47 protein-coding genes and 1 tRNA gene are annotated in these 42,009 nt (G+C 68.5%); 30 read left to right on the top strand and 18 right to left on the bottom strand.

From position 1 onward, the window contains the following. Window positions 1-860: 860 nt before the first annotated feature. Window positions 861-1,301, top strand: a complete 441-nt coding sequence (locus tag GWG54_RS03590; protein ID WP_167936468.1) for a polyketide cyclase/dehydrase — start codon at window positions 861-863, stop codon at window positions 1,299-1,301. Window positions 1,302-1,308: 7 nt separating this feature from the next. Here GWG54_RS03590 and GWG54_RS03585 read toward each other — a convergent pair whose 3' ends face one another. After that, window positions 1,309-1,959, bottom strand: coding sequence for an HAD family hydrolase (locus tag GWG54_RS03585; RefSeq protein ID WP_167936467.1), 651 nt, complete (start codon window positions 1,957-1,959; stop codon window positions 1,309-1,311). A 161-nt stretch (window positions 1,960-2,120) separates the two neighbouring features. On the opposite strand from GWG54_RS03585, the gene GWG54_RS03580 reads away from it, so the two are divergent. After that, window positions 2,121-2,612, top strand: coding sequence for a DUF6735 family protein (locus tag GWG54_RS03580; RefSeq protein WP_167936466.1), 492 nt, complete (start codon window positions 2,121-2,123; stop codon window positions 2,610-2,612). Between the two features lie 89 nt (window positions 2,613-2,701). Then, window positions 2,702-3,475 carry an MOSC domain-containing protein gene (locus GWG54_RS03575; protein ID WP_167936465.1) on the top strand — a complete coding sequence of 258 codons (774 nt, stop codon included), beginning with the start codon at window positions 2,702-2,704 and terminating at the stop codon, window positions 3,473-3,475. Between the two features lie 24 nt (window positions 3,476-3,499). Here the strand turns inward: GWG54_RS03575 and GWG54_RS03570 are convergent, their stop codons facing one another. Then, window positions 3,500-3,829 carry a rhodanese-like domain-containing protein gene (locus GWG54_RS03570; protein ID WP_167936464.1) on the bottom strand — a complete coding sequence of 110 codons (330 nt, stop codon included), beginning with the start codon at window positions 3,827-3,829 and terminating at the stop codon, window positions 3,500-3,502. Between the two features lie 148 nt (window positions 3,830-3,977). On the opposite strand from GWG54_RS03570, the gene GWG54_RS03565 reads away from it, so the two are divergent. Both GWG54_RS03565 and purF read left to right on the top strand, forming a co-directional pair. Next, window positions 3,978-4,283: a cupin domain-containing protein gene (locus GWG54_RS03565; RefSeq protein WP_167936463.1), complete on the top strand. Its 306-nt coding sequence runs from the start codon at window positions 3,978-3,980 to the stop codon at window positions 4,281-4,283. Between the two features lie 168 nt (window positions 4,284-4,451). After that, window positions 4,452-5,924 (top strand): amidophosphoribosyltransferase, encoded by a 1,473-nt coding sequence (purF, locus tag GWG54_RS03560; protein ID WP_167936475.1) that lies wholly within the window; start codon window positions 4,452-4,454, stop codon window positions 5,922-5,924. Window positions 5,925-6,114: 190 nt separating this feature from the next. Here the strand turns inward: purF and GWG54_RS03555 are convergent, their stop codons facing one another. The 3 genes from GWG54_RS03555 to GWG54_RS03545 form a co-directional block, all read right to left on the bottom strand. Continuing rightward, window positions 6,115-6,999 (bottom strand): SDR family oxidoreductase, encoded by an 885-nt coding sequence (locus tag GWG54_RS03555; protein WP_167936462.1) that lies wholly within the window; start codon window positions 6,997-6,999, stop codon window positions 6,115-6,117. A 104-nt stretch (window positions 7,000-7,103) separates the two neighbouring features. After that, window positions 7,104-7,667 carry a DUF420 domain-containing protein gene (locus GWG54_RS03550; protein WP_167936461.1) on the bottom strand — a complete coding sequence of 188 codons (564 nt, stop codon included), beginning with the start codon at window positions 7,665-7,667 and terminating at the stop codon, window positions 7,104-7,106. A gap of 166 nt (window positions 7,668-7,833) precedes the next feature. Next, window positions 7,834-7,918: transfer RNA gene (locus GWG54_RS03545), tRNA-Leu, on the bottom strand. Window positions 7,919-7,974: 56 nt separating this feature from the next. Here GWG54_RS03545 and GWG54_RS03540 point away from each other — a divergent pair. The 3 genes from GWG54_RS03540 (at window position 7,975) to GWG54_RS03530 (ending at window position 10,382) form a co-directional block, all read left to right on the top strand. Continuing rightward, window positions 7,975-8,121 carry a hypothetical protein gene (locus GWG54_RS03540; protein WP_167936460.1) on the top strand — a complete coding sequence of 49 codons (147 nt, stop codon included), beginning with the start codon at window positions 7,975-7,977 and terminating at the stop codon, window positions 8,119-8,121. A 25-nt stretch (window positions 8,122-8,146) separates the two neighbouring features. Beyond that, window positions 8,147-8,665 (top strand): multiprotein-bridging factor 1 family protein, encoded by a 519-nt coding sequence (locus tag GWG54_RS03535; protein ID WP_167936459.1) that lies wholly within the window; start codon window positions 8,147-8,149, stop codon window positions 8,663-8,665. Between the two features lie 295 nt (window positions 8,666-8,960). Beyond that, window positions 8,961-10,382, top strand: a complete 1,422-nt coding sequence (locus GWG54_RS03530; protein ID WP_167936458.1) for a GntP family permease — start codon at window positions 8,961-8,963, stop codon at window positions 10,380-10,382. A 28-nt stretch (window positions 10,383-10,410) separates the two neighbouring features. On the opposite strand, the gene GWG54_RS03525 is transcribed toward GWG54_RS03530, so the two are convergent. Next, on the bottom strand, window positions 10,411-12,420 hold the full coding sequence (locus GWG54_RS03525) for a glucan 1,4-alpha-glucosidase (protein WP_167936457.1): 2,010 nt from the start codon (window positions 12,418-12,420) through the stop codon (window positions 10,411-10,413). 228 nt (window positions 12,421-12,648) lie between these two features. Between GWG54_RS03525 and GWG54_RS03520 the strand changes: the two genes are divergently transcribed. From GWG54_RS03520 to GWG54_RS03495, 6 genes are all read left to right on the top strand, one after another. Further along, window positions 12,649-13,302 carry a bifunctional 4-hydroxy-2-oxoglutarate aldolase/2-dehydro-3-deoxy-phosphogluconate aldolase gene (locus tag GWG54_RS03520; RefSeq protein ID WP_167936456.1) on the top strand — a complete coding sequence of 218 codons (654 nt, stop codon included), beginning with the start codon at window positions 12,649-12,651 and terminating at the stop codon, window positions 13,300-13,302. Between the two features lie 195 nt (window positions 13,303-13,497). Further along, a complete protein-coding gene (locus tag GWG54_RS03515; RefSeq protein ID WP_008424312.1) occupies window positions 13,498-14,568 on the top strand; it encodes a glucose 1-dehydrogenase in 1,071 nt (356 codons plus the stop codon). A gap of 152 nt (window positions 14,569-14,720) precedes the next feature. Continuing rightward, window positions 14,721-15,959 carry a mandelate racemase/muconate lactonizing enzyme family protein gene (locus GWG54_RS03510; protein ID WP_167936455.1) on the top strand — a complete coding sequence of 413 codons (1,239 nt, stop codon included), beginning with the start codon at window positions 14,721-14,723 and terminating at the stop codon, window positions 15,957-15,959. A 220-nt stretch (window positions 15,960-16,179) separates the two neighbouring features. Continuing rightward, complete coding sequence (locus tag GWG54_RS03505) at window positions 16,180-16,680, top strand: SHOCT domain-containing protein (RefSeq protein WP_167936454.1); 501 nt, start codon at window positions 16,180-16,182, stop codon at window positions 16,678-16,680. Between the two features lie 66 nt (window positions 16,681-16,746). Continuing rightward, window positions 16,747-17,784, top strand: a complete 1,038-nt coding sequence (locus tag GWG54_RS03500) for a S1C family serine protease (protein WP_167936453.1) — start codon at window positions 16,747-16,749, stop codon at window positions 17,782-17,784. Window positions 17,785-17,846: 62 nt separating this feature from the next. Then, window positions 17,847-18,803, top strand: a complete 957-nt coding sequence (locus GWG54_RS03495; protein ID WP_167936452.1) for a TIGR03557 family F420-dependent LLM class oxidoreductase — start codon at window positions 17,847-17,849, stop codon at window positions 18,801-18,803. A gap of 21 nt (window positions 18,804-18,824) precedes the next feature. Here the strand turns inward: GWG54_RS03495 and GWG54_RS03490 are convergent, their stop codons facing one another. Further along, a complete protein-coding gene (locus GWG54_RS03490; protein ID WP_167936474.1) occupies window positions 18,825-19,031 on the bottom strand; it encodes a hypothetical protein in 207 nt (68 codons plus the stop codon). 139 nt (window positions 19,032-19,170) lie between these two features. Between GWG54_RS03490 and GWG54_RS03485 the strand changes: the two genes are divergently transcribed. The 3 genes from GWG54_RS03485 (at window position 19,171) to GWG54_RS03475 (ending at window position 20,714) form a co-directional block, all read left to right on the top strand. Continuing rightward, window positions 19,171-19,356, top strand: a complete 186-nt coding sequence (locus GWG54_RS03485; protein ID WP_167936451.1) for a protein translocase SEC61 complex subunit gamma — start codon at window positions 19,171-19,173, stop codon at window positions 19,354-19,356. Continuing rightward, a complete protein-coding gene (locus GWG54_RS03480; RefSeq protein ID WP_008424301.1) occupies window positions 19,356-19,793 on the top strand; it encodes a transcription elongation factor Spt5 in 438 nt (145 codons plus the stop codon). Before GWG54_RS03485 ends, GWG54_RS03480 begins: the two co-directional genes overlap by 1 nt. 156 nt (window positions 19,794-19,949) lie before the next feature. Continuing rightward, on the top strand, window positions 19,950-20,714 hold the full coding sequence (locus GWG54_RS03475) for a PHP domain-containing protein (RefSeq protein ID WP_167936450.1): 765 nt from the start codon (window positions 19,950-19,952) through the stop codon (window positions 20,712-20,714). Here GWG54_RS03475 and GWG54_RS03470 read toward each other — a convergent pair. From GWG54_RS03470 to GWG54_RS03455, 4 genes are all read right to left on the bottom strand, one after another. Next, entirely contained in the window at window positions 20,708-20,869 is a 162-nt protein-coding gene (locus tag GWG54_RS03470; protein ID WP_167936449.1) for a hypothetical protein, read from the bottom strand. The genes GWG54_RS03475 and GWG54_RS03470 overlap by 7 nt on opposite strands. A gap of 76 nt (window positions 20,870-20,945) precedes the next feature. Further along, complete coding sequence (locus GWG54_RS03465) at window positions 20,946-21,410, bottom strand: Mut7-C RNAse domain-containing protein (protein WP_167936448.1); 465 nt, start codon at window positions 21,408-21,410, stop codon at window positions 20,946-20,948. Further along, entirely contained in the window at window positions 21,411-23,162 is a 1,752-nt protein-coding gene (gene polX, locus GWG54_RS03460) for a DNA polymerase/3'-5' exonuclease PolX (protein WP_167936447.1), read from the bottom strand. It lies immediately after the preceding gene. Next, the gene (locus GWG54_RS03455; RefSeq protein WP_167936446.1) at window positions 23,159-23,599 is read right to left on the bottom strand and encodes a DUF5788 family protein; all 441 of its coding nucleotides are present in this window, start codon (window positions 23,597-23,599) and stop codon (window positions 23,159-23,161) included. The genes polX and GWG54_RS03455 overlap by 4 nt, the downstream gene beginning before the upstream one ends. A gap of 214 nt (window positions 23,600-23,813) precedes the next feature. Between GWG54_RS03455 and GWG54_RS03450 the strand changes: the two genes are divergently transcribed. The 3 genes from GWG54_RS03450 to GWG54_RS03440 all read left to right on the top strand — a co-directional run bounded on the left by GWG54_RS03450 (window position 23,814) and on the right by GWG54_RS03440 (window position 26,634). Next, window positions 23,814-24,743, top strand: a complete 930-nt coding sequence (locus GWG54_RS03450; protein WP_167936445.1) for a rhomboid family intramembrane serine protease — start codon at window positions 23,814-23,816, stop codon at window positions 24,741-24,743. A 57-nt stretch (window positions 24,744-24,800) separates the two neighbouring features. Continuing rightward, on the top strand, window positions 24,801-25,592 hold the full coding sequence (locus GWG54_RS03445; protein ID WP_167936444.1) for an endonuclease V: 792 nt from the start codon (window positions 24,801-24,803) through the stop codon (window positions 25,590-25,592). 109 nt (window positions 25,593-25,701) lie between these two features. After that, a complete protein-coding gene (locus GWG54_RS03440) occupies window positions 25,702-26,634 on the top strand; it encodes an SDR family oxidoreductase (protein WP_167936443.1) in 933 nt (310 codons plus the stop codon). A gap of 85 nt (window positions 26,635-26,719) precedes the next feature. Here GWG54_RS03440 and GWG54_RS03435 read toward each other — a convergent pair whose 3' ends face one another. Then, window positions 26,720-26,950 (bottom strand): winged helix-turn-helix transcriptional regulator, encoded by a 231-nt coding sequence (locus GWG54_RS03435; RefSeq protein WP_167936442.1) that lies wholly within the window; start codon window positions 26,948-26,950, stop codon window positions 26,720-26,722. Between the two features lie 107 nt (window positions 26,951-27,057). After that, window positions 27,058-28,857: a DASS family sodium-coupled anion symporter gene (locus GWG54_RS03430; protein WP_167936441.1), complete on the bottom strand. Its 1,800-nt coding sequence runs from the start codon at window positions 28,855-28,857 to the stop codon at window positions 27,058-27,060. 139 nt (window positions 28,858-28,996) lie between these two features. Between GWG54_RS03430 and GWG54_RS03425 the strand changes: the two genes are divergently transcribed. The 3 genes from GWG54_RS03425 to GWG54_RS03415 all read left to right on the top strand — a co-directional run bounded on the left by GWG54_RS03425 (window position 28,997) and on the right by GWG54_RS03415 (window position 31,187). Next, a complete protein-coding gene (locus tag GWG54_RS03425; RefSeq protein WP_167936440.1) occupies window positions 28,997-29,383 on the top strand; it encodes a tautomerase in 387 nt (128 codons plus the stop codon). A 93-nt stretch (window positions 29,384-29,476) separates the two neighbouring features. Beyond that, window positions 29,477-30,673 carry an MFS transporter gene (locus GWG54_RS03420; protein WP_167936439.1) on the top strand — a complete coding sequence of 399 codons (1,197 nt, stop codon included), beginning with the start codon at window positions 29,477-29,479 and terminating at the stop codon, window positions 30,671-30,673. A 49-nt stretch (window positions 30,674-30,722) separates the two neighbouring features. Next, complete coding sequence (locus GWG54_RS03415) at window positions 30,723-31,187, top strand: universal stress protein (RefSeq protein WP_167936438.1); 465 nt, start codon at window positions 30,723-30,725, stop codon at window positions 31,185-31,187. An 8-nt stretch (window positions 31,188-31,195) separates the two neighbouring features. On the opposite strand, the gene GWG54_RS03410 is transcribed toward GWG54_RS03415, so the two are convergent. Continuing rightward, a complete protein-coding gene (locus tag GWG54_RS03410; RefSeq protein ID WP_167936437.1) occupies window positions 31,196-32,344 on the bottom strand; it encodes a TRC40/GET3/ArsA family transport-energizing ATPase in 1,149 nt (382 codons plus the stop codon). A gap of 220 nt (window positions 32,345-32,564) precedes the next feature. Here GWG54_RS03410 and GWG54_RS03405 point away from each other — a divergent pair, with 220 nt between their 5' ends. Next, window positions 32,565-32,819 (top strand): hypothetical protein, encoded by a 255-nt coding sequence (locus GWG54_RS03405; protein WP_167936436.1) that lies wholly within the window; start codon window positions 32,565-32,567, stop codon window positions 32,817-32,819. Between the two features lie 131 nt (window positions 32,820-32,950). Here GWG54_RS03405 and GWG54_RS03400 read toward each other — a convergent pair whose 3' ends face one another. After that, the gene (locus tag GWG54_RS03400; RefSeq protein WP_167936473.1) at window positions 32,951-34,051 is read right to left on the bottom strand and encodes a pyridoxal phosphate-dependent aminotransferase; all 1,101 of its coding nucleotides are present in this window, start codon (window positions 34,049-34,051) and stop codon (window positions 32,951-32,953) included. Between the two features lie 117 nt (window positions 34,052-34,168). Between GWG54_RS03400 and GWG54_RS03395 the strand changes: the two genes are divergently transcribed. Together GWG54_RS03395 and GWG54_RS03390 are read left to right on the top strand one after the other, a co-directional pair. Further along, complete coding sequence (locus tag GWG54_RS03395; protein WP_167936435.1) at window positions 34,169-34,687, top strand: CinA family protein; 519 nt, start codon at window positions 34,169-34,171, stop codon at window positions 34,685-34,687. Window positions 34,688-34,777: 90 nt separating this feature from the next. Then, complete coding sequence (locus tag GWG54_RS03390) at window positions 34,778-35,263, top strand: metal-dependent hydrolase (protein ID WP_167936434.1); 486 nt, start codon at window positions 34,778-34,780, stop codon at window positions 35,261-35,263. Between the two features lie 24 nt (window positions 35,264-35,287). Here GWG54_RS03390 and GWG54_RS03385 read toward each other — a convergent pair whose 3' ends face one another. Beyond that, window positions 35,288-36,151, bottom strand: coding sequence for a DUF2157 domain-containing protein (locus tag GWG54_RS03385; RefSeq protein ID WP_167936433.1), 864 nt, complete (start codon window positions 36,149-36,151; stop codon window positions 35,288-35,290). Window positions 36,152-36,268: 117 nt separating this feature from the next. Here GWG54_RS03385 and GWG54_RS03380 point away from each other — a divergent pair, with 117 nt between their 5' ends. The 4 genes from GWG54_RS03380 (at window position 36,269) to GWG54_RS03365 (ending at window position 38,966) form a co-directional block, all read left to right on the top strand. Continuing rightward, entirely contained in the window at window positions 36,269-36,556 is a 288-nt protein-coding gene (locus GWG54_RS03380) for a DUF5789 family protein (RefSeq protein ID WP_167936432.1), read from the top strand. Window positions 36,557-36,562: 6 nt separating this feature from the next. Further along, a complete protein-coding gene (locus GWG54_RS03375; protein WP_167936431.1) occupies window positions 36,563-37,261 on the top strand; it encodes a type II CAAX prenyl endopeptidase Rce1 family protein in 699 nt (232 codons plus the stop codon). Window positions 37,262-37,321: 60 nt separating this feature from the next. After that, entirely contained in the window at window positions 37,322-37,786 is a 465-nt protein-coding gene (locus GWG54_RS03370; protein ID WP_167936430.1) for a DUF302 domain-containing protein, read from the top strand. A gap of 97 nt (window positions 37,787-37,883) precedes the next feature. After that, window positions 37,884-38,966, top strand: coding sequence for an AI-2E family transporter (locus GWG54_RS03365; RefSeq protein ID WP_167936429.1), 1,083 nt, complete (start codon window positions 37,884-37,886; stop codon window positions 38,964-38,966). Between the two features lie 3 nt (window positions 38,967-38,969). Here the strand turns inward: GWG54_RS03365 and GWG54_RS03360 are convergent, their stop codons facing one another. Further along, the gene (locus GWG54_RS03360; RefSeq protein WP_167936428.1) at window positions 38,970-40,406 is read right to left on the bottom strand and encodes a Na+/H+ antiporter NhaC family protein; all 1,437 of its coding nucleotides are present in this window, start codon (window positions 40,404-40,406) and stop codon (window positions 38,970-38,972) included. A gap of 173 nt (window positions 40,407-40,579) precedes the next feature. After that, entirely contained in the window at window positions 40,580-41,935 is a 1,356-nt protein-coding gene (gene nreA, locus GWG54_RS03355) for a DNA repair protein NreA (protein WP_167936427.1), read from the bottom strand. Window positions 41,936-42,009: the final 74 nt, after the last annotated feature.

Raw genomic sequence — 42,009 nt, 5'->3', positions numbered from 1 at the left:
GGGTCCACGTTCGGATCGACCACGATCGCGGACCGATCGGGCGTCACCGAACTACCAAGGCTCACATCAGATCCCATCTGTACGGCGGACCGCAGGGGTAGGATCCTCATTTCCTTCGGACGTACTCGTAAGCCCCGAGGAGTACTTAACCCCTTCGAAGGCGAGTCGTCCGATCCGACGAGACGCCTTGCGCCTCGCCGATCACATTACATCCGAATCCCCGTTCGTACTTAAGGCCGTCGGATCGGTTCGCGCCGGAAAGTGGCATCCGACGGAACGATCGTCTGTCCAACAGTACAAGCCCTCTGCGTATAAGGGTCTCCGACACCAGTTGGCGTCGAATCGGGGGTAGAATGTCGTGTCTACCTCCGTGCCGGAGAACGGCCGGAGGGGACGCGGGTGTGCCGCGTCGTTCGTATTAGTGACGAGTGCCCGGTGAATACATAAGACCGTCGAACGAAACGCTCGCTGGGAAGGACTCACAATCGCGTAATATGAGGTGGGTCGCGAAGACGCCGAGTCGCTATGCCGAGTCGAATCCATCCTCGTCGTTCGAGTGCCGTATCGATGTCTCGTCGGGGATCTCGGATCGTATATCAGGAACTCGACACTGATCGTCGCGTCCCCGACGCGACGGACGTCGACGACCTTCCCCGATCGCGGGCGTACGCGAGGACAATCCTCGGCGAGGAACCCGACGACATCGAGGGCCGTGTTCGACGCGGTGGTCACCAACCGACTCGCATCGGCTGATCCCTGGCGGATCACTTCGACGGCTGGCGTCGTCTTCCTCCTCCTTGTCGGAAGCGGGGCCGCCGCGAAACCGATATCGTCATTATTAAACAAAGTCATATGTTACCATGAACCAGGTAGAGCGGTTCGAGGAGGTCGACGCGCCTCCCGAGACGGTGTGGAACGTGCTTCTGGAACTCGAGGACGAACTCCGACGGACGGCTCTCTCCCGGTCACTCGAGGCGGTTCCGGTCGTCGGCGATCGTCTCGGGGCCGATCGGGTACCGACCGGGATCGGACGCGCGGTGTTCGAGCCGGAGGTCCGCATCGCCGAGGAGAACCGACGGCTCGTTCGCCTCGAGCGGATCGGCGTTCCGTACGCTCTCGACAGCTACCACGAGTTTCACCTCGAGCCGATCGACGGGGGGAGACGGACGCGGCTCCTCCAGCGCGAGACCGCGAGGGGCGCGCTCGTCCCCGTGCTGTTCGACGAGCGGCGGCTCGGACGGGAGTTCGAGGATCGCAACCGGCTGATCAGGGAGCGATCCGAGCCGCGAACGCGAGCCTAACCCCGGCTTACCGAGGGAGCTCGGACAGCCCCGCGAGCGACTCGATCTCGTAGGTCGGCGCCGTCGGCAGCTCGTACTCCCGGCGGTGGTCCCGACGAACGAACGCCGCGTCGATCCCGACGGCGTCGGCCGCGGCGATATCGACGCGGCTGTCGCCGACGTAGATCGGATTTTCGGCGCCGAGTTCGTCGATCGCCTGCTTCAGGTAGTACGGTTCGGGCTTCTTGCGCTCGATTCCGTCAAGGGTCGGCTCACGCCCGTACCAGACGTCGAAGGGGGCCAGCGAGCAGTGCTCGAGGACGTTCTCGATCGTCTCGTGTTGGTTGTTGCTGACGATCGCCGTCGGCGCGCCGAGCGTCTCGAGGGCCACAACGTCGTCGTAGGCTCGCTTGCGACCGGACGCCAGCTCCTCGCGCTGGGCCTCGATCGCCGCGCGCTCGCGGGCCTCCCAGAGGGTCGCGGGCTCGAGGCCGTGGTCGCTCGCAACGGCGCGCAGCGAGTCGACAGTCGGAGAGAGCATCGTCTCGACGGTCTCGGTCGTCGGTTCCGCGACGCCGACCGCTGCGAACGCCTCACGGATCGCGTCCGTCAGGACCGATCGATCGGTCGGGCGCGTAAGCACGCCGTCGTTGTCGAAGACGAATGCGTCGTAGGTCATTCCGTTCGCGGCAGTAACGGTCGCAGGGGTTTCTCGATTTCGCCCGGTTTCGACGTTCCGCTCCGCAAGTTGAAGTCCGAACGCGCGGCCAGAGCGCCCGATGGGAACCGACCTGCGACGGACGGCGGCGACGATGCGGGAGCGACCGCGGAGGACCGACGATGGGACATAGGGCCCTGGTCGCCTACGAGCGGCCGGATCGCCTCTACGACCTGCGCCACAGCCACTGGGGCGGTGCGGAGCTCGAGCTGGTCGATCGGCTCGGCGAGCGAACGCCACTCGCCGGCGGTGCCGTCGACCCCGAGGTGGTGGCGGATTCGGTTAGCCGCGAGCGGATCCTCACCGACTTCCTGGACCCCCGCCGGTACGAGGCGCTCTACCTCGTCGAGGTCGACGGCGGGGTCGACCCCTATCGGGTCGCCTGGCTCGGGTGGGACGGGGACGACGATCGACCCGCGGACCGGGGCGCGATCGTCGGCGTGGCGCCGGGCGAAAACGATCGGGAGTTCCGGATCTGGTTTCGTGCGACGAAGACGGTTCTCGGCGACCTGATCGAATCGGGACGGCTCGGGCGACGCGAGGCGCGACCGTACCTCGAGAAACGCGTTCGGTCGGAGTACGACGCCGTCCGCTACGCGTACTGCGAGAAGTAACGTTCCGGGTCCGGTGACCGGTTCGGTAGTCGGGAGTGCTCGGCGGGCGAACGGGGCCGTATATACGGGTCGCGTCCCAGGTACCGACAATGGCACGAGTCGATCGACTCCGGGTGTACCCGATCAAGGGACTCGACGGGATCGAACTCGAGCGGGCCGAACTCGTCGCGGGCGGGACGCTCGCCCGCGACAGGGAGTTCAGGCTCGTCGACGCGGACGGCGCCGTCGTCAACGGAAAGCGGACCGCGCGGGTCCACGATCTCGAGACCGGCTTCGACCCCGAGACCGGCGAGTTTACGGCCGAATCCGCCGACAGCGACCGACGGCGGTTCGACCTGGAGGACGACCCCGAGCGGGCGGCCGACTGGTTCGGCGAGGTCTTCGACCTCGAAGTAACCCTCGAGCGCGACCCGTCGCTGGGGTTCGTCGATCGCCGCGAGATGGGCCCGTCGGTGATCAGCACGGCTACCCTCGAGACCGTCGCCGACTGGTTCGACGGGCTGACCGTCGAGAGCGTCCGCCGACGGATGCGGGCGAACGTCGAGGTCGCCGGCGTCGAGCCGTTCTGGGAGGATCGGTTCGTCGGCGCGGACGCGCCCTCGTTTCTCGCGGGCGACGTCCGGTTCGACGGCGTCACGCCCTGCGGGCGCTGCGTGGTTCCCCAGCGTGACCCCGACACGGGCGAGCCGACCCCGGAGTTCCGAGAGCGGTTCGTCGAGCGGCGCCGCGAGACGTTCCCCGAGTGGGCCGACGAGGACGCCTTCGACCACTACTACACGCTGATGCTCATCGCGGCCGTCCCCGAGCGCCACCGCGAACGGACGCTCCGGACGGGCGATTCGGTCGAGGTCGTCGGCGAGTAACCGACCGAAAGGAACTGGAACGCGTCAGGACTCGGCTTCGGTTTCGGTCTCGAGGGCGTACTCCCAGTCCCTGTAGCCACCCGCCATGCTCGCGACGGCGTCGCTGTCGACGTCCTCGAAGCTACCGATGAGCCTGGCGGCCTGGACGGAGCTCTGACCGATCGGGCAGGCGACGACCACGTCGTCGCCCCAGTCGTACTCGTCGATTTCCGCGGCCAGTCTGGACATCGGGATGTTGATCGCGCCGGGGATGTGGCCCCGCTCGTACTCCGGTTCCGGACGGATGTCGACGATCTGGACGTCCTCGTTCTCGAGCTTTTCCTTGACGTCTTCCGGGGAGATCTCGGATACCATTGGTGGGATACAGAGCGCGGTGCTGTGTCGACGCGGCCTGCTCACGTACTCCCGTTTGGGGTAGCGGCCCGGTAACACCTTTCGGTCGATTTCGAGGGTGAACCGATTCGCCGGCAGTTCCAAGTACCCGACCGAGGGAGTGGTTCGTATGCCGGAACTGACCTCGCTCTCGGACCTCGAGGACGTCCCACACGCCGAGGTGTTCGACGAACGGGCCCCCCGAACCGTCCGACTGCAACTCGAAGCCGACGAGCGGATCCCCGAGCACCACCACCCCGACTCTCGGATCGTCTTCCACCTGGTGTCGGGCGTCCTCGAGCTCGAGCTGGACGGCGACGGCTACGAGCTCGAGGCGGGCGACCTCGTCCGGTTCGACGGTGACCGAGAGGTATCGCCACACGCCCTCGAGGAGAGCACCGCGGTGATCGTCTTCGCGCCGAAGTCGGAGTCGTAGACCGCTCCGCTCCGCGCTGTCGTGCGGTTCGAAAGAGTATCCACGATCGTGCACAACGAATTCGTGTATCGGGGCGACGGACAGCACAAACACGGGGGTTTTTGTCCGTTCGGGACGCTACGGTCGACCATGACTGATGGGCGGGGCGAGACTCCCCGGCGAACAGGAATGACCGAAAAGTGCGGCGTCGTCGGCGTCGCACTCGACGGTCGCGACGCGGCTCGACCGTTGTACTACGCGCTCTACGCGCTCCAGCACCGCGGCCAGGAGTCCGCGGGGATCGTCACCCACGACGGCTTCCAGCAACACAGCCACGTCGACAGGGGGCTGGTCGGCGACGTCTTCGCCGAGGGCGATCTCGAGGGGCTGGCCGGCTCGGCGGGGATCGGCCACGTCCGGTACCCGACGGCCGGCTCGCTCGACACCTCCTGTGCGCAGCCGTTCTCGGTCTCGTTCAAGAGCGGCTCGCTGGGTCTCTCGCACAACGGCAACCTCGTCAACGCCGACGAGATCCGCGACGAACTGGCCGCCCTCGGCCACGCTTTCACCAGCGACGGCGACACCGAGGTCATCGCCCACGACCTCGCGCGGAACCTGCTCGAGGAGGACCTCGTCCGCGCGGTCAAGCGCACGATGGGACGGATCCACGGCTCCTATGCCCTGACGATCAGCCACGACGACACGGTACTCGGCGTGCGCGACCCCCGGGGGAACCGCCCGCTCTGTATCGGGAAGCTCGATGACGGCTACATCCTCGCCTCCGAGTCGGCCGCGATCGACACCCTGGACGGGGAGCTGGTCCGGGACGTCCGTCCCGGCGAGCTGGTCGTTCTGGAGGAAAACGGCGGTGGATTCGACTCCTACCAGCTGGTCGAGGAAGACGACACTGCCCACTGCTTCTTCGAGCACGTCTACTTCGCGCGCCCGGACAGCGTCATCGACGACACGCTCGTCTACGAGGCGCGCCGCGAACTGGGGCGCAAGCTCTGGGACGAAAGCGGCGTCGAGACCGACGTCGTCATGCCCGTTCCCGACTCCGGACGGGCGTTCGCCTCCGGCTACGCCGAGGCCGCGGGAGAGACGACTCCCGACGGGGAGCCCCGACCCGAGGACGACAACGGCGTCGAGTTCGCCGAGGGGCTGATGAAGAACCGCTACGTCGGTCGTACGTTCATCATGCCGACCCAGGACGAGCGCGAGCGCGCTGTGCGCCTGAAGCTCAACCCGATCAAGTCCACGATCGAGGGCAAGACCGTCACCGTCATCGACGACTCGATCGTCCGCGGGACGACCTCCACCCAGCTCGTCCAGCTGCTCAAAGACTGCGGCGCCGAGGAGGTCCACGTCCGCATCGGCGCGCCCGAGATCGTCGCCCCCTGTTACATGGGGATCGACATGGCCACCCGCGAGGAGCTGATCGCCGCCGACAAGGACACCACGGAGATCCGCGAGGCCATCGAAGCCGACAGCCTCGCCTACCTCTCGACCGACGCCGTCGCCGACGTGCTCGAGACCGACCGGTCGGACCTCTGTCTGGGCTGCGTGACGGGAGAGTACCCCTACGACATCGAGGGCGAGGAGACCGACCGCGAGGTCTCCCGTCCGGACGTCGGGGGACAGACGCTGCGCGCCGACGACTGATCGTTACGGGTTCCGGGCACAGGCCGGCACGGCGTTCGCTCGGCGGCGTCCTACTCGCCGAAGTCGACCGCCGCGTCGTCCGCGTCGACGGCACTTCGAGGTCGACCCCGTCACCAGTGGTGAATCGGTATCGGCTGGGCTCGAGCCTTCGAGAACCGGGGAGTACGCGGGTCGAGGGTGCTCGAGGCGTCTACCCGCCGATGATCGAACCGCCGTTTACGTGCAGCGTCTGCCCGCTCATGTACGAGGAGTCCTCTGACGCGAGGTAGACGTACGCCGGACCGAGCTCGCTCGGCTGGCCCGGACGGCCCATCGGCACGTCCTGTCCGAACTCCGCGACCAGTTCGGGATCGTACTGGCCGATCGTCGCGGGGATCAGCGGCGTCCAGATCGGTCCGGGCGCGACCTGATTGACGCGGATCCCCTCGGGAGCGAGCTGCTGGGACAGCGAGCGCGTGAAGGCGACGATCGCCCCCTTCGTCGTCGAGTAGTCGACGAGCGTGTCGTTCCCCTTGAACGCGTTGATCGAGGTCGTGTTGACGATCGTATCGCCGTCCTCGAGGTGGGGCAGGGCCGCCTTGGTCAGGTAGAAGTAGCCGTGAATGTTCGTCGCGAACGTCTCCACCCACTGCTCGTCGGAGATGTCGGTCAGATCGGTCTTGACGACCTGAGTCGCCGCGTTGTTGACGACCACGTTCAGGTCGCCGAACTCGTCGACGACCGCCTCGACGGCCGCCCGACAGAACGCGCTGTCGCGGACGTCGCCGTCCAGCGTCAGGCTCTCCTGCCCTTCGTCCTCGACCATCTCCGCGGTCGTCTCGGCGTCCTCGTCCTCGTCGTAGTACAGGACGGCGACGTCGGCTCCCTCCCGCGCGAAGTGGACCGCGGCCGCCCGACCGATCCCGCTGTCGCCGCCGGTGACGATGGCGACCTTCCCCTCGAGCTTGGCGCTGCCCGCGTAGTCGTCGCGGATGAACTCGGCCGGCGGCTCCATCTCGGTCTCGAGGCCGGGGCGTCGGTCCTGCTCCTGTGAGTCGATCGCTGCGGCCGTCTCGCGCGGTTGCTCGCGTGTCATGATCCACTCTACCCGCGGCCGACCGTTGGGCGTGTCCGTTGCGAGTGACGGCAGGCGCGGCTCTCGAGTCCTCGTCCCCGTCCGAGCGAGAGCCGTCGATCGGGTCAGTACGCGACGTGTAACAGCCCGTAGACGACGATCCCCAGCGAGAACGAGATCAGCCACAGGGTGGCGGCGATCCGGCCGAACCGGGCGTGGCTCGTTCGCGGGAGTTCCGCGATCGGGTACGCGAGCGCCTGCAACAGCGCGTAGTACAACACCGGAATGCACACGATCGCGAGCAGGATATGGATCGCGAGCGTCGGCAGGTAGACGAACTGGTAGACCGTCTCGGGACCCGGGAACTCCTGGGGTCCGCCCGTCGCGACCAGCCGGTAGAGATACAGCGTCAGGAACGTCGCGAACAGCCCGAACGAGGTCACCATTGCGACCCGGTGGCGATCGACCCGGCCGCGACGGATCGCCCGCCAGCCGACCGCGATCGTCGCGATCGCCGTCGCGCTGATCGCGACGTTGAGGTGGGGGATCGACTCGAGGAACCACTCGGGCGCGTTGGGCACCGCGGACTGTGGAACCCGCCCGCCCGCGGCAGCGAACACGATCGCCAGCGAGACGACGCTCAGCGCGACCGTCAGCGGGCGAACCCGCTCTCGAGGAACGTACTCCATGTCCGTGGGTTCGGCTGGGCGAAGAAAGCGGTTGTTGTCTCGCGGTGTGACTCGAGCGACGAGTGCCGTCGCTCTCGAGTGTAGCGTTCGTCAGAAGTTATGCGTGGGTGATGTCCGCGAAGGGAGATCACCTGCATCGTGTTTCGCGGCAGAGCCGCGCGTGCGATGCGTGGGACCGGATTTGAACCGGCGGACCCCTACGGGACAGCGCCCTCAACGCTGCGCCGTTGGCCTAGCTTGGCTACCCACGCTCGCGTTCTCTTTCTGCACTCAATCGTATCCAGCGTGATTATAAAAGCCCTTTCCTTTGGGTCGGCCCCTGGGGGGCGATCACACGAAACCGCCGGAGGCAGACGACCTCGGCGCGGCGGCGAGGCCCCGGGACCGGACCGACGATCCGGGGTCGTTCGCGGGCGAGAAACCGCTCGAGGACGGCGACGCCTGGAAAAGTTAAAACGTGGCAGAACCCAACGTTCGGTATGGCGAAGTACTCGACCGGTTCGTCCTCCGGCGGCGGCGGGACGAGCTGTGAGCTCTGCGGGACCGAAAGCGACTCGCTGCGACGCGCGCAGGTCGCCGGGGCCGAACTCGAGGTCTGTCCGGAGTGTGCGCCCCACGACGACGCGCAAAAACGCGGCGGGGACCGCGGCGGCTCTCGCTCGGGAGGGCGCCGGACTGACGAACCCAGCCGGAAGCAGAAGGCGGCCCAGAACGTCGCGAAGGCCAACCCGGTCTGGGACGGCGACTCCGAGCACTGGGAGGAGGAGGGGACGAACTACGACGACGATCCGTTACCTTACCTCGTCTCCGAGTACGGCTCGGCGGTCGTCGAGGCTCGCCGGGAAGCGGGCTACCAGCGCGAGGAGTTAGCCGACGAGCTCGGGGTCCCCGAGGCCGACCTGCTGGCCGTCGAACAGGGGCGTGCGACCCAGGCCGGCATCGGCGGCGGCCTGATCGCGGCCCTCGAGGACCGCCTCGAGATCACCCTCGCGGAGTAGTCGGCGACCTCCGAACCCCATCCTCCCGCACTGTCCCATCCCGATAGCGCGCACGTCGGAACGACTCGTGGGGTCGCGACCGAGTGCGGGCGGCGACTTACTCGTCGTTCAGTAAAGATAATACACTCGAGGAACGACCGTCGAGACGATCCTTCGGTTTCCGCCCTGGGCGGTGGGAAACGAAATGATCGGACACCTATACGGGATTTTATGCCAAATAACTCAATTTTATCTATTCCCAGATATCAATAGATATAATAGGATCTGTTCAGACGGGTGCGATTGTAACACACATATGGCAATCGCTAACCCACTGATAGTGTTCGTTATCGGACTTGTTTCGGTTATTGCGCTTCTCGTCTGGCTGAAACTTCCCGCCATCATCGGGCTAATCCTCGCCTCGCTGGTCGTCGGCGCGGCGACCGCCGCGGTACCGCTCGCGGAGGTTCCCGCCGAGATCGCCAGCGGATTCGGCGACACGATGGTCGGGGTCGGGATACCGATCCTGATGGCCGCGGTTATCGGAAAGGCGATGATGGAAAGCGGCGCCGCGGAGCGGATCGTTCGCTCCTTCCAGTCGACGACCGGCGAGGACAGGTCGTACCTCGCGCTGTGGGGCAGCAGCAGCGCGCTGTCGATCCCCGTTTTCTTCGACAACGTCTTCTTCCTGCTGGCTCCTCTGGCTCGTTCGACGCGGGCGCGAACCGGGCGCGACTACGCGCTGTTTATTTCCGTCATCGGCGCCGGCGCGGCGACGACCCACGTGTTCGTTCCGCCGACGCCCGGCCCGCTCGCAGTGGCGTCGGAACTCGGCGAGGCGGTCGATCTCGGCGCGATGATGCTCGGCGGGGTCCTCGTCGCCGTCCCGACGGCGGCGGTTTCGGGCATCCTCTACGGAAAGTGGATCAACGCCCGCCTGGACGACATCCCGCTGCGAGAGACCATGGGATCGACCCCCGAGGAGGTCCGCGAGCGCGCCGAGCGGTCGATCAGCGAGCTTCCCGGCCTGTTCGAGGCGTCGCTTCCGATCCTCCTCGCGGTGGCGCTCGTCGGAGCGAGCACGACCAACGACTTCCTACTCGATCTCGCCGGGAGCGGCGTCGCACCGTTCGCCGGGGCCGAGGGGACCCTCGAGGCGGCCTCACCGGTCACCAGCTTCCTCGGCGATCCGAACCTCGCCCTGACCGCGGCCGCCATGGCCGCCGCGATCACCTACCTGCGCGTTCGCGCGATCGACCGGGAGGTCTGGACCGACGAGCTCACGGAGTCGCTCAAAAGCGGCGCCCACATCGCCGCGATCACCTCGGCGGGCGGGGCGTTCGGCGGGTTGCTCGCGGCGTCGGGGATCGGCGAGTACATCACGGATCTGGTCTCCGTCGGCGCGGGCGGCGTCACCGTCCTCGTCTCGGCGTGGCTCGTCGCCGCCGCGATCCGCATCGCGCAGGGGTCGGCGACGGTCGCGATGATCACCACCGCCGGGATCATGGCGCCTCAGGTCCCCGAGCTCGCGGTACACCCGGTCTACCTCGCGCTCATCATCGGCGCGGGCGGGAACATCTGCTCGTGGTACAACGACAGCGGGTTCTGGCTGATCAAGGAGATCGGCGGCCTCACCCAGATGGAGACCGTCAAGATCTGGACCGCGCTCACGACGATCATCTCGGTGACGGCGTTCGTCATCATCGTCGTCACCGCGTCGATCGTCCCGCTGTCCTGATCGAGGCGAACGTTTTCTACCGTTTCGGTTACTTCCGTTCGATCGCTCGTTCCTGGGAACCCGCTTCGAGCGCCGTCGCCGTCGCGAGCCGGATCGCGTGGGGCCACCCCAGCGGCGTCGCGCTGTCGGGGGTTCCGTCGTCGAAGAACTGTTCCGGCAGGGAGTCGCCGTCGCCCCGGAGCGGCCCGCCAGGTTCGACCAGCTCGAGCAGCGCCCGGGCGCGGGCGTCGAACGTCGGCGCCGCGTCGTGGCCCGCGTCGGCGAGCAGCTCCCGCAACTCGAGCGCGGCGTGGGCGCCCCAGGCGGTCGTTACCGTCCAGATCTTCGGCGCCTCCTGATCGCCGCGTCGCCACGGGTCGTCCTCGAACCGGGCGAGCCCCTCGATCGGTCCCTCGGGGTCGCGGTAGAGGCCCTCGATCGTCACCTCGAGGTGGGAGACGAGCCGCTCGAGGCGCCCGTCGTCGACGCCGTCGACCGCGGCGTACTCCCGGTGGGCGGTGGCGAGTGCGAGCGTGCTCCCGTCGAGGCGGTCGTCGAGCTCGCCCTCCTCGAGCCGGAGCGCGTACCGGTCCCGGTCGGAAACCCACAGCGCGTCGAGTCCCTCGAACACCGCTCGGGCGCTCTCGCGCGCCCGCGATGTGACATCGTCCTCGAGGGGCGCCCGGGCGATCGCGGCGTAGGCCTCGAGGAAGGTCGCGGCCGTGTGGGTGAACCGGCCCGTCATGTTCTCCCAGGCGTTCTGGACCCGTTCGGGAAGGCCGTCGTCCTCGAGGGAGTCGTCCAGCCCCTCGAGTGCCGCACGGACGGTCTCGCGGACGCGCTCGTCGTCGCCGTCGATCACCCGGAGGTAGGTCGCGAGGTAGGCCGCGACGCTGGCGGTCTGGTCGGCCTGGTAGTCGACCGAGTCGCCCTCCTCGAGCCGGCCGTGGGCCCAGCCGGGCGCGAGGCGCCCGTCGTCGGGCCAGACCCGGTGGGGCCAGGTGCCGTCCTCGAGCTGGGTCTCGGCGTAGAAGCGGGCGCTGGCGGCGTGCCACTCGTCGAGCCCGAGTCCCGTTCGACGGTCGGCCTCCAGCAGGAAGCCGGCGATCTCGGCGTCGTCGCGGAACCAGGTGTAGCCGTACCCGCCGGAGTGGCGGTAAAAGGGGTCGAACTCGGGGCCGGCGATCCGGGCCCCCGACGGCGCCCGCAGCAAGGAGAGTGCGCGCAGATCGGCGAAGCCGTCCTCGACGCCGGGCGTCTCCGCTGGCAGTCGGTCCCGGGCCTGCCGTCGCCCGGCCTCGAGCAGCGCCTCGCGATCGGAGAACTCGGCGACGTCTCGACGCGCGCGCTCGAGGGCGTCTCCGCGATCCCCGGCCGAGAGCACCGTTGCGATCGTCGCGGTCGGTTTGGCCCCCGAGAACTCGACGTCGGCGACGACGATCGGGCTCATGCGGTCCTCCTCGTAGCGGTCGTCGCCTCCGTCCCGGGGGAACGGTGTGGGCTCGTCCGCGAGCACTTCCTCGAAGCGTACTGGCGGGTGGCCCCGCGTCGAGAGCGCGCTCGAGGCCGCGAGAACGTCCCGCTCGCGGCGGTGGTGGACCTCGACGGCGTCGCCGTGTCGGAGCTGGCCGATCCTGCTGTCCCGCCCGTCGGGAGCGAACTCGACGCAGGCGCGGAGCCGTGCGTCGGCCGCGGTCGGCTCCTCGAGGACGAACCCCGTGAGGTGGGTCCGGCCGAGGGTCAGATCGTACTGGCGGCAGGCGTAGCCGTCTCCCTCGTGGCGGGTCTCGACGATCGCGGTGTCGTCTACGTACGACTGGGCGGCGTCGTCGAACCAGGCGACCTCGCCGTCGAGGACGATCCCGAACCGGGAGCGCTCGATCCCCGAGAGTCCCGAGAGCGGGGCGGAGTAGTCCCGGATCGAGCCGTCCGGGGCGACGTGGACGAGACGGTCGTCGAGTCCGGAGAACAGCCCCGCGGTCGAACGGCGCTCGCCGGGAAAGCGGCGGGGATCGTCCCGGGAGCGTTTGACGTCGTCGAGGGCGTCGTGCAGGTGCATCGGCTCCGTCGTACTCGGCCTCGAGGGTAAACCCTGTTGAAGGACGCCGTTCCGTCGATCGCCGAGCGCGTCCCCTCCGGCGGGCGACGCGCTCGAGGGGCGGCCTCGGCAACTTTCTTGACCGGGGGCGGCGAACCCGGACGTGATGAAGGCTCATTCGCGATCGAGTGAACGTTCGACCCGGATTCAGCCGTCGACCGCTCGAGGGACCGCCGACGGGGGACGCCGATGAGTTCGCCGGCCGCCGTCAAGGAACGAATCGTCGAGAGCGGCGCGCTCGCCGTCCTTCGTGGGGTCGACGAGGACGACGTCGTCCCGGTCGCCCGCGCGATGTCGGAGGCCGGCGTCGGAGCGCTCGAGGTGACCGCGGACGGAACCCGCACGTACGAGAAGATCGCGGCGATCGACCGCGAGCTCTCGGGGACGGACACCGTCGTCGGCGCGGGCACGGTCCTCGACGCCGCGAGCGCCCAGTCGGTGATCGACGCGGGCGCCGAGTTCGTCGTCTCGCCCCACGTCGACCCCGAGGTCGTGACGGTCTGTAACCGCCACGGCGCCCTGTCGGCGCCGGGCGTCATGACGCCGACCGAGGCAGTCACCGCGATCGACGCCGGCGCGGACGTGCTCAAGATGTTCCCCGCCTCGACGGTCGGGCCGGGCCACATCGGCGCGCTGCAGGGACCGCTGGGCGACGTCGACGTGATCCCCACCGGGGGCGTCGACCGGGACAACCTCGCCGACTACCTCGAAGCCGGCGCGGTCGCCGTCGGCGCGGGCAGCGCCATCGTCGACTACGAGGCGATCGCCGAGGGCGACATGGACCGAGTGCGAGAGACCGCAGCCGCGTTCGTCGAAGCCGTCGAGGACGCGCGCTCGGAGTAGCCCCGAGCGCCGACGCTCCGGACCCCGCCTTTCGATCGTCGCCGGACCGACCAGCCGCGGCGCCCGTCCCCGCGGTAACTCTCGTCCGCGACGACGGCACGCACCGCCGAGTCGATACCGCCGCTGCCGGACCACTGTTCAAATATTTACTACAGATAGCGTAATCTTTTATCCCCCGAGCCCGTTTCTCGAGCCATGAAGGCGATCGCAGTCGAACCGGGCGCCGGTGAGCCGACCCTCGTCGAGCGACCCCGGCCGGAACCGGAAGCGGGAGAGGCGCTCGTGCGGACGCTCCGCGTCGGCGTCGACGGCACCGACCACGAGGTCATCGCGGGCCACCACGGCGAGGTGCCCCCCGGCGAGGACCGCCTCGTGCTGGGCCACGAGGCCGTCGGCGTCGTCGCGGACCCGAACGGCACCGACCTCGAGGAGGGGGAGTACGTCGTCCCGACGGTGCGGCGACCGCCCGACGGCACCAACGAGTACTTCGAGCGCGGCGAACCCGACATGGCGCCGGAGGGCGAGTACCTCGAGCGCGGGATCGTCGGCGCCCACGGGTTCATGGCGGAGTACTTCACGAGTCCCGCCGAGACGCTCGTTCCGATCCCGGAGCGACTCGCCCACCTGGGCTTTCTGGTCGAGCCGATCAGCGTCTCCGAGAAGGCGATCGAACACGCCGTCGCCGCCCGCTCGGCGTTCGAGTGGGAGCCCGAGTCCGCGCTCGTCCTGGGTAACGGTTCGCTCGGCTTGCTGACGCTCGCGATGCTCGAGGAGGTCCTCGGGTTCGACCGCACCTACTGCCTCGGGCGGCGGGATCGCCCCGATCCGACGATCGACATCATCGACGAGCTCGGCGCGACCTACGTCGACTCGCGGGAGACGCCCGTACCCGAGATCCCCGACGAGCACGAGTCGGTCGACTTCGTCTACGAGGCGACGGGGTACGCGAAACACGCCTTCGAGCCGATCGAGGCGCTCGCTCCCAACGGCGTCGCCGCCCTCGTCGGCGTGCCCGAACCCTGGTCGTTCGAGATCGACGGCGGACGGCTCCACCGGGAGTTCGTCCTGCACAACAAGGCGCTCGTGGGCTCGGTCAACTCCCACCGGGGCCACTTCGAGGCGGCGACGGACACGCTCGAGGGGCTGCCCGAGTGGCTGTTCGACGACCTCGTCACCGGCGTCTACGATCTCTCCGAGTACGAGCGAGCGTTCGAAACGGGCGACGAGATCGTCAAAACGGCCGTCGAGTTCGCACCCGTTCGGTGAGAGGTCGCGGTCGCGGGCCAGTAGCGGCGATCGCGGACGGCGGTGTGATGGTCGGAACCGACCCCGGCCAGTGGCGACGCTCGTATCGGCGTGACAGATACTGTATCCCAGAATAGAAACTATTACCCGATCACGAGTGAGTACTCCCCTCCATGGGAGTCGATTACTCGAAGCTCCACGACCCGAACGCGGAGTACACGATGCGGGAACTCTCCGGAGAGACGATGGGCGTCGTCGGCGAGCGCGGCGACGGCCGCGACGTCGAGATCACGGACGTCCAGACGACGATGGTCGACGGCAACTTTCCGTGGACACTCGTTCGCGTCTACACGGACGCTGGCATCGTCGGCACCGGCGAGGCCTACTGGGGCGCCGGCGCGCCCGAACTCATCGAGCGGATGACGCCGTTCCTGCGCGGGGAGAACCCGCTGGACATCGACCGACTCACCGAGCACCTCGTCCAGAAGATGTCCGGCGAGGGCTCCCTTGGCGGCGTCACCGTCACCGCCATTTCGGGCATCGAGGTCGCCCTGCACGACCTGGCGGGCAAGATCCTCGACGTTCCGGCCTACCAGCTGCTCGGCGGCAAGTACCGCGACGAGGTGCGGGTCTACTGCGACTGCCACACCGAGGAGGAGGCCGATCCCGTCGCCTGCGCCGACGAGGCCGAGCGCGTCGTCGAGGAGCTGGGCTACGACGCCCTGAAGTTCGACCTCGACGTCCCCTCGGGCCACGAGAAGGATCGGGCCAACCGCCACCTGCGGGCGCCGGAGATCGAACACAAGGCCAGCATCGTCGAGGCCGTCACCGAGCGCGTCGGCTCCCGGGCCGACGTCGCCTTCGACTGCCACTGGACGTTCTCGGGCGGCAGCGCCAAGCGGCTGGCCGAGCGCCTCGAGGACTACGACGTCTGGTGGCTCGAGGACCCTGTCCCGCCGGAGAACCACGACGTCCAGCGGGAGGTCACCCAGTCGACGTCGACTCCGATCACCGTCGGCGAGAACGTCTACCGCAAGCACGGCCAGCGTAGTCTCATCGAGAACCAGGCCGTCGATATCATCGCGCCCGACATGCCCAAGGTCGGCGGCATGCGCGAGACCCGGAAGATCGCCGACCTCGCGGACATGTACTACGTGCCCGTCGCGATGCACAACGTCGCCTCGCCGGTCGCGACGATGGGCAGCGCTCACGTCGGCGCCGCCATCTCGAACTCCCTTGCGGTGGAGTACCACTCCTACGAGCTCGACTGGTGGGAGGACCTCGTCGAAGAGGACGTCATCGAGGACGGCTACATCGAGATTCCCGAGGAGCCCGGCCTCGGCGTGACCCTCGACATGGACGCCGTCGAGGAGCACATGGTCGAGGGCGAGGAGTTGTTTGACGAAGCGTAGCTTCGTCGGGCTTGCCGAGCTCTGCTCGGCAGTGTTTGATGAAGCGTGAGCTTCATCAAGCTCGAGAATCTCCGATTCTCGGCGTTCGACCGAGCGAAGTCACGCCCGCCGAACGCTGCTCGGTACCGTTCTAAGCCGACTGCTATCTCGAGCGAGGTCGAACTCTGGGCGGCGAGGGCGCCTCGAAGCGTTAATCAGTTCGAGACCCCGACGACGAGATATGGTCTCACGCCGCTGGCTGTACTTCGGCGGATTTCTGATCACGGGGCTGCTTTTGGTCGGAACCGCGTTACTGGGACTGGCGGACGCGATGTCGGTGCTGTCCGACGGCACGTACTACGGCGAGGAGTTCGTCGTGCTGGCGATGCTCGGCGAGGCCGTCGAGTGGGTGTTGCTCGGGCTCGTCCTCGGGCTGGTGGCCGTCGGGTTTTTCGCTGCAACCGTCGTCTCGATCCTCCGGAGCGCGTCGGTTCCGCGCGACGATCGGCTCGCTGCCGTCGTCGAACGACTCGAGCGACGGTACCCGCTGTTGGCCCGGTTCGACGCCTCGAATCGGGTCGAGCCGACGGCCGAGGACCGACGGCGGGAGCTCAAGGAGCGGTACGTCGCCGGCGAACTGAGCGACGACGAGTTCGAACGCGAGCTGGAGCGACTGGCCGACGGCGATGCCTCGAGTCGACGGCGGTCCGGAACCGCCCTCGAGCGGGAGGACGAGCTCTAGGACACCCCGGCCGACCGCGAAGCTGCGGGTGAGCGTTTTATCCGCCTGCTCGAGGTGGGGAGGGGCGTGAGTCCAGACATCACCCGCAGACGGCTGCTCGGCGTCGCCGTCGGCTCCGTCGGCGCCGCGGGCGCCGGCGGCGTCGCGAGCGCGCAGGAGGATCGCTACGCCGAGATCTACGCCGAGTCGATCGACAGCGTCGTCCTCGTCAGCGTCGCGGGGGATGGGGGGGCCGAGGGGCTGGGATCGGGGTTTCTCGTCGACGACGACCGCGTCGTCACGAACCACCACGTCGTCGGCGGGGCCGACGAGGTCGAACTCCAGTTTCGCGACGAACGGTGGCGGACCGCGGCGGTCGTCGGCTCGGACGCCCACGGCGATCTGGCGGTCCTCGAGGTCGACGACGCCCCCGAGGCTGCCGGAGCGCTGTCGTTCGCGGACGCGGAGCCGACCGTCGGCCAGGAGGTGCTCGCGCTCGGCAATCCGCTGGGGCTCGGCGCCTCGATCTCGCAGGGGCTGATCAGCGGGGTCGAGCGCTCGCTGCCGAGTCCGAGCGGGTTCTCGATTCCCGCCGCGATCCAGACCGACGCGCCCGTCAACCCCGGCAACAGCGGCGGCCCGCTGGTCGATCTCGAGGGCGACGTCGTCGGCGTCGTCTTCGCCGGCGCGGGCCAGACGATCGGGTTCGCGATCTCGGCGGCGCTCGCCCGGCGGGTGGTCCCCTCACTCGCCGCGGACGGTTCGTACGAACACCCGTACCTGGGCGTCAGCGTCGTCCCCGTTCGCCCGGCGCTGGCCGAAGCCAACGACCTCGAGGAGCCCCGGGGCGTGCTGGTCGCCGAGGTCGTCCCGGGCTCGCCGGCCGACGGGGTCCTCGAGCCGGCCGACGGCGTCGCGACCGTCGACGGCGAGTCGGTTCCGGCCGGCGGCGACGTGATCGTCGCGGTCGACGGCGCGGAGATCCCCAACCAGGAGCGACTGGCCTCGATGATCGCGCTCGAGACCTCGCCGGGCGACGTCGTCGGGATCGAGCTGGTCCGCGGCGGCGAGCGCGAGACCGTCGACCTCGCGCTCGAGTCCCGACCCGACGTGGACGTTCCCTGATGCCCGCTCCGCAGGCGAACGCAGGTCCAGCGATTAGGGACGAGAGCGTGCTGGAGCGAAGTATGACCGAAATCGGTCACAAACTCATCTGCGAAGAGCACGGCCCGAACGATCTCGCCGAGTACGCGCGACTCGCCGACGAGTCCGCGTTCGACTTCGCGATGATCTCCGATCACTTCCACCCCTGGACCTCGAGCCAGGGGGAGAGCCCGCTGGTCTGGAACGTGATCGGCGCGATCTCGCAGGCGACCGACGACCTCACCCTGGGGACCAGCATCACCTGCCCGATCATGCGGTACCACCCCGCGATCATCGCGCAGGCGGCCGCGACCGCAGGGGTCCAGCTCCCCGGTCGGTTCTTCCTCGGGGTCGGCACCGGCGAGAACCTGAGCGAGCACGTACTTGGCGATCGCTGGCCCGAACACCGGGTTCGCCTCGAGATGTTAGCGGAGGCCGTCGACCTCATCCGCACCCTGTGGGAGGGCGAGACGACGAGCTACCGCGGGGAGTACTACACCGTCGAAAACGCCAAGATATACACGCTGCCCGAGGAGCTGCCGCCGATCCCGATCGCCGCGGACGGCCCGAAGACGGCGCGCAAAGCGGGGGAGATCGGCGACGGTCTCGTCGGGGTCGCGCCCGACCCGAACCTGATCGAGGCCTTCGAGGACGGCGGCGGCGAGGACAAACCCCGGTACGCCGAGATCGACGTCTGTTACGCCGAGGACGAGCAGGAGGCGATCGAGACCGCCCACGAGATCTGGCCCCAGGCGGCGCTGCCCGGCGAACTGCTCTGGGAGCTGCGAACGCCCGCCCACTTCGAGCAGGCAACCGAGGCGGTCTCGGAAGCGGACGTCGCGGAGGTCGTAGTCTGTGGCTCCGACCCCGAGGAACACATCGAGGGGATCAGGGAGTACGTCGACGCCGGCTACGATCACGTCGCGGTCCACAACGTCGGCTCGAACCAGGCCGAGTTCGTCGAGTTCTACGAGGAGGAGGTGCTGCCGGCGGTGCAGTAGTCGGCCGGTCGCGAGGAAGCGTTACGATGACTCCTCGGTCTCGCCTTCGGCCTCCTCGAGGTCGTCGGGCTGTTCTCCGTCCGAGCGCGGCGCGTTCTGGGTTCCCAGGTCGTCGTCGCCGTCGTCGGTCGCGTCGTCCTCGCGGTCGACGCGCTCGAGTTCCTCCTCGACCTCGGCTTCCCGTTCGGCCTCGTACTCGTCGGCGCGGTCGGTGTCGTCTTCGGCCATACCGGCTTCGGCTTCGGGGCCGAGCGGTTTGGTCCTCGGGCCGTCGACTGCAACGTCGACCGCGAGGACGTTTCGTTTCAAGGAAAGGGTAGCTGACACGAAAGACAGATAAAAGAGCCCGCACTGTGAACGGATAGATATGGACGTTCCGTACGACCTCACCTCGTACATTCGGGTGTTGAAGATGGCGACGACGCCCACGAGCGAGGAGTTCCTCCAGGTATCGAAGATCGCCGGTGCGGGAATCCTGCTCGTCGGGTTCCTCGGGTTCGTCATCGGCGCAATTATGGTACTGCTGACCGGCGACGCCGGTGGTGCCTTCTAATGGGCATCTACGCAGTCAAGACGACGGCCAGCCAGGAGCGCACCGTCGCCGACATGATCATCAACCGCGAGGAGCCCGAGATCCACGCCGCGCTCGCGCCGGACTCGCTGACCTCCTACGTGATGGTCGAGGCCGACGACGACTCCGTGATCACCCGCGTGCTCGAGGACATCCCCCACGCGCGCAGCATGGTCCCCGGGAAGTCGGACATCTCGGAGGTCGAGCACTTCCTCTCGCCGAAGCCGGACGTCGAGGGGATCGCCGAAGGGGACATCGTCGAGCTCATCGCCGGCCCGTTCAAAGGCGAGAAGGCCCAGGTCCAGCGCATCGACGAGGGGAAGGATCAGGTGACGGTCGAACTGTACGAGGCGACGGTTCCGATCCCGGTGACGGTGCGAGGCGACCAGATTCGCGTGCTCGATTCCGACGAGCGGTAGCGAGTCGGTTCGCTCGGCGCTCCTTTGTAGACGGTCCCACGTCCGGGTGAAACGGCCACGAGGACACAGCGGTCGCCGCAAACTCGTCACCGCGCCGTCAGACGGTATCGGAATCAGAATGCATAACCCGACGCTCGCGAAAGGGGCTACGTACTCGTGAGCGACGGAGAGGAAGTTCGGGTCGACTGTCACGTGAAAGTGCTCAACGACGCCGTCGTCGAGCGCGCGATACGTGCCGGCCTCGACGCAATCGTCTACGCACCGCATTTCACCCGTCTGCCGGAGATCCGCGAGCGCGCCGCGGCCTACTCGAGCGACGACCTGCTCGTCGTTCCCGCCAGGGAGGTCTTCACGGGCAGCTGGCGGGACCGCAAACACGTCCTCGCGATCGGGCTCTCCGAGCCCGTCCCGGACTTCATTCCCCTCGAGGTGGCGATGGCCGAGTTCGACCGCCAGGGGGCCGCGGTGCTCGTCCCCCACCCCGAGTTCGCGACGGTCAGTCTCGGCGAGCCCGAGCTGCGCACGTACGCGCGGACGATCGACGCGATCGAGATCTACAACCCGAAACACCTCCCGTCGCACAACCGCCGCGCCCGCGAGCTGGCCGACATGCTCTCCTACCCGCCGTTTGCGTCCTCGTACGCTCACCTGCCGAGCTCGATCGGCGTCGCCTACACCGCCTTCGACGCGGCGATCGAGTCCGAGGCCGATCTGGTCGACGCCCTCGAGAACCGCGTCGCCCGGCGAGCCGTTCACGACAACGGACCGCGACAGCTGCGGACGTCGGCTCAGGAGCTCGCCCACCTCGGCTACGAGAACACCTGGAAGAAGGTCGACCGCTGTTTCCTCTCGGGTATCGAACCGACCCATCCCGACCACATCGCCTACGACGGTCGATTCGACGACGTCGCGGTCTACTGATCGTCTTCCTCGAGTGCGTCCGCGATACGCTCGAGTTGCAGTCCGACGTAACACAGCGCCTGCGTCTGCATAATCGCCGGATCGGTCGTCCACTCGTCGGTGATGTAGGCCGCCTGCTTGCCTGCACGGTCGAGTTCTGTGGTATCGTTTGCCATCGGTGTCGGGTTCGACGTCGATCCCCGAAACCGTTTGGCCGACGGGGCCCTCGAGACGCCGCCGACGGGCGGTCGATCACTCCCGGCGCGAGGCGTCCCGGACCGCCTCGAGGGTGCGTTCGACCCGCGCCCAGTGGCTCCCGCGCCAGAAGTGCTGGCCGCAGTCCCGACAGCGCCACACCGCGAACTCGCCGGGATCGGGCGCGTACTCGGGCGTCGACGCCGCGGGGTCGACCGCCTCGAGCGGGCCGTTACAGCGCCCGCAGCGGGAGGGATCGCCCTCGAGGGAGAGGTCGACCCCCGCGGACGCGAGTTCGGCGAGCTGGGCCTCGACCTCGCGGGACTCGAGCAGGATCGAGGCGTCGGCGCGGGTCGCGAGCTGAACGTCTCTCGTGACGAGGGTGCGGTCCTCGGCCTTCGCGGCCACGAGCAGGGCGTCGTCGGCCTCGAGGTCGCGGTCCCCGGCGTAGGCGGTATCGTGGCCGCACATCCGCAGGTAGGCGACGAGCCCGCCGCACATGACGTCGAGGAGGATCTCCATTCAGTGCAGGAACGCCCGCAGCTCCTCGAGTTCCCAGGTGTTGATCACGTCCGCGGGTTCGGCCCAGCCCCGACGGGCGGTGTGGACGCCCCAGCGCATGTACTCGAGGGTCGCGGGCTGGTGGGCGTCGGTGTCGACCGCGATCGGCGCGCCCGCATCGATCGCAGCCTGGACGGCGCTGCCCCAGAGATCGAGCCGCTTCGGGTTGGCGTTGACCTCGAGTGCCGTTCCGTGGTCGGCCGCGGCTTCGCCCAGCGCAGTCGCGTCGAACTCGAGCCCGGAGCGCTCGTTGAGCAGGCGTCCGCTCGGGTGACCGAGCACGTTGACGGCGGGGTTCTCGATCGCCGTGACGAGTCGGTCGGTCGCCGTCTCGGCGTCCTGGCCGAGCGCGCTGTGGGGCGAGGCGACGATCACGTCGAGGGCGTCGACGACCTCCTCGCCGAGGCCGATCCCGCCGTCGGCGTCGACGTTGGCTTCGATTCCGGCGAGCACCTCGACGTCGGCCGCGGCGGCGACCTCGCGGATCGCCTCGACCTGCTCGAGAATTTCCGTATCGGTCAGACCCATGTCGGCGACGACGCCGGGCCCCTCGGCGTGGTCGGCGACGCCGTAGTAGTCGTAGCCCATCTCCGCGGCCGCCTCGACCATCGCGTCGATCGAGGTGTTGCCGTCTGACCACTCGGTGTGGGTGTGGAGGTCGCCCCGGATATCGTCGCGGGTGAGCAGGTCGGGGAGGGCGCCGTCGGCCGCGGCGTCGATCTCGCCGCGGTCCTCGCGCAGCTCGGGCGGGATCCACTCGAGGCCGAGCGCCTCGTACATCCCCGCCTCGTCCTCGCCGGCGACGCGCTCGCCGACGCGCTGTCCTGAATCGGGGTCGTCGATACCGGAGACGTCGAAGGCGCCGTACTCGTTCAGTTTGACGTCGCGATCGATGGCGTAGTTGCGCAGCGTGATGTTGTGGTCCTTGCTCCCCGTGAAGTACTGCAGGGCGGAGCCGAACTCCTCGGGGACCACGGTCCGGAGGTCGACGCGGATCTCGCCGACGCGGACGCTGGCCTTCGCGGGCCCGGACTCGATCTCGTCGTCGACGGAGTCCCAGCCGACGAACTCGTCGATCACGTCCTCGGCGTCCTCGGTCGCCACGAGCACGTCGACGTCCCCGATGGTCTCGCGCCAGCGCCGGATGGAGCCGGCGACCTCGCAGCGCTCGACCGTCCCGACGGACTCGAGGAAGGCCAGCACGTCGTCGGCCAGCGGTCGGGCCTCACCGAGCAGCTGGCGCTGACCGATCGTGCGGGCGAACTCGAGGTTTTCCTTGATGTTCTCCTCGGTTTTCGGGCCGAAGCCCTTGACCGCCTGGATCTCGCCGGCCTCGGCGGCGGCCTCGAGGTCGTCGAGGCTCTGGATCCCCAGCTCGCGGTAGAGCTTGCCCGCCGTCTTCGGGCCGACGCCCTCGATCCGGGTGAGGTCGGCAATGTCGATCGGCAACTCGGCGCGCAGCTCCTCGAGTTCCTCGATCTCGCCCGTTTCGACGTACTCGACGATCTTCGAGGCGATGGCGTCGCCGACGTGGTCGATCGTCTCGATCGACTCGCGGTCGTCCGCGGCGACGTAGTCGGCGATCGGCGTCGGGTGGGCGCGAACGCTCTCGGCCGCCCGCCGGTAGGCGCGGGGTTTGTACTCGACGTCGTCGGCCTCGAGCAGGTCGGCGAACTCCTCGAGCCGCCCCGCGAGTTCGGCGTTGGTCGTCATCGCCCCCTCCGGGCGCTCCCGCCCTCTTCCTGGCCCAGCGCCTGCTTCAGGAACGACATCCAGCGCTTCGTGTCGGCTGCCCGTTTCGCCTGCTGCTCGCGCTCGAGGTCGGTCGGACCGAGGTTCTCGAGGGCGTTCAGCGCGCGATCGATGCCGATAATCCCCTGGGCGAGCTCCTCGCCCTCCTCGCGGCTGATGTTGCCCTCTTCGATCGCCTCGAGGCGCTCGACGCGTTCGCGGCGCAGGTTCCGTTTGGCCTGCTCGACGCGGTCGCGCTCGCCGGGGGGCACCGTCTCGCGGCGCTTGATCTCGAAGACGAAGGTTCGGAGGTCGATCTCCTCGCCCTGGACGGTGATCGTCTCCGGGATGTCCGCGCCGACGGTGGCGCCTTCGCGCTCGACGCGCTCGAGCAGCTGCTTGCGCTCGTACTCTTGCACACCCATCCGTTGGGGGCTGAACGGCAAAAATGTACGTTCCGGCACCGTCGGCGCTTCGGCGAGGTCCCCACGCGAGGCGGGCGCGCTCTCCCGCGAGTCGGGAGCCGAGTTCGACCGCGACTCAAGTGCAACTTCGGTCCGATCTCGAGAATTGCCCGCCAGCGTCGGAGCTGAACCCCAAGTCCCTTGGTAGTGCCACCCCTATCCTCGCGCAATGGCCACGTGCGACGTGTGTGGGAGAGAAGAGAGCATGCCCTACAACTGCCGGCACTGTGGTGGCACCTACTGCTCCGAACACCGCCTGCCGGAGAACCACGACTGTACGAGTCTCAACAACTGGAACGATCCCCAGGGGGTCTTCGACAGCGGGTTCGACGATGGCGTCGAGAGCGGGGGCCGATCCGGTAGCGCGAGCCTGCTGGACAAGCTCCCGATCGACACCGGTCCGGGCGGGCCGCTGGGGTACTTCCGCGGGAACGCGACCTACACGTTCCTCGCGCTGATGTGGATCACCTTCCTCTGTCAGTGGATCGCGCTGTTCGTCGGCGGACAGGCGCTACACGGCGCGCTGTTTACGCTCTCGACGGCGAACCCCGAGTACGTCTGGACGTGGGTCACCTCCGTCTTCGCGCACGATCCCGGGGGTATCACGCACCTCGTGTTCAACAGTATCGTGGTGTTCTTCTTCGGACCCCTCGTCGAGCGCTACGTCGGCTCGAAGAAGTTCGCGATCCTCTTCGTCGTCAGCGGCGCCCTCGCGGGGCTCGGACAGGTCGCCATCTCCGCCGCCCAGGGCGTCCCCACGAGCGTGCTCGGCGCCAGCGGCGCCGCGCTCGCGATCATGGGCGTGCTGACGGTCCTGAACCCGAATCTCAAGGTCTACCTCTACTTCATCCTCCCCGTCCCGATCTGGGTGCTCACGATCGGGACGGCGCTGATCAGCGTCGTCTACATCGGGACCGGCGGCGGCGGCCCGATCGCCCACGGCGCCCACCTGGTTGGCCTCCTGATCGGACTGGGCTACGGCGAGTACATCAAACGGACCATGAACGTCCGGACGCCCGACCAGTTCCAGCTCGGCGGAGGCGGCCCCGGGGGTCCGGGCGGTCCCGGCGGCGGCCCCGGCGGTCGCCGCCGCTTCTGAGCGCGCAGCCGAAAGCCCACGCACTGATTTTCCCTCGGCCGCAACCACGAGCCACCGATGCACGTCTCCCGCCCGACCCTCGTCCCCGACGCCTCGCTCGAGCGTTCGGAAATGGAAGCCCTCCAGCGAGAGATCGCCGAGGCCGCGGTCTTCGAGGACGACCTCGAGTTCGATCCCGCCGTCCTCGGCGACCCGCTGGCGGCGTCGGCGAGCGCCGGCGAACCCCCGATCGTCGCGGGCGTCGACCAGGCCTTCCTCACGAACGAGGCGGGCGACCAGGACCGAGCGCTGTCGGCCGTCGTCGCCGTGCGGGGCGGCGAGGTGATCGAACGGGTCCACGCGGTGACGCCACTTTCGATCCCCTACATCCCCGGTTTGCTCTCCTTTCGCGAGGGGGCGCCGATTCTCGACGCGCTCGAGGAACTCTCCGTCGACCCCGACCTGCTGCTGTTCGACGGCAGCGGGCGCATCCACTTCCGACAGGCCGGGATCGCGACCCACATGGGAGTCGTCCTCGACGCGCCCAGTATCGGGATCGCCAAGAGCCTGCTCTGTGGCAGCCCGCGCGGGGACCTCGAGGACCTGCCCGAGGGGACGCGGATCGGGATCGAGGCGAACTCGCGGGTCGACGCCGATAATGGCACGCTGCTGGGCTACGCCGTCCAGACCCGCCAGTACGACTCGCCGGACCGGTACATCAACCCGCTGTACGTCAGTCCGGGTCACCGCGTCGGCCCCGAGACCGCGGCCGACGTCGCCCTCGCGCTGTCGTCGTCGTACAAGCTCCCCGATCCCGTTCGACTGGCCGACAGCTACGCCGACGAGGCGAAACGCGGGCTCGAGGAGTGAGGGACGGGCGCCCGGAATTGACGACCGATCGGTCGCTCGCGGTGACTGCCGTTTCGACCGGCACGATAAACCGTCGATACTTAGGCACCCTCACCCGAAACGGTCACGCATGGCCATCGCTGAGGAAGCCGACGACCGGGCGGGCGACGACGCGACCGCCGCGGACGACGCCGGACGGGAAACGACGACCGACGCGAACGAGGACCGTTACACGCGCAAGCAGTGCGTGCTGATCACTGGCTGCTCGTCGGGGGTCGGCCACGCGACCGCGCGGGCGTTCCTCGAGCGGGACTGGCAGGTGATCGCGACGGCCCGGAACGTCGACGATATCACCGACCTCGAGGAGCTGGGCTGTACGACCCTCGAGTTAGACGTCACCGACCCCGATCAGGTCGCCGACGTCGTCGAGCGCACCGTCGAGATCGGCGGCGCGATCGACTGTCTGGTCAACAACGCGGGGTACGCCCAGATGGGGCCGATCGAGGACGTCTCGACGGTCGACCTCCACCGTCAGTTCGACGTCAACGTCTACGGCCCCCACCGCCTCGCGCGGGCCGCCCTGCCGCACATGCGCGCCCAGGGTGCGGGGCGGATCGTCAACGTCTCGAGCGTCGCGGGCCGAGTGTCCTTCCCCGGCTACGGCGCCTACTCGGGGTCGAAACACGCCCTCGAGGCAATGACTGACTCCTTGCGGGGCGAGGTCGAGGAGTTCGGCATCGAGGTCGTGTTGATCGAGCCCGGCCCGATCGAGAGCGAGTTCTCCGACCGGGTCGACGAGGAACTGCCCGGCTCGGAGCGCACGCCGGCCTACGAGTCGCTGTACGAGATCTACGACGAGGCCCAGCTGATCGGCGGCGGACAGGGCGGCCCGTTCGCCTCGACGCCCGCGGAGGTCGCGACGGCGATCGTCGAGTCCGCGATCCGCTCGGAACCCCCCGCCCGCTACCCCGTCGGCCCGATCGGTCAGCTGGGCGTCTACGCGCGGTTCCTCCCCGACCGACTTCAGGACGCCCTCTACGGCGTCGTCCGGAAGCTGGTCTGATCTCGCGGCCGTCGTTACAGCTTCGACGCCGGGACGAAAGGAGAGCAGACAGCGATAGCGCCGCCTCGAGCGCGCGAGGCGATAGTCAGTCCCCGGTCGCTCGAGTCTCGCCCCCGGAGTCGTCGACGGCGAACGTCCCGCCCGGACACCGACGGACGCGCCCGGCCCGCTGGAGCTCGCGACACCGACGCTCGATCGTTACCGGGTGTGTGGCGAGGCGATCGGCCAGCTGGGAGATCGTCATCGGACCGCCGTCGGTCAGTGTCTCGAGGATCTCGCGGTCGCTCCGGCCGGAAGGCGGTTCGTCCGTCGGCATCGGTATACCTCGACATTGTCCGAGCGAGGGATGAATGACGCTCCGGTTCCCAGTCGGTGAGAACGGGTCCGAGGGAAGCGCTCGAGCCGGATACGAGCGACCGCCGGCTACCCGCTGAACGCCTCGGCGAACTCGGTCGGTAGCGTCGCGATGTCGATCCCCCAGGCCATCGGGAGCCACAGCAGCGCGACGATCGTGATCAGCGCGATGCCGATGACGTTGAGCCCGATCCCGACGCGGGCCATCTGGGGCAGGGAGATGTAGCCGCTGCCGAAGACGATCGCGTTCGGGGGCGTCGCGACCGGGAGCATGAACGCGAACGACGCGGCGGTCGCGCCGGCGATCATCAGCCCGTAGGGGTGGACGCCGATGCCGACCGCGACGCCGGCGAGGATCGGCATCAGCATCGCCGTCGTCGCCGTGTTCGAGGTGACTTCGGTCAGGAAGATCGTCATCGTGACGACCGCCAGCAGGATGAGGACCATCGAGACGCCCTCGAGAGCGGCCAGCTGTTCGCCGATCCAGGCGGCGAGCCCGGTGTCGCCGAAGCCCGAGGCGATGGCGAGTCCGCCGCCGAACAGGAGGATGACGCCCCAGGGGATGTCGACGCCGTTGGTCCAGTCCAGCAGGAACGTGTGGTCGCCGTCTTCGGTTTTCGTCGGCAGGGTAAAGAGGACGAGCGCGCCGCCGATGGCGACGATCGTGTCGGCGTCCTCCGGCGGAACGATCCCCAGGACTGGCTCGAGCAGACTGGCGCCGATCCAGGACAGCGCCATTCCGACGAAGACGACGAGAACCATCCGTTCCTGGGTGCTCGTCGGACCGAGTCGCTCGAGTTCGCGATCGATCGTGTCGGCGCCGATCGGGAGCTCGTCGAACTGCGGCGAGATCGCGACCCGGGTGACGTAGACGTAGACTGCAACGAGCCCGACGATCGAGATCGGGACGCCGTAGAGCATCCACTCGGCGAAGCCGATCGTCGTTCCGAACAGCTCGCCGGCCTGGCCGGCGAAGAGGATGTTCGGCGGCGTGCCGATCAGCGTCGCGACGCCGCCGACCGAGGCGCCGTAGGCGATACACAGCATCAGGGCGACGCCGAAGGAGAACTCGCCCTCGCCCGTGTCGATGTCGAGGCCGGTCTCGTCGATCAGATCGGCAGTCTGGTAGATGACCGCCAGCGCGATCGGAACCATCATCATCACGGTCGCGCTGTTGGAGACCCACATCGAGAGAAACGCCGTCGCGAGCATGAACCCGAGGATGAGCCGCGACGGTTCGGTGCCGACGGCCTTGATCGTCCGCAGCGCGATCCGCCGGTGCAGCCCCCAGCGCTGCATCGCCATCGCGAGGAAGAACCCGCCCATAAACAGGAAGATCAGCGGGCTGGCGTAGGACGGCGTCGTGTCCGCAACCGGCAACGCGCCCGTCAGCGGGAAGAGGACGATCGGCAGCAGCGACGTCGCCGGGATCGGGATCGCCTCGGACATCCACCAGACGGCGACCCACGCGGTGACCGCGGCGACGGCCTGCCCTTCAGGGGTCAGCCCCTCGGGCGTCGGCGACAGGAAGATCGCCGCGAACAGCACGGGGCCGAGGACGAATCCGAACTTCTGTCGCAATTCGTAGCTGCCGCCGACGTCGAACGGGGATCGGTCGCCGTCGGGGCCGTCCCCGTCGTCCCCGCCGCCGAGGCCGCCGCGCTCGGGATCGGCGGGCGCGTCGCTGCCGCCGTCGGTAAACGCTTCCCGGGCGACGCGTCGCTCCGCCGCCGAGAGTTCGTCGAGATCCTCGGCGATCGCGTGACCGTCGAGCGTGAGGTAGGCCTTCGTCCGTTCGTTGAGAAACCACAGGTACCCCCAGAACTGCTGTATAGCGAGCTGACACCTGTCGAGAGCGTTCGATACCATCTGCTCGAGCGTTGCGAACCCGGGATTAAAAATGCCGAGGTTCGCTCGCGAGAGGATGTCACTGGCGTTAGACGTTCCCGCGGGAGCGGTTCGCGGGGAGCGCCGGAACGCACATATCGGCGCCGGGAGAACTCGAGTCGTGCCACTGCTACAGTTCGACACGACCCGGTCGCTGTCGGCCGAGGAACGGACTGCGCTCGCAGAGCGGGTGACGGCGCTGTACGCCGAGGAGATGGAGACGACGACGGGCCACGTCGCGGTGACGATCCGCGAGCGCGAGCCCTCGGCGATGCACCTCGGTCGCCAGGTCGAGGGACCGCTGCTCTTTCTCGACGCCGAGATCCGGCGCGGACGACCGTTCGAGCGCAAGCGGGCGTTCGCGCTGGCGACGATGGCCTACGCTGGCGACGCCCTCGAGATCCCCGATCCGAACATGAAGGTGGTGTTCACCGAACACGAGGGCGAGGCGATGATGGGCGTCGACCGCGTGGGGGGCGAGTGGAGCGGGGACGACGGAGACGGTTGAGCGAGAACGGCAGAGACGCGCCGGGGCTCGAGAGCACCGCGCGGTCCACCGGTTCCGTCACGGTAAAGCGGCCCCGTCGGAAAGGCGCGGTCGATGGATCGGTCCGACTACCGGACGGTCTCGCTGATCGCGCTCTGGCAGGTCGCCGCGAGCGTCTGTTACTACACCGTCTTCGCGGCGACGCCGTTCTTCCGCGCGGAGTTCGGCCTCTCCCGGTTCCAGGTCGGGTTCGTCGTCACCGCCCTGACGCTGGGCTACGCGGTCTTCCTGCTCCCGGTGGGCGCGCTGATCGATCGCTTCGGCGAGTACCGCTCGCTCGTGGTCGGCCTCGTCGGCCTCGCCGCGGGCGCGACGCTGGTCGCGGGCGCACCGTCGGTCGCCCTGCTGCTCGTCGCCGCCTTCTTCCTGGGCTCGGCGTACGCGAGCGCGATCCCGGGGACGAACAAGGCCGTCTACGACAACGTCGCCGCGGGTCGCCAGAACCTCGCGGTCGGGATCAAGCAGGTCGGAGTCACCGCCGGCAGCGGGATCAGCGCCCTGCTCGTGACCGGACTCGCCGGCCTGTTCTTCTGGCAGGCGGGCTTTCTCGTCGCCGCCGGCGTCGGGTTCGTCGTCGCTCTCGTCTTCGCGGCGCTGTACGACGGCTCCGACGGCGGCGGGGCCGCCGACTATCCCGACTTCCGGGCGCTGTCGCGGAACCGCCCGTACCGCTGGCTGGTCGCGGCGGGGTTTTTCCTCGGCGCGGCGCTGTTCACGACGACGGGGTACACCGTCCTGTTCCTCGAGGAAGAAGTCGGCACCTCGGTCGCCTTCGGCGGGGTCGTCCTCGCGACGGTCCAGCTGTTCGGCAGCGCCGGCCGGATCGCGACGGGGTGGCTGAGCGACGCGCTCCCGGGCGATCCACAGCGCCGGATCGGGGCGATCCTGATCGTCCAGGTGCTCGCCAGCGCCGTCCTGTTTGGAGTCGTCGCCGCGACCTCGAGCCCGATCGGCGCCGCGGTCGCGTTCGCGGCGCTTGGCTTTTTCGCCCTCGGGAATACGGGCGTCTACTACTCCTGTATGTCGACGCTGGTCGGCAGCGAGGAGATGGGTGGGGCGACCGCGGGCGGACAGCTCGCGCTGGTCGCCGGCTCGATCGTCGCCCCGCCCGCGTTCGGCTACCTCGCCGACGCCGTCGGCTACCGCGCCTCGTGGTGGCTGCTCGGCGCCGGCTGCGTCCTCGCAGCGGGCCTGCTCGTCGTCGCGGTTCGTACCGAACCGCCGATCGACGACCCCGCGCTGGCCGACTGATCGAGCCGAAGGACGAACCACTATGATCTCTGAGGACGAAGCCCCGCTCATGTACCGCGTTTTACTCCCTATCGACGACAGCGAGGCCCGCGCTCGCGCCCAGGCCGAGGCCGTCCTCGAGTTACCCCGTGCTAGCGACGAGATCACGGTCGACGTCCTCCACGTCCACGAGGAGGTGTCGGGACCCGACGCCGAGTGGGCCGCGGGCGGGTTCTCCGAGGAGTACGCCGAACAGATGGACGAGAACCTGCGCGAGCGGGCGAGCCTGCCCGGCGCCGTCGAGACGGTGGCCGAGCTACTCGAGGAGGGTGGCGTCGACTACGAGGTCCACGAGTCGGTCGGCGAGCCCGCCGAGACGATCCTCGCGGCCGCGGGCGAGCGGGACAGCGACGCGATCGTCATCGGGATCCAGAAGCGCTCGCCCGTCGGGAAGGTGCTGTTCGGCAGCGTCGCCCAGGGCGTGATCCTCGACAGCGATCGCCCGGTGACGACGGTTCCCGCGGCCGAGGAATGAGAACCGTACTACCGTAGGCAGGCCGCGACGACCTCGAGCATCCCCTCTCCCTGGACCTCGTCGGCGAACAGCGGCACCCGGCGGACGTCGGTGCCCCGGAACAGCTCCTGGGCCTCCGCCAGCGCCGACTGCTGGACGTCCCATCGTCGCTGGCAGAACTCACATCCCTCGAGGTCGGGCTGGAGGAACTCGCCCTCGACGTCGTCGGTGACGTCCGACAGCGGTTCCATCACGCGGTTGACGACGACGGTGCCGACCGGGATCCCGAACTCGTCGAGCTGTTCGCGCAGCCGCTTTGACTCGAGGACGCTCATCTCCTCGGGAACCAGCACGATCCGGAAGTCCGTTCGGGCGGGATCCCGAAGGGCGGCGCGCAATCGCTCGATGCGCTCGCGTAGCTCCTCCAAGTTCTGCAGGTCGGGCTCCTCCTCGGGCATCTCCTCGTCGCCGAACATCCCCTTCATCCCGTCGATCATCCCGCCGATCCGCTGGCGGAATTTCACGATCCGGCCCATCATCGTGTCCATGAGTTCGGGCAGTTGGAGCAGCCGGAGAGTGTGCCCCGTCGGTGCGGTGTCGACGACGACCCGTTCGAACCGGTCGTCGTCCAGGTACTCGAGCAATAGCTGCATCGCGGCGGCCTCGTCCGAGCCCGGCATCGGCCCGCCCAGCAGCGACTCCATCGGGGAGTCCTCGCCGAACATCCCCTCGAGGCCGCCGAACATCCCGGCCCCCTCTCCCTGCGCTTGCGCCTGGGCGGCGAAGCCGGCGTCGTCGACGGCGGCCTCGGGGTCGATCTCGGCGGCGTACAGCGGGACGTCCTCGCGGATCCGTCCCGGCTCCGAGGGGATCTCCGTCTCGTAGGTGTCCGACAGCGAGTGGGCCGGGTCCGTCGAGACGACCAGTGTCGGGACGCCCCCGCGGGCGCTGTCCAGCGCGGTCGCGGCCGCCATCGTCGTCTTCCCGACCCCGCCCTTGCCGCCGTAGAGCACGTAGTCCGGTCCCTCGATGTCCTCCTCGGACGGACGAACGGAGACCGTCTCTTCCTCTTCGCCGACCGACTCCGTCGGCGTCACCTCGATCGTGTGGTCGCCGTCGTCGGTCCCCCCGTCGTCCGCCTCGGCCTCGTCGACCGGTTCGACGTCGATTCCGCTCATGCAGTCCGGTTTCCGGCGCGCACACGAGAACCCGTCGGTCTCGAGGAGCGATCGACGAATCGGACCGCGTCCGTCCACGAGAGATATTAACACTCCCTCGCTAATTTAAGGCATGGGGAGTATCCTTATCGATATACCCATCCTCCTACGTAGATTTAATTACGATGACGTGGACGGTACGCTCACGACGAAGCGGTGGTGGCGCTTCGAACTTTCCCTCATGACTGCACAACTCACCCGACCGAGTCCCGACGAATCGACGACGAACGACGACGCTCCGTTCCCGTACGGCGGCGGCGAGCCCGGGCTGGCGCTCCCGGCCGCGAACGCCCGCGGCGTGCTCCGACCCGAGGACTCGACCGCGGCCGTCGGCGCCGCCGGCTCGACGGCCTGTCCGGACTGTGCCGCCGAGACCGTCAACGGCGCGGGGCTGTACGTCTGTCCCGACTGCGCCTGGAGCGGAACCCTGCGGTAAGGCGTCGGCCGTCCCGTTCCCGACGGCATCGTCGCGAGTTTTTCGAACCGATCGCCGACAGTCTCGAGTTATGCGACAGGTGTTGAAGGGAGCTATTCTGCAATAGGTAGCTGAGTCACCGTAACCGAGCGCTACTCGAAGTACGTCGCGAGCCGCTCCGCGGCCTCGGAGACCCGCGGCGTGACCAGCGCGAAGCGGAGCCAGTCGGCGCGGGAGTCGCCGAACGCCTCGCCGGGCATCCCCGCGACGCCGGCCTCGTCGATCAGTCGCTCGACGTTCTCGAGCGTCCCCGGATACCCGTCGAAGCGGGCCATCACGTAGAACGAGCCCTGGGGCGTGGTGTAGTCGGCGCCCGCGACCTCGAGGGCGTCGGTGAACGTCTCGACGCGCTCGGCGAGCTGCTCTCGGCTCTCCTCGTAGTACTCCGGTTCGGTCTCCCGGAGCGCCCGGAGGACGGCGTACTGGGCGGGGCGGCTGCCGGCGACGTTGACCAGCATGTGGCGGCTCTTGGCGTTCTCGACGAGGTGGGGCGGGAAGATCGCGTACCCCACCCGGAACCCGGTGATCGCCATCGACTTCGAGAAGGCGTTGGTGACGATCCGGTGATCGGAGTCGACCCCGAGCGCGGAGGCGAACCGCCCCGAGAGGTCGAAGTGGTCGTACACCTCGTCGCTGACCAGGATCGCGTCGTGTTCCTCGGCGATGGCGACGAGTTCTCGGATCGTCTCCTCGGGGTAGACCGCCCCCGTCGGATTGTTCGGCGAGTTGACGACGATCGCGGCCGTCTCCGCCGTCGTCGCCGCGCGGACGTCGGCCGGATCGAGCTGGCCCGCCTCGTCGGCGGCGACGAACCGCTGACGACCGCCGAGCATCGTCGTCTTCCCGGGGTAGTAGGGGTAGACGGGATCGGTCAGCACGACCTCGTCGCCGCGGTCGCGCTCGAGAGCCCGCGCCATCGCGAGGTAGTTCGCCTCGCCCGCGCCGTTGGTGACGACGACCTGCTCTGCGTCGACGTTCCGTCGGGCGGCGATCTCCTCGCGCAGCTCGGAGAGGCCCTCGCTGGGCGGGTACTGGAACTGGTCAGGCTCGAGGTCGGCGTACTCGCCCAGTCCCTCGCGCAGGGCCTCCGGGGGTTCCCAGTCGGGGTTCCCGCTGACCATATCGATGACGTCCCGGTCGGCCCGGTCGGCGTACTGCATCACGCGAAAGAACAGCGGCGTCTCGTACTCCATGCGGCCCACTGGGTGCTCGCCCATCGTCGTTCTTTCGTCGCGGGCTCGAGCCGGCCTCGGGGGGCCCGCGCCGACGCAACCCAGGATTTGAAACCCGCCGGGTGCCTCGAGTCGGGTATGAACGACGACATCGACCGCGAACTGCCGATGGACGTCGCCGACGCGATGCGGGACGAAGGCGACACCCTCGCCGTCACCGAGTCCTGTACGGGCGGGTTGATCGGCGCCGCGATCACCGCCGTCCCGGGGGCCACGGACTACTTCGACTCGGGACTGACGACCTACGCCTACGACGCCAAACGGCGCCACCTCGGGGTCAGCCGCGAGGCCTTGGACGAGCACGGCGCCGTCTCGGAGCCAGTTGCCCGCGAGATGGCCCAGGGGATCCGCGACGTGGCCGATACGACCTGGGGGGTCGCGACCACCGGCGTCGCCGGTCCCACCGGCGGTACCGAGGACGACCCGGTCGGCACGGTCTACGTCGGCGTCTCCTACGCCGGGCCCTGGGGAACGCAGTCCTCGTTCGCGACAGTCTCCCGGTACGAGTTCGACGGTGACCGCGCCGAGGTGCGGGCGAAGACCGTCGACCGGGCGCTCGAGGATCTACTCGCCGCCGTCGCGGAAGTTCGGGAGTGACGATCGGGCGGGTCGCGAGGCCGACCCCTCGCGGACGCTGACCGTCCGCGAGAGAAAACTATTCGAGGGTCCCCCCGCGACGTCCCCCTAATGAACAAACGGGGACACGTTCTCAACGCCGTTCTGTTGAGTATCGGGCTCGGAATCCTGCTCGAGCCCGCGCTCGATCCGGGAACCCTCGAGTCGGTCGTCACCATTACGGTCCCGGTGACGCTCGGCGCACTCTTTCCCGACGTCGACACCGCGTTCGGCCGCCACCGCAAGACGCTGCACAACCTCCCCGTACTCGGCCTGTTCGTCGCCTTCCCGTTCGTCTTCGGCAACCTCGAGTACGTCTGGATCGGCGTGTTGACCCACTACGTCCTCGACGTCACGGGTAGCAGGCGCGGCATCGCGCTCTTTTACCCGCTCTCGAGCAGGGAGTTCGACCTGCCGACCGGGGTCCCGGTCAGCAGCGGACGGACCGATCTGGTGACGGTCCTCGTGACCGGGCTCGAGCTCGGGGTCGCGGTCCTCCTGCTGTACGAGCTGCCGCGGCGAGGCGTCGACGTCGCGGAACTCGGACTCTGGTTCTGAGACGGGCCGTGCCCGTCCGAACGGCTACCGACGGTTCGGCGTCCACTCCTCGCAGGCGTCCATTCCGGTCATCGCCTCCTCGTGACGGGTGCAGTACGGGATCAGCTCGTTCGACCCGCGTTCGCGGGCGTACGCGAACTGCTCGCAGTTTCCGCAGTAGCGGTCGGTCGGCGGCGTCGGCTCGTCCCCGGCCTCGAGTAGTTCGGCGTCACTGCCGACGTCCTCGGGTTCCGAAACCGACTCGGCCGTCGCCGCGACGGGACCGCCGTCTCGACGCGCGTTCGGCTCGATCTCCCCGTCGGGTCGAGCGCCGAGAACGCCGATCCCGCCGAGTCCGCCGGCGGTCCCCTCGTCGTCTCGCTCGACGATCGTTCGGTTCCGGCGCGTGACGTGCATCTCGAGGGTGCCGCCGGGGTCGTTGCGGGTCTTGAAGTTGACGACGCCGACGAACAGACACCAGACCGCGACGAACAGCCCGAGGAGGTAGACCGCGGCGACCTCGAGGGTCAGGTCCGCGCCGACCCCGCGCCAGTGGTAGGGGTAGGCGATCCAGAAGAGCGCGACCCCGAGCAGACAGAGGCCGGCGCCGACCGCGCCGGCCGCGCGGAGCCGACGGCTCGCGGGCAACACGAGGAAGAGACCGACGAGGGCGGACGGGACGCCGATTCCGGCAGCGACCCCGGCGAACCGCACGGTCGCGTAGTGGGCCGCCATCTCCCAGCCCGTGGCCTCGGCGACGATCCCGTCGAACAGTTCGGTCGTCGCCAGCACGACCCCCAGCACCGCGAGGACGGCGCCGAGCGCGACGAGGCCCGTTCCGGCGTACAGCCGACGACGACCCGGTCCCGTTCGCGCGCCGCCCCGGTACACCTCCGTCAGACTCGTCATGCAGATATCTGTGACTTACAAGTACAAAACAATAATGTCAGACACAGGTAACAGGATAGAGAGGAACTCACCCGCGGAAGCGAAAGGTTGAATCGCCGCGCTCGAAAACGCTTTCCCATGAGCGACGACGAGGAGGAGGAAGGGCCTGCGGTCGAACTCGGCGAGCGAACCCCCGTCGAAGGGGCGCCGCTGGCCCGCATCAGTTCGCGGCTCTTCTGGCCGAAGGAGAAAAGCGAGATCGACCGCCTCGAGGGCGACAGCGTCATCCGAACCCCCGAGGGTCCCCGGGAGCTCTCGTCGGTGCTCGAGGAGGTCGACGAGACCTACTTCCAGCGCCACCAGGAGTTCGAACGCCACGTTTGCGACGTCGTCGGCACCGGACCGGTCCCGACCGCCGACGAGTAACCATCCGTGACAGCCGAGGACGGACGAGGCGAGGTCGGCCGGTTGCCCGGCTCGCTCGCCGGGCTCACCTGGTTCCAGAAGTCGCTACTGACCGGCGCCGTCCTCACCGTGCTGTGGACGCAGCTGGTTCCCCCCGACCTCGGGCGCCGCGTCGTCGTCGATTCGATCCTGCTGATCGGCGGTCCGCTCGCGCTCGGGCTCACCCACGGCAACCACATCGGGTGGAACGTCGATCGAACCGCGGTCCGCAACGCCGCGTTGCTCTCGCTGTTCGTGCTGCCCTTTTACCTCGTGGGCTCGACGCTGCCGACGATCCGGGCGTTCTACCCGATGTGGGAGACCTCGGCGGCGCCCGGCGAGTTTCTCCCTCACGCGATCAAGCTGTTCGCGCTGGCGCTGGCCGCCGAGACCTACTACCGGGGACTGCTCTGTGTCGGCGTCCGGGAGATCGGGTTCAAGGCCGTCCTGATCAGCCCCGTCGTCTACATGCTCCACCACGCCTCGAAGCCGCCCCTCGAGTTCCTGCTGTCGGGCCCGACCGACGTCCTCTTCGGCGCGGTCGACTACACCTCCGACTCGATCCTCCCCTCGGTGATCGCCCACGGCGCCGGCCTGGTCCTGCTGGACTGGCTGGTCCTGCACGACCCGCTGTTCGATCCCGCGGACGTCCTGGCTCGCCTCGAGTGGCTTCCGATCCCGCTCTGAGACGGGGACGCTGCAGCCGCGACGGTGGGGCTTTAGTGGCTCCCGGGCGAGGACCCGAGTATGAGTCTGCCAATCGACCCGGCCGAGATCGATCCGGAAGACGTCGGCGAGAAACAGGCCGTCCTCGAGATGGACCACGAGGCGGCGATCGAGCACGTCCGCGAGGTCTGTGAGGAGGTCGGCTTCGGCATCCCCGTCGAGTTCTCCCCCTCGGAGCTGCTCAACGAGAAGGTCGACGCCGACCGCGATCCCTACTACGTGCTGGGCGCCTGCAACCCCGAGGTTGCCGATCGGGCGCTCGACGAGACGCTGCGGATCGGCGGGCTCTTCCCGTGTAACGTGATCGTCTGGGAGGAGGAGCCGGGCCGCCAGCGGGTGTACCATCTCTCGATCATGAGGATTGCGCGCCTGCTCGACATCGCCCCCGACAACGAGGAGTGGGCCGACATCGTCGACACCACGGGCGAACTCGTCGAGGAGGCGTTCGAACAGTTCGACTCCGTCGACGTCGAGACGGCGGACTGAGCCGCCCCGCGATCGGACGGACGGCCGACGCGCGTCGGACATTACATTAGTATTTCTGAATGTCAAGATTTACGTACATTAGCCACGTTGGTGGAATATGGACGTCAAAACCACATTCTTCGCCCTCCTCCTGCTGTCCCTCGCGGCGGTCACGACGCTCATCCTCGCGCCGCTGTTGCAGTACGTGTTGGGCGCCGCCCTGCTCGCGTTCGTGCTCTACCCCGCCCACGAGCGCCTCGAGCGACGGATCGGCGGCCGGCCGTCGGCGCTGGTCCTCACCGTCGTCGCCGTCGTCGCCGCGGTCATCCCGATCCTCTACCTCTCGGTCGTCACCGTCCAGACGGTGTTTTCCTTTCTGAACCGGTTCGACGAGACTGCCGCCGTCGAGACGGCCAGCGAGTGGGCGATCCAGCTCGGGATCGATCCCGAGCTGATCGCGACGACGCGCGCGCGGTTGCTCGCCGAGGTGAACGGGGCGTTCGACGGCGCCGTCGACGTCGCACTGGGGGAGGTGGTCGGGCTGCTCGACGCGGGCGTTCGGATGGGACTCGGATTGCTGGTGCTCGTCTTTCTGCTGTACTACCTGCTCGCGGACGGCCGAACGTTCGTCCGCTGGCTGGCCGCGGTGGCGCCCCTCGAGGACGAGGTGCGAGACGAGCTGTTCGCCGAGGTCGACGTCGTCACCTGGGCGGTGATCAAGAGCCACGTCCTCGTCGCTGTCGTCGAGGGACTGCTCGGCGGGATCGGCTTTTACCTGCTCGGCGTTCCCAACGCCCCCTTCTGGACGATCGTGATGGTCGTCGTCTCCTTTCTCCCGGCGATCGGCGTCTGGCTCGTCTGGGGACCCGCGGTCGCCTACCTCCTGATGACGACCGGTCCGCTCCCGGCAGTCGCGTTGCTCCTGTACGGCCTGTCGGTGCTCTCGGTCGTCGACAACTACCTGCGGGCGATCTTCGTCGACCGACGGACGGGGCTCCATCCCGCGGTCGTCCTGATCGGCGTCGTCGGCGGGATCTACCTGCTCGGGATCATGGGGCTGTTCCTCGGCCCAGTGTTGCTCGCGGTGTTCAAGGCCGGACTGAACGTCTTCAACGAAACGGCGCTCACGACCGACGATCTCCGGCTCGAGGGGGCGGGTACGGAGCTGGCCAACGCCGAGCCCGGTACCGCCGACGACTGACGGTCAGTCGGCGGCCTGGGCCGGCTCCGAGCGGTTCGTCGTCGGGATCCCCCGTCCGGTCAGCGCCATCGCGAACAACACGAGCGGCGAGAGCAGTCCGAACAGGTAGTACGGCGCGTACGCGAGCGTGTCGACGCCCGTCGCGCCGGCCATGAAGACGCCGCCGGCGTGCCAGGGGATCAGGGCGCCGGTCGGCGTTCCGGCGGCCTCGACGGCCCGCGAGAGCTCGTCGCTGCCCATGTCGAACTCCTCGTAGAGGTTTCGCAGGGTCACTCCCGGGAGAACGATGCTCATGTACTGCTGGGCGGTGAGCCCGTTGATGAGTATCGCGGACAGCCCCGTCCCGGCGATCAGGCCGCCCGAACTCGTCACGCCCTGGGAGACGCGGTGGGCCAGCACCGCCAGCACGCCGGTTCGCTCGAGCAGGCCCCCCAGCGAGAGCGCGGCGACGACGACGGTGATCGTCCAGGCCGAGCCCGTGAGCCCGCCCGTCACGAGGAGCTCGTCGACGAGATCCGAGCCCGTCTCGGGTGCGGTCCCGCTGAGGAAGATCTCCCAGGCCGGGACGAAACCCGCCCCCTGGACGAGCACCGACGTGAGCACGCCCGCGATCGTTCCGGCGACCAGCGTCGGCAACGCAGGAAAGCCGTACAGCGCGAGTCCGAACGTCACGACCAGCGGGAGAAAGACCAGCGGCGAGATCGCGTACGTCCCCTGGAGGGCGGTCTGGATCTCGGCGATTCGATCGCCGGGAACGGCGCCGCCGGTCTGCAGGCCCAGCGCCGCGAAGGCCAGCACGGCGATCCCGAACGCGATCGCAGTCCCCGTTCGCATGCGGTAGATGTGGTCGTACAGGGGCGTGTTCGTCACCCCGGCCGCGAGGTTGGTCGTGTCCGACAGCGGCGACTGCTTGTCGCCCGCGTAGGCGCCCGAGATGACCGCGCCCACGGTCATCGCCTCGGGGACGCCCAGCCCGGATCCGATCCCGACGAACGCGACGCCGAGGGTGCCGACGGTGGTCCACGAGGAGCCGATCGCGAACGCGACGACGGCCGCGAGGACGGCGGCGACGGGCAGGAAGACCGCCGGCGTCAGCAACTCGAGGCCGTAGTACATCATCGCCGGGATCGTCCCCGCACCGACCCACGTCGCGATCAGCGCGTAGATGGTGAAGATGATCAGGATCGCCTGTAGCCCCATCAGCAGGCCGTCGGCGACCCCGTCGTAGAGCTCCTCCCAGGAGTACCCCAGAGAGTAGCCGAAGGCACCGACGAGGACGATACTCCACAGAAGCGGCGCGTGGGGGTCGAGTCCCAACAGCGCCGAGCCGATTCCGAGGAAGGCGACGACCGCGAGCACCGGAACGAGCGCGAGCCGAGCGGAGGGACGCCGCTCCGGATCGAGCTCGTCGATCGTCGTCGGCGTGAAGTCCCGTGACATTACCCGCGGTATGCACTTCGGGAATAAAAATAACTCGAAACATTACTCGGGAGTATGCAGCTCGCTATCGGGTCACACGCCGCCACGCGGCGAGCGCCGCCGGGCGTCGTAGCGGACGCCCCCCGGAACTCGCGGCCGAGCCGTGGCCGTTCGACGCTCGTCGCCGACGCGGCTCAGCCGTCGGGGTTCGAGAAGGCGCTCAGGTTCGACTGCAGCCCCGCGGCGAGCTCGGATTTCCGCCTGAGGCGGGCGGCCGAGATCGGCAGCTGCGGCGCGAGCCCGTCGAGGGCGGCGTGGAAGGTCTCGGCCTCGCCGTACTCGCCGGTGAGTTCCGCCCGCTCGAGGTCCGGATCGCTCGCCTCGACGGGAACGCCCTCGAAGGCGTTGCGGACGCTCTCGCGGACCTGCCAGACGCCGACGGGCGCCCAGTAGTCGTCGCTGACCTCCCGAAGCACCAGGCACTTCGCCTGACGGCCGATCGACTCGAGGTGCTCGAGGACGCCGAGCCGAGCCGCGTAGTAGGCGCCCGCGGTCTCCTCGACGTAGCTCGAGCGCCCCTCGTACCCCTCGCTGGCGCTCTGGAGCCAGATCTCGTCGTTCGGATTGGGGTTCCAGATACTTCCGGGAGCTTTCATCTCGACGAGCTCGAACTCCCAGCTTCCGGGAGCGAGCACGATCCAGTAGCGGTTGCCCATGTACTCGTTGGCCCGGACCTGCACCTCGTCGATGCTCGGCGCGTTGCGGATGCGCCCGCGCAGGAACTGGCCGACGGTATCGTCGACGGCCGTGATCGACCACCGCGTCGGAACGAGCCGTCGCTGATCGGCCTCGCCCAGCGCCCCAGCCGAGAGGATCGAGTTGATCTCGTAGACGTCGAATCCGCGCCGGTAGAGGTACGTCATCGCCCCCTGGGCCAGCCAGTCGTCGTCCTCGAGGGTTTTCTTCACTGGCCGCGGAACGTGGGGATTCTCCCGAAGCTCGGCGCCGCTGGCGCTGGCGCGAGGCCCCCGCGGCGTGGCGACGTCGGTCCCCGGCTCGAGGCCGAGATCCGGTTCGTCGTTCAGCCCGATCTCGAGGTCGACTGGTCGATCCGCGATGGCGACCTCCCGCTGGACGCCCACGAACCCGTCCCAGGCGTCGTGAACCGACGGCGCCAGGCGGCTCGCGACGCTCGGGGAGTCGACGTCGGCGCGCTTGTTCGAGTTCAGCAGGCCGGTTCGACGCTGGAGGACGTCGTCGATGCCGTACCCCTGTCGGTACCACTCCCCGTCGGTGACGTAGGACTCGGCGTCGTCCTCGTCGCCGACGGGCGAGAGCACCCCGATCGGGATGTCGGGGTAACTCGACCGCCCGACGAAGATCGACGGCGCCGTCGAACCCACCAGCGAGTCGCCCGACAGCGCCCGCTCGAAGTTGCGCTCGAACTCCTCGAGGTGATCCGTGATCGCGTAGGACTTCTCCCTCGCGAGCCGGCGGCGCTCGGCCTCCTCGTCGGGTTCGAGGCTCTCGATGTAGTCGTCGAGGCGCATTCGACGAGGGTTGGTGATGCGAGACTTTCAATGTTGAGTTCGGCCGCCCGCGGGCGACCGCTCGCCCCGCCGCG

Origin of the sequence: Natronococcus sp. JC468, assembly GCF_012163165.1 — an archaeon.
Classification (GTDB): domain Archaea; phylum Halobacteriota; class Halobacteria; order Halobacteriales; family Natrialbaceae; genus Natronococcus; species Natronococcus jeotgali.
The sequence above is the reverse complement of the archived record's forward strand: the minus strand, read 5'-3'. Positions and strand labels throughout refer to the sequence as shown.

Bases quoted from the DNA above. Each gene is read 5' to 3' on its own strand.
- GWG54_RS03565 (WP_167936463.1), top strand. From the start codon at position 3,978: ATGCCGGAACTGACCTCGCTCTCGGACCTCGAGGACGTCCCACACGCC.
- nreA (WP_167936427.1), bottom strand. From the start codon at position 41,935: ATGCGCCTCGACGACTACATCGAGAGCCTCGAACCCGACGAGGAGGCC.
- GWG54_RS03490 (WP_167936474.1), bottom strand. From the start codon at position 19,031: ATGGCCGAAGACGACACCGACCGCGCCGACGAGTACGAGGCCGAACGG.
- GWG54_RS03470 (WP_167936449.1), bottom strand. From the start codon at position 20,869: ATGGCAAACGATACCACAGAACTCGACCGTGCAGGCAAGCAGGCGGCC.
- GWG54_RS03530 (WP_167936458.1), top strand. From the start codon at position 8,961: ATGGCAATCGCTAACCCACTGATAGTGTTCGTTATCGGACTTGTTTCG.
- GWG54_RS03480 (WP_008424301.1), top strand. From the start codon at position 19,356: ATGGGCATCTACGCAGTCAAGACGACGGCCAGCCAGGAGCGCACCGTC.
- GWG54_RS03430 (WP_167936441.1), bottom strand. From the start codon at position 28,857: ATGGTATCGAACGCTCTCGACAGGTGTCAGCTCGCTATACAGCAGTTC.
- GWG54_RS03390 (WP_167936434.1), top strand. From the start codon at position 34,778: ATGAACAAACGGGGACACGTTCTCAACGCCGTTCTGTTGAGTATCGGG.
- GWG54_RS03590 (WP_167936468.1), top strand. From the start codon at position 861: ATGAACCAGGTAGAGCGGTTCGAGGAGGTCGACGCGCCTCCCGAGACG.
- GWG54_RS03420 (WP_167936439.1), top strand. From the start codon at position 29,477: ATGGATCGGTCCGACTACCGGACGGTCTCGCTGATCGCGCTCTGGCAG.
- GWG54_RS03575 (WP_167936465.1), top strand. From the start codon at position 2,702: ATGGCACGAGTCGATCGACTCCGGGTGTACCCGATCAAGGGACTCGAC.
- GWG54_RS03510 (WP_167936455.1), top strand. From the start codon at position 14,721: ATGGGAGTCGATTACTCGAAGCTCCACGACCCGAACGCGGAGTACACG.
- GWG54_RS03370 (WP_167936430.1), top strand. From the start codon at position 37,322: ATGAGTCTGCCAATCGACCCGGCCGAGATCGATCCGGAAGACGTCGGC.
- GWG54_RS03440 (WP_167936443.1), top strand. From the start codon at position 25,702: ATGGCCATCGCTGAGGAAGCCGACGACCGGGCGGGCGACGACGCGACC.
- GWG54_RS03380 (WP_167936432.1), top strand. From the start codon at position 36,269: ATGAGCGACGACGAGGAGGAGGAAGGGCCTGCGGTCGAACTCGGCGAG.
- GWG54_RS03410 (WP_167936437.1), bottom strand. From the start codon at position 32,344: ATGAGCGGAATCGACGTCGAACCGGTCGACGAGGCCGAGGCGGACGAC.
- GWG54_RS03505 (WP_167936454.1), top strand. From the start codon at position 16,180: ATGGTCTCACGCCGCTGGCTGTACTTCGGCGGATTTCTGATCACGGGG.
- GWG54_RS03555 (WP_167936462.1), bottom strand. From the start codon at position 6,999: ATGACACGCGAGCAACCGCGCGAGACGGCCGCAGCGATCGACTCACAG.
- GWG54_RS03580 (WP_167936466.1), top strand. From the start codon at position 2,121: ATGGGACATAGGGCCCTGGTCGCCTACGAGCGGCCGGATCGCCTCTAC.
- GWG54_RS03385 (WP_167936433.1), bottom strand. From the start codon at position 36,151: ATGACGAGTCTGACGGAGGTGTACCGGGGCGGCGCGCGAACGGGACCG.
- GWG54_RS03535 (WP_167936459.1), top strand. From the start codon at position 8,147: ATGGCGAAGTACTCGACCGGTTCGTCCTCCGGCGGCGGCGGGACGAGC.
- GWG54_RS03360 (WP_167936428.1), bottom strand. From the start codon at position 40,406: ATGTCACGGGACTTCACGCCGACGACGATCGACGAGCTCGATCCGGAG.
- GWG54_RS03445 (WP_167936444.1), top strand. From the start codon at position 24,801: ATGCACGTCTCCCGCCCGACCCTCGTCCCCGACGCCTCGCTCGAGCGT.
- GWG54_RS03585 (WP_167936467.1), bottom strand. From the start codon at position 1,959: ATGACCTACGACGCATTCGTCTTCGACAACGACGGCGTGCTTACGCGC.
- GWG54_RS03415 (WP_167936438.1), top strand. From the start codon at position 30,723: ATGTACCGCGTTTTACTCCCTATCGACGACAGCGAGGCCCGCGCTCGC.
- GWG54_RS03525 (WP_167936457.1), bottom strand. From the start codon at position 12,420: ATGCACCTGCACGACGCCCTCGACGACGTCAAACGCTCCCGGGACGAT.
- GWG54_RS03550 (WP_167936461.1), bottom strand. From the start codon at position 7,667: ATGGAGTACGTTCCTCGAGAGCGGGTTCGCCCGCTGACGGTCGCGCTG.
- GWG54_RS03495 (WP_167936452.1), top strand. From the start codon at position 17,847: ATGACCGAAATCGGTCACAAACTCATCTGCGAAGAGCACGGCCCGAAC.
- GWG54_RS03405 (WP_167936436.1), top strand. From the start codon at position 32,565: ATGACTGCACAACTCACCCGACCGAGTCCCGACGAATCGACGACGAAC.
- GWG54_RS03515 (WP_008424312.1), top strand. From the start codon at position 13,498: ATGAAGGCGATCGCAGTCGAACCGGGCGCCGGTGAGCCGACCCTCGTC.
- GWG54_RS03570 (WP_167936464.1), bottom strand. From the start codon at position 3,829: ATGGTATCCGAGATCTCCCCGGAAGACGTCAAGGAAAAGCTCGAGAAC.
- GWG54_RS03400 (WP_167936473.1), bottom strand. From the start codon at position 34,051: ATGGAGTACGAGACGCCGCTGTTCTTTCGCGTGATGCAGTACGCCGAC.
- GWG54_RS03485 (WP_167936451.1), top strand. From the start codon at position 19,171: ATGGACGTTCCGTACGACCTCACCTCGTACATTCGGGTGTTGAAGATG.
- GWG54_RS03520 (WP_167936456.1), top strand. From the start codon at position 12,649: ATGAGTTCGCCGGCCGCCGTCAAGGAACGAATCGTCGAGAGCGGCGCG.
- GWG54_RS03435 (WP_167936442.1), bottom strand. From the start codon at position 26,950: ATGCCGACGGACGAACCGCCTTCCGGCCGGAGCGACCGCGAGATCCTC.
- purF (WP_167936475.1), top strand. From the start codon at position 4,452: ATGACCGAAAAGTGCGGCGTCGTCGGCGTCGCACTCGACGGTCGCGAC.
- GWG54_RS03465 (WP_167936448.1), bottom strand. From the start codon at position 21,410: ATGGAGATCCTCCTCGACGTCATGTGCGGCGGGCTCGTCGCCTACCTG.
- GWG54_RS03395 (WP_167936435.1), top strand. From the start codon at position 34,169: ATGAACGACGACATCGACCGCGAACTGCCGATGGACGTCGCCGACGCG.
- GWG54_RS03450 (WP_167936445.1), top strand. From the start codon at position 23,814: ATGGCCACGTGCGACGTGTGTGGGAGAGAAGAGAGCATGCCCTACAAC.
- GWG54_RS03365 (WP_167936429.1), top strand. From the start codon at position 37,884: ATGGACGTCAAAACCACATTCTTCGCCCTCCTCCTGCTGTCCCTCGCG.
- polX (WP_167936447.1), bottom strand. From the start codon at position 23,162: ATGACGACCAACGCCGAACTCGCGGGGCGGCTCGAGGAGTTCGCCGAC.